Here is a 44554-nt window from a genome sequence, read left to right on the forward strand (position 1 = left end):
ATGATCTTCACGGTCTTAGGGCAGTGCGTGGTGGGCGGGTTTATTGTCCTCGCGCTGGCGCTTATGAAAGGTAATCTCAGTGCCGAACGGCAGCAGCGTCTGGTGCTCAGCATGTTTGGTCTGTGGGTGCTGATGGGCATTGGCTTTATCGCTTCCACGCTGCACCTGGGTTCGCCAATGCGCGCGTTCAACTCCCTGAATCGCGTGGGCGCCTCTTCGCTGAGTAATGAGATTGCCAGCGGCGCAATCTTCTTTGCCGTAGGCGGGCTGGGGTGGCTACTGGCAGCGGTGAACAAGCTGCCGTCAGTGTTACGCGCGTTGTGGCTTATCGTCACCATGGTACTGGGCGTGGTATTCGTCTGGATGATGGTTCGGGTGTACAACACGATTGACACCGTTCCGACCTGGTACAGCGTCTGGACACCGATGAGCTTCTTCCTGACGATGTTCATTGGCGGCCCGCTGCTGGGCTATCTGCTGCTGCGCGTGGCCGGCGTTACGGGTTGGGCGATGCGCCTGCTGCCTGCGGTCTCGCTGCTGGCACTGGTCATCAGTACCGTTGTGGCGCTGATGCAGGGAGCGGAGCTGGCGACGATTCACAGCTCTATCCAACAGGCTTCGGCCCTGGTGCCGGATTACGGTTCGCTGATGGCCTGGCGCGTGGTGCTGCTGACGGCGGCGCTGGTCTGCTGGGTTGCCCCTCAGCTTAAAGGCTACCAGCCTGCGCTGCCGTTGCTGTCGCTGGCGTTTGTACTGGTGCTGGCCGGGGAACTGATTGGCCGCGGCGTGTTTTACGGCCTGCATATGACGGTCGGTATGGCTATCGCCAGCTAGTTTTTATTTTTTGTTATATAAAGCCGGGACATAGCGCCCGGCTTTTCTTTTTTCATTCATGAAATTTTTCAACTGATGTTTCGCTTAAGAATTTCCCGGATATAAATAAAAACAAATAGATAATTAATATCTGTAGCAGGCTTTGCATTAGCAGGATGAGTTTTTTAAATCGACGTGGCGCATATCGTGCGTGACGCCTGAATCGGTGGATTGACTTTGTTTTTGCCAGTGGCATGATGCGCACGAAATCTGAATTTCCTCACGGTTTTTAATCCATGACCACCTATACCCGCCCGGTGCTTTTGTTGCTCTGTGGCCTGCTTTTGCTGACCCTGGCGATCGCGGTGTTAAACACACTCGTCCCGCTCTGGCTGGCCCATGAAAACTTACCGACCTGGCAGGTGGGTATGGTTAGCTCGTCCTTTTTTACGGGAAATCTGCTGGGCACCTTATTAACGGGTAGCCTTATTAAGCGTTTTGGTTTTAACCGTAGTTATTATCTGGCGTCGCTGATCTTTGCCGTCGGATGCGCCGGTTTAGGCCTGATGGTCGGCTTCTGGAGCTGGATGGTCTGGCGCTTTATTGCGGGCGTCGGCTGCGCAATGATTTGGGTGGTGGTGGAAAGTGCGCTGATGTGCAGCGGCACCTCGCGTAACCGCGGGCGTCTGCTGGCGGCTTACATGATGGTGTATTACGTCGGTACCGTTCTGGGACAACTGATGGTCAGCAAATTCCCAACCGACCTGATGAGCGTACTGCCGTGGGTAACGGGCATGGTGCTGGCTGCGGTCCTGCCGCTGCTCTTTACCCGAATCGTGAACCAGGGCAGTGAGCATCAGGAAGCTACGCACGTCTGGCCGATGCTCAGGCTTCGTCAGGCGCGTTTAGGCGTTAACGGCTGTATCATCTCCGGGATTGTGCTGGGTTCACTCTATGGCCTGATGCCGCTCTATCTCAACCATCAGGGCGTCAGCGATTCCGGGATCGGTTTCTGGATGGCGGTCATGGTCAGCGCTGGGATTGTAGGTCAATGGCCGATCGGTCGTCTGGCCGATCGTTTTGGTCGCCTGCTGGTGCTGCGCGTGCAGGTTTTTGTGGTGATCATGGGCTGCCTCGCCATGCTCAGTAACGCCGCGATGGCGCCTGCGCTGTTCATTCTGGGGGCTGCGGGCTTTACGCTCTATCCCGTCGCGATGGCCTGGGCCTGTGAGAAAGTAGAGCATCATCAGCTGGTGGCGATGAACCAGGCTTTATTGCTGAGCTACACCATCGGCAGCTTGCTGGGGCCGACTTTTACCTCCATGCTCATGCAAAACTATTCTGATAACCTGCTGTTTATCATGATTGCCAGCGTGTCGTTTATCTATCTGCTAATGCTGCTGCGCAAAGTCGGCGAGCATCCCACGCCGGTGGCACACGCCTGATGAATTAAAAGCCTGTCGATGACAGGCTTTTTTGTCCCTGTCACATATAAGACTTTTGCTTATTGTGCGTTTTTACTGCCTGGCGATAATTCAAATGCGTACTACCACTAAAAGGCAGCCATCATGTCTACTCGTCGTTTTACCACTACCGCACTTGCCGTAGTGTTGTCCTTAACGTTTGCAACGGCTCCGGTCATGGCTAATCCCGGGAACGGGAATGGCGGTGGCCACGGAAACGGTGGCGGACAAGGTAATAGCGGCAATCATGGTAACGGCAACGCCGGCAACCATGGTAATAAGCAAAATAAGGGTCAGGATAATCCAGGAAAATCGGATAAAAGCGTCAAAAACAGCAAAGATGTCGGTAACGACGTCGACGTTCGCGTGAGCTTCGATCGCGCCCGCCATCTGGCGCTGAATTATGGCTTAACGGGCTATGACTCTCTGCCTCCGGGCATTGCGAAAAATCTTGCGCGCGGTAAACCGCTGCCTCCGGGCATTGCAAAGAAAACCGTGCCGGCCTCAATGCTCGGCCAGCTTCCTTCCTATCCGGGGTATGAATGGCGCGTGGTGGGGGACGACCTCGTCTTAATTGCCCTGAGTACCGCGATTGTGACTGCCGTTATTAACGGCGTCTTTGAATAGAATATAAAAAGGCCCGGTTCTCACCGGGCCTTTTTCTTAATACATGACCTTGTGGCCGTATTGCTCAAGAATGCCTTTGACGCGTTCCATCGTCTCTTTTTTCGGCGGCTTCACGCCGTCAAGCTTGTACTCTTCGCCCATCGCCACCCATTTGTGTTTACCCAACTCGTGATAGGGCAGGAGTTCAATTTTCTCCACGTTGCCCATATCCCGGGTAAACTCGCCCAGACGATGCGCGGAATCATCATCATCTGACCAGCCCGGCACCACCACGTAGCGGATCCACGTTTTGACGCCTTTGTTGGCAATGTATTTCGCAAATTCCAGCGTACGGTGGTTCGAGACGCCGACCAGGTTCTGGTGAATTTCATCGTTCATCTGTTTGAGATCGAGCATCACCAGATCGGTTACCTCAAGCAGTTCATCAATAACCGGATCGTAGCGGCGTACAAAGCCGTTGGTGTCGAGGCAGGTATGAATACCTTCTTTGTGGCAGGCGCGGAACCAGTCGCGCACAAATTCAGCCTGAAGAATGGCTTCACCGCCGGATGCCGTCACGCCACCGCCGGACGCGTTCATAAAGTGGCGATAGGTCACCACCTCTTTCATCAGATCCTCAACGGTGACTTCTTTGCCGCCGTGGGTATCCCAGGTGTCACGGTTGTGGCAGTACAGGCAGCGCATCAGGCAGCCCTGGAAAAAGGTGATGAAACGGATCCCCGGGCCATCGACGGTGCCACAGGATTCAAAGGAGTGAATGCGACCAATAATTGACATTGCGGTGATATCTCCAGCATCGGCCCGTCCGGGGCCTGAGTATGCACAGCTCAAAGCCGGCTGTGTTGAAGTCTGTTTTGGCTGTTATCCATAAAGTATAGATAGCGGACAAAAGAGACTGAGGAGAAGAGGGTGCTAAAAAGGCCCCACTGACGTGGAGCCTTTATTGTACGCTTTTTAACGCGTGATTTCAGTCAATTCCACTTACATGGACTGAGTGAAAGTACGGGTGATAACGTCCTGCTGCTGTTCTTTAGTCAGGGAGTTAAAACGTACTGCGTAACCTGATACACGAATGGTCAGCTGAGGATATTTCTCAGGGTGTTCCATCGCGTCGAGCAGCATTTCACGGTTCATCACGTTCACGTTCAGGTGCTGACCACCTTCGATGGACGCTTCGTGGTGGAAGTAACCATCCATCAGACCCGCGAGGTTAGTTTTACGTACTTCGTCATCTTTACCCAGCGCGTTTGGCACGATAGAGAAGGTGTAAGAGATACCATCTTTCGCGTAAGCAAACGGCAGTTTAGCAACGGAGGTCAGAGAGGCAACTGCACCTTTCTGGTCACGACCGTGCATTGGGTTAGCACCTGGGCCGAATGGCGCGCCAGCACGACGACCGTCTGGGGTGTTACCGGTTTTCTTACCATACACAACGTTAGAGGTGATGGTCAGAACAGACTGAGTCGGGATAGCGTTACGGTAGGTAGTGAGTTTCTGAATTTTCTTCATGAAACGTTCTACCAGGTCAACTGCCATGTCATCAACGCGAGCGTCGTTGTTACCAAACTGCGGGTATTCGCCTTCGATTTCGAAGTCGATAGCCAGACCGTCTTCGTCACGAATTGGTTTAACTTTCGCATATTTGATTGCAGACAGGGAGTCAGCCGCAACGGACAGGCCTGCGATACCACACGCCATGGTACGAACCACGTCACGGTCGTGCAGCGCCATCAGAGAGGCTTCGTAGCTGTACTTGTCGTGCATGTAGTGGATAACGTTCAGCGCGGTCACGTACTGCTTAGCCAGCCAGTCCATGAAGTGGTCCATGCGCTCCATGACTTCGTCATAGTTCAGCACGTCGCCTTTGATAGGTTCAGACTTAGGACCAACCTGCATTTTCAGTTTTTCATCAACGCCGCCGTTGATTGCGTACAGCATGGTTTTCGCCAGGTTTGCACGCGCACCGAAGAACTGCATTTGCTTACCAACAACCATTGGGCTTACGCAGCACGCGATAGCGTAGTCGTCGTTGTTGAAGTCCGGACGCATCAGGTCATCGTTCTCGTATTGCAGAGAAGAGGTGTCGATGGACACTTTAGCGGCGAATTTCTTGAAGTTCAGAGGCAGTTTTTCAGACCACAGAACGGTGATGTTTGGCTCCGGAGAAGGACCCATGGTGTACAGGGTGTTCAGGAAGCGGAAGCTGTTTTTGGTTACCAGAGTTCGGCCATCTACGCCCATACCGCCGATAGATTCGGTTGCCCAGATTGGGTCACCAGAGAACAGCTCATCATATTCTGGAGTACGCAGGAAGCGAACCATACGCAGTTTCATGACCAGGTGGTCAATCATTTCCTGAGCGTCTTGCTCGGTGATTTTACCTGCTTTCAGGTCACGTTCGATGTACGCATCCAGGAAGGTGGATACGCGGCCGAAGGACATTGCTGCACCGTTCTGAGACTTAACAGCGGCCAGGTAGCCGAAGTAGGTCCACTGGATAGCTTCCTGAGCGTTGGTTGCAGGACCAGAGATATCGCAGCCGTATTTAGCCGCCATCTCTTTGATCTGACCCAGCGCACGGTGCTGTTCAGCAATCTCTTCACGCAGACGGATAGTCGCTTCCAGGTTTACGCCGTTTTCCAGGTCAGACTGGAGAGAAACGAACTGCGCGTATTTGTCTTTCATCAGGAAGTCGATACCGTACAGCGCAACGCGACGGTAGTCACCGATGATACGGCCACGGCCATAGGCATCTGGCAGACCGGTCAGAACGCCAGATTTACGGCAGTTCAGAATGTCTTTGGTGTAAACATCGAATACGCCCTGGTTATGGGTTTTACGGTATTCGGTGAAGATTTTTTTCAGCATTGGGTCCAGCTCGCGGTTATACGCTTTGCAGGAACCTTCAACCATTTTAATGCCACCGAACGGGATGATTGCGCGTTTCAGTGGTGCTTCAGTCTGGAGACCAACGATTTTCTCAAGGGCTTTGTTGATGTAGCCAGCATCGTGAGAAGTGATGGTGGAAGCAACGGAGGTGTCAAAATCAACTGGCGCGTGAGTGCGGTTTTCCAGTTTAACGCCTTCCATTACGCTGTCCCACAGCTTGGTGGTTGCGTCAGTTGCACCAGCCAGGAAGGATTCGTCACCTTCATACGGGGTATAGTTTTTCTGAATAAAGTCACGGACGTTGACTTCATTCTGCCAGTCACCTTTCGTAAAACCTTCCCAGGCTGTGGCTAACTTTTCATTAAGCTCGGACATGTAACACCTACCTTCTTAAGTGGATTTTTTATTTACTGCCTGAGACAACCATTAATGATGATCGCCGCCACGCAGGTAAATGACCCAGTATGTCAACCCAACTAACAGACCCCCACCGATAATGTTCCCGATAGTGACGGGGATCAGGTTATCAGTAATGAAATTCATAATAGTCAGGTGTGAAAAACTTTCCGGGGTTGAACCAACAGCAGTCCAGAACTCCGGGCTTGCAAAGTTGCGGATAACAATCCCCATCGGGATCATGAACATATTCGCAATACTGTGCTCAAAGCCGCTGGCAACAAACATCGCAACCGGCAGAACCATAATCATGGCTTTATCCATCAGGCTACGACCAGAGTAGCTCATCCAGACCGCCAGGCAGACCATCAGGTTTGCAAGGATGCCGAGAGCAACAGCTTCGATAAATGTATGGTGCATTTTGTGGTCAGCGGTTTGCAGGACGTTAAGCCCCCAGCCGCCGTTGGCGGTCATGTACTCGCCAGAGAGCCACATCAACAGAACAAAGAGCAGACAGCCAATCAGGTTACCAACGTAGACGTTGAGCCAGTTGCGCCCCAGTTGACCCCAGGTAATTCTTCCGCTGGCTTTTGCCACAACAATCAACACCGTTGAGGTGAAGAGGTCGGCACCGCAGATGACGCAAAGAATCAGACCCAGTGAGAAGCAAATACCACCAATCAGTTTCGCTATGCCGAAAGGCATCCCGGCCGTGCCGGTGGTGGCTGTGATATAGAAGACGAAAGCGATGGAGATGAACACACCAGCCGTAATGGCCAGAAAGAACGTCGTCATCGGATGTTTCGTTGCTTTGTAGACACCCGCTTCTTCGGCAACTTTCGCCATCGCAGCGGGGAGTAATAGATCAAAAGGGTTGTCAGCTTTCACACTAACTCTCTCTTTATTAAGTCGGCGACGAGATACTAACAAAGCATTATAGAAGAGAAATTGATATAGATCATATCTCGCCTGGCTTATAGGCCCGCAGTGTGTATGGTTTTACAGCAAAAGCGGAGTAAGTATTTGATTATCCGTATAAAAATAAATTTTAAAAGTTATGAAAAGAGTTGAATTTTTTCCTTCAGCCTCCCTTAAAACAGTTAATTAAAATGGAGTATTTATTATAATTAGTAACAGTAAAGCACAGGTAAGTATTTTTATATTTACCCATGGTTAACTTAACTATTACATTTAAATGTCATTGCCTAAAAATAAAAAAAAAAGGGGCAATGAAATTGCCCCGTAATATAGCTCAGGCGGTTGAATACGCCTACTGCCATTAATGTTATATGCGCTTATTTTGACCAGTAAGCGGCTTTTGCCTTCTGCAATTTTTCATACGCATTCAGCAGCGACTGATGCGCCGGGAAGGCTTTCAGATCGCTGTCAACCGCTTGCAGGCCATAGAACGGCTCTTCACCGCTCAGCGCCGCGCTGGCAGCTTCAACAGCATCTGCACCGTACATGCGGACAAAGGCGTTCAGATACTGCAATGGCTCGCGCTCGTCTTCCTGAGAAAGCAGGAGCAGCGTTTGCAGGCAACGGTAATAGTTAGTGCGCTCGGCGGAGAAGACGGACTGGTTAAACTCCATCGTCCACTCGGTCCAGGCCAGAGCCTGATCCAGATCGCCGCCCGCCAGTGCCAGCATCGCTTTCAGTTCGCCGATGCGCAGCGTGTACCAGCCGTTATCTTTTCCGGTTGCCAGACCCAGCAGCTCACGTACGCGGGTGAAATCATCGTGACCTTCGTCGTCCAGCTGGGCGATCAGGTTCAGATAATCTTCCTTTTCCCACTCGCTGCCCGGCAGGGCCAGCAGGGTTTCACGCAGATGTGCGCCCATGCTGTTGTTCGCCAGCCACAGATCTTCTGCCGGATAAATGTCGGACATGCCCGGTACAATGATACGGCACGCGTAAACGCCAAGGTGTTCATAGTCGGCAATATAGACTTCCTGATCCTCCGCGTTGAAGATCGCCATCAGCGTGGCGAACTCTTCTTCCGTCGTACCGGCAAAGCTCCAGTCCACGAACGGATAGTCCGCGTCCTGCTTGAACATATCCCAGGAAATCAAACCGCTGGAGTCGATGAAGTGCGTTTCGAGGTTGGTGTGCTCGGCGACCTCTTCATCATCAAAGGTCGGCGGCGTAAACACGTCGAGGTCTTTCAGGCTACGACCTTGCAGCAGTTCGGTCACCGTACGCTCCAGTGCCACGCCGAAGTCAGGGTGCGCGCCGAAGGAGGCGAAGCAGGTGCCGTTGGCCGGGTTGAACAGCACCACGCAGATAACCGGATATTTGCCGCCCAGAGAACCGTCGTAGGCAAAGATTGGGAAACCTTCCGCTTCCAGTTTGGCGATGGATTCCACCACGCCCGGGTAGCGGGCCAGCACGTCAGCCGGGATCTCCGGCAGGCTGATGGATTCGGCAATAATGCGGTTTTTGATGTGACGCTCGAAAACTTCAGACAGCCCCTGCACGCGTGCTTCGTTGCGGGTGTTACCGGCGGACATGCCGTTAGACACGTACAGGTTGCCAACGATATTCATCGGAATATACACGGTCTGCTCATCAGACTGGCGGGTGAACGGCAGGGCGCAGATCCCACGTTCCTCATTGCCGGATTGCAGGTCGATCAGCATGCTGGCGGTCAGTTCGTTTTCCGGATCGTAGAACGCACGCAGACGCGCATCCAGAATACCTTCCGGCAGTTCATCGTCCTCGGTCAGCGGGAACCATTTTTCATTCGGGTAGTGAACGAACGGACCGTTGGCGATGGAGTCGCCCAGCCAGAAGTCGGCGAAGAAATAGTTGGTCGACAGACGTTCAAAATACTCACCCAGCGCAGAGGCCAGCGCCGCTTTTTTGGTTGCGCCTTTACCGTTGGTAAAGCACAGCGCACAGTCTTTGTCGCGAATATGCACGGACCAGACGTGAGGCACCGGATTCAGCCAGGAGGCTTCTTCGATATTAAAGCCCAGGTCGGTCAGTTTCTGCTGGAAGCGAGCGATGGAATCTTCCAGAGCGGCGTCTTTGCCGGGGATAAACGTTTGAGTCATGGCGTTCACTTTTATCGTACGTAAAGCGCGCAATGATACGGGTTTTGCGTGACGGGTGCTATCTCCGGCGAAAATAAATGGCTGGGCTATGCTTATAAGCAGTAACCTACTGTTAAGGCATAGAAAAATGAAAGCATTTGATCTCCAGCGGATGGCGTTTGATAAAGTTCCCCCCGAGTTTTTAGGTGAAGTGGCGCTGCGCAGCTTCTACACCTTTGTTCTCGTCTTCCTGTTTCTGAAAATCACCGGACGCCGCGGCGTCCGGCAGATGTCGCTGTTTGAGGTGCTGATCATCCTGACGCTGGGGTCAGCGGCGGGGGATGTTGCCTTTTATGACGATGTGCCTATGGTGCCGGTCTTTGTCGTCTTCGTGACGCTCGCGCTGCTCTACCGGCTGGTCATGTGGCTGATGTCGAAAAGCGAAAAGCTGGAAGATCTGTTCGAAGGGAAGCCGGTGGTGATTGTCGAAGATGGTCAACTGGCCTGGGAGAACGTGCAACGCGCCAATATGACGGAGTTTGAGTTCTTTATGGAGCTTCGCATCAGCAGCGTTGAACAGCTGGGGCAGGTGCGTCTGGCGATTATGGAAACGAACGGTCAAATCAGCATTTATTACTATCCCGACGATGAGGTCAGGCCCGGGCTGTGCATCCTGCCGGATATGCTTATCGAGCGATACAAAACCGTACCTGAGGCGGGCGAGTATGCCTGCATAAAATGTAGCCACGTGGTGGGCATGCAGGCGGGCGATCATCAATTATGTCCTCGCTGTACGAATCCAGAATGGACGAAGGTTAGCCGGGCTAAGCGCATTACCTGACAGCGATTTTGTCGGTTTTGTGACAACGGTACGGCAGATTGTTTTGTGTGACGAGGGACACATTTCTCCGGCCATAAGTTTTAGACATTGCGGCGCGTGTCACTGAATGATAAAACCGATATCCACAGTTATAACTTATGGCTTTTAGCGTGGTGAGGGGAAATGGCTCAAGTCTTTAATTTCAGTTCAGGTCCGGCAATGTTACCGGCAGACGTGCTTAAACAGGCTCAACAGGAACTTTGTGACTGGAACGGTCTGGGTACGTCGGTGATGGAAATCAGCCACCGGGGTAAAGCGTTTATTCAGGTGGCGGAAGAGGCAGAAAAGGATTTTCGCGATCTGCTGAACATTCCCTCGAACTACAAAGTATTGTTCTGTCACGGCGGTGGACGCGGCCAGTTTGCGGGTATCCCGCTTAATCTGCTGGGCGACAAAACCACCGCTGATTACGTCGATGCCGGCTACTGGGCAGCCAGTGCGGTAAAAGAAGCGCACAAATACTGCACGCCGAATGTCATCGATGCCAAAATCACCGTCGACGGCCTGCGCGCCGTGAAGCCGATGAGCGAGTGGCAGCTGTCTGACAACGCCGCGTATCTCCACTACTGCCCGAACGAAACCATCGACGGCATCGCCATTCACGAAGAGCCAGACTTTGGCGACAATGTCATTGTGACGGCGGACCTCTCTTCAACCATTCTGTCCACCCCGCTGGACGTCAGCCGCTACGGCGTCATTTACGCAGGTGCTCAGAAAAACATCGGTCCTGCGGGGCTGACAATTGTCATCGTCCGTGAAGACCTGCTGGGGAAAGCCCATAAGTCCTGCCCGTCAATCCTGGATTACACCGTCCTGAATGACAACGACTCCATGTTCAACACCCCACCTACGTTTGCCTGGTATCTCTCCGGCCTGGTCTTCAAATGGCTGAAGCAAAACGGCGGCGTGGCGCAGATGGACAAGATCAATCAGCAGAAAGCCGAACTGCTGTACGGCACGATCGACAAGAGCGATTTCTACCGTAACGATGTGGCGAAAGCTAACCGTTCGCGCATGAACGTACCGTTCCAGCTGACAGACAGCAGCCTGGACAGCGTATTCCTGGAAGAGTCGTTCGCGGCGGGTCTGCACGCGCTGAAAGGCCATCGCGTGGTTGGCGGGATGCGTGCCTCTATCTATAACGCCATGCCGCTGGAAGGCGTTAAAGCCCTGACCGATTTCATGATCGACTTCGAACGTCGTCACGGTTAACGGGCTGTTTTTCACCCCCGCAGCGTTGCTGCGGGGTTTTTATTATGTTGAGTTGAGAGTTGAGTTTCATGGAATCCCTGACGTTACAACCTATCGCGCGGGTAGATGGCACCATTAATCTGCCTGGTTCAAAAAGTGTCTCGAACCGCGCTCTGCTGCTGGCAGCTCTGGCACACGGCACCACCGTCCTCACCAACCTGCTGGACAGCGATGACGTGCGCCATATGCTCAATGCGCTGAAAGCGTTGGGAGTTCATTATACGCTGTCCGACGATCGTACCCGTTGTGAAGTCACCGGTAACGGCGGCGCGTTACGTTCTGCTGAAGCGCTGGAGCTTTTCCTGGGTAACGCCGGTACGGCAATGCGTCCTCTGGCCGCAGCGCTGTGTCTGGGGAACAATAATATTGTGCTGACCGGTGAGCCGCGAATGAAAGAGCGCCCGATCGGCCATCTGGTGGATGCCCTGCGTCAGGGCGGCGCGCAGATTGATTATCTTGAGCAGGAAAATTACCCGCCACTGCGTCTGCGCGGTGGATTTACCGGGGGGAACGTTGAGGTGGACGGTAGCGTCTCCAGTCAGTTCCTGACCGCGCTGCTGATGACCGCACCGCTGGCCCCACAGGATACCGTTATCAGCATTAAAGGCGACCTGGTCTCTAAGCCGTACATTGATATCACCCTGCACCTGATGAATACCTTCGGTGTTGAGGTGGAAAACCAGTCTTACCAGCGCTTCGTGGTTCGCGGTGGGCAGCAGTATCAGTCTCCGGGTCAGTACCTTGTCGAAGGCGACGCGTCATCGGCCTCTTACTTCCTGGCCGCGGGCGCGATCAAGGGCGGTACTGTCAAGGTGACCGGGATTGGTCGCAACAGCGTGCAGGGCGATATCCGTTTTGCCGACGTACTGGAAAAAATGGGCGCGGTGGTGACCTGGGGCGATGACTTCATCGCCTGTACCCACGGTGAGCTGAACGCTATCGATATGGACATGAACCACATTCCTGATGCGGCGATGACTATTGCCACCGCTGCGCTGTTTGCGAAAGGCACCACCACGCTGCGGAACATTTACAACTGGCGCGTAAAAGAGACGGACCGCCTGTTCGCAATGGCAACCGAGCTGCGTAAAGTGGGGGCGGAGGTCGAAGAGGGCGAAGACTACATTCGCGTCACGCCGCCGGCAAAACTGCAATTTGCAGAAATTGGCACCTACAACGATCACCGCATGGCGATGTGTTTCTCGCTGGTGGCGCTGTCAGATACGGCGGTCACTATCCTCGATCCGAAATGTACGGCAAAGACCTTCCCGGACTACTTCGAGCAGCTGGCGCGCATTAGCACCCTGGCCTGATGATCTTATGCCGCATCACCCGATGCGGCATTTCCTTACGCTTTCTGACAGTCATCTTCTTTCATTTCTTCTACACTCTGCTTCAATCATTTCGGAATTTGCACGCAAAGTTAACAGTTGCGCACGTTGGCGCGTATAATGCGCGGCGTTCATGTTAACGGTATGCCTTAATTAAGGAGAAAAAGATGACGGCAATTGCCCCGGTAATCACCATTGATGGGCCGAGTGGCGCAGGGAAAGGTACTCTGTGCAAAGCGATGGCGGAAGCATTGCAATGGCATCTTTTAGATTCGGGAGCAATCTATCGCGTGCTGGCGCTGGCTGCGCTGCATCATCATGTGGATGTTGCGTCTGAGGAAGCGCTGGTACCGCTGGCTGCGCATCTGGATGTGCGCTTTGTCTCTACTGATGGCAACCTTGAAGTGATCCTGGAAGGGGAAGATGTCAGCGCTGAAATCCGCACGCAGGAAGTGGCCAATGCGGCTTCTCAGGTGGCGGCTTTCCCTCGCGTTCGCGAGGCGCTGTTACGTCGCCAGCGTGGTTTCCGTGAAGCGCCGGGGCTGATCGCCGACGGCCGTGACATGGGTACCGTGGTATTCCCTGATGCGCCAGTGAAAATTTTCCTTGACGCCTCTTCGGAAGAACGTGCTCAACGCCGTATGCTTCAGTTGCAGGAAAAGGGGTTTAGTGTTAACTTTGATCGCCTTTTATCCGAGATAAAAGAGCGCGATGACCGCGATCGTAACCGCGCCGTCGCACCGCTTGTTCCCGCAGAAGATGCATTAGTGCTGGATTCTACCAGTTTAACTATTGAGCAAGTGATTGAAAAAGCGCTACAATATGCGCGCCAAAAACTGGCACTCGCGTAATCGCGACCGATTTAGCAGTACCCCCGCTGCAATGGATTGACGGCGGGTATGTGAAACAACCCCATCCGGCACGGAGCCAGGTGGACGTTAATATTAACCTGAAGATTAAACATGACTGAATCTTTTGCTCAACTGTTTGAAGAATCCTTAAAAGAAATCGAAACCCGTCCGGGTTCCATCGTTCGTGGTGTTGTTGTTGCTATCGACAAAGACGTAGTACTGGTTGACGCCGGTCTGAAATCTGAGTCTGCCATCCCGGCTGAGCAGTTCAAAAACGCCCAGGGCGAGCTGGAAATCCAGGTAGGTGACGAAGTTGACGTTGCTCTGGACGCAGTAGAAGACGGCTTCGGCGAAACCCTGCTGTCTCGTGAGAAAGCTAAACGTCACGAAGCATGGATCACGCTGGAGAAAGCTTACGAAGAAGCTGAAACTGTGGTCGGTGTTATCAACGGCAAAGTTAAAGGTGGCTTCACTGTTGAGCTGAATGGTATTCGTGCGTTCCTGCCAGGTTCACTGGTAGACGTTCGTCCAGTCCGTGACACCCTGCACCTCGAAGGCAAAGAGCTTGAGTTCAAAGTAATCAAGCTGGACCAGAAGCGTAACAACGTTGTTGTTTCCCGTCGTGCCGTTATCGAATCCGAAAACAGCGCAGAACGCGATCAGCTGCTGGAAAACCTGCAGGAAGGCATGGAAGTCAAAGGTATCGTTAAGAACCTCACTGACTACGGCGCATTCGTTGACCTGGGCGGCGTTGATGGCCTGCTGCACATCACCGACATGGCGTGGAAACGCGTTAAGCACCCAAGCGAAATCGTGAACGTGGGCGACGAAATCACTGTTAAAGTGCTGAAGTTCGACCGCGAGCGTACTCGTGTATCCCTCGGCCTGAAACAGCTGGGCGAAGATCCATGGGTAGCTATCGCTAAGCGTTACCCAGAAGGGACTAAACTGACTGGTCGCGTGACCAACCTGACTGACTACGGCTGCTTCGTTGAAATCGAAGAAGGCGTTGAAGGTCTGGTGCACGTTTCCGAAATGGACTGGACCAACAAAAACATCCACCCATCCAAAGTTGTTAACGTTGGTGATGTAGTGGAAGTGATGGTTCTGGATATCGACGAAGAACGTCGTCGTATCTCTCTGGGCCTGAAGCAGTGCAAAAACAACCCATGGCAGCAGTTCGCGGAAACCCACAACAAGGGCGACCGTGTTGAAGGTAAAATCAAGTCTATCACTGACTTCGGTATCTTCATCGGCCTGGACGGCGGCATCGATGGCCTGGTTCACCTGTCTGACATCTCCTGGAACGTTGCAGGCGAAGAAGCAGTTCGTGAATACAAAAAAGGCGACGAAATCGCAGCAGTTGTTCTGCAAGTTGACGCAGAGCGTGAGCGTATCTCCCTGGGCGTTAAACAGCTCGCAGAAGATCCGTTCAACAACTGGGTTGCACTGAACAAGAAAGGCGCAATCGTAAACGGTAAAGTGACTGCTGTTGACGCGAAAGGCGCAACCGTAGAACTGGCTGACGGCGTTGAAGGTTACCTGCGCGCTTCCGAAGCTTCACGTGACCGCGTTGAAGATGCAACTCTGGTTCTGAGCGTTGGCGACGACGTTGAAGCTAAGTTCACCGGTGTTGACCGTAAGAACCGTGCAATCAGCCTGTCTGTTCGTGCTAAAGACGAAGCTGATGAGAAAGATGCAATCGCAACTGTTAACAAACAGGAAGATGCAAACTTCTCTAACAACGCAATGGCTGAAGCTTTCAAAGCAGCTAAAGGCGAGTAAGTTCAGGTTCGCACCATCATTTGAGCTGTAACGCATTTACAGCGCGAAGGATGGAGAGCAGACTTGACAGATTGCAGGATTCGTCCTGTAATCAATAACAAAGGGCGGCTACGGCCGCCCTTGTTTAATGAGCTGTTCAGCTAATTGGTTTGAAAGGAACCGGAGGAATCATGACCAAGTCAGAATTGATTGAAAGACTTGCCAGTCAGCAACCGCATATCCCTGCTAAGGCTGTGGAAGATGCCGTTAAAGAGATGCTGGAGCATATGGCTACCACTCTTGCCCAGGGCGAGCGCATTGAAATCCGCGGTTTCGGTAGTTTTTCTCTGCACTATCGTGCACCACGTACCGGGCGTAACCCGAAGACTGGCGATAAAGTGGAGCTGGAAGGAAAGTATGTTCCGCACTTTAAGCCGGGTAAAGAGCTGCGCGATCGCGCCAATATTTACGGCAACTGAGTTTAATCATCAGGGTTAAACTGAGTTTAAAGAAAGCACCTTAGGGTGCTTTTTTTGTCTCTCGCCTCTGCGTTTCTGAATACGCGCCGCATTCTCAGCTTCTCTTTTCTGCAAGTACTTAAAAACGTTGCAGCGCTCGCTGTAAATCACGCCTTTTCTGTCTGACGACGCGCCAGCCCCGCCGCATAATCACCTGAAACATGGAGGTGAAGATGGGGATCCACGTCATCAGTATCTGCGCCATTCTGGCCATAATCCCGCTCTATTGGTTACCCGTTTTGCCCGATTTGCAGACTGTCTGGATGCTGATTGCAGCAGGAATTGCGTTATCGTTGCGGCAAAAAAAGTGGCTTACGTTTTCAGGCCTCGCAGTACTCTTTTTGTGCTGGGGATTTCTGGCCGCTCAGGAGAGCGTGTGGCCGATGAACCATTTAACGAAAGGCCCGCAGCAGGCCGAGGTAGTCATTACCGCAACGGACGGCGCAACGATGCATCAGGGAAAGATTGTCAGCCTCAATGGCGAACGCGTATGGGCCAACATGGGCGTGGCGCTGTATGGCAACTACCTGCCGCAAAACGTCTGCGTCGGCCAACGCTGGGCGATGACCCTGCGGCTCAGGGCAGTACACGGAGAGCTCAACGATGGCGGCTATGATTCGCAGAAAAATGCCTTCGCCCGACACCAGACGCTGAGCGGACGGTTTACCCATGCGGCGATCGTTGACGAACGCTGTAGCCTGCGTTCGCAATACCTGACGTCGCTACAGAATACGCTTTCCGCATATCAGTGGGGGCCCGTGATCCTGGGGCTGGGGATGGGAGAGCGCCTGTCTGTCTCGCGGGAGATAAAAGACCTGATGCGTGAGACTGGAACGATGCATCTCATGGCCATTTCGGGACTGCATATTGCGCTGGCAGCTTCTGCTGTCTGGCTACTGGCTCGGGGCATCCAGTTTTTCCTGCCGGGCCGCTGGATTATCTGGCAAATGCCCCTGCTGGCAGGTCTGCTCTTTGCTGCGTTTTACGCGTGGCTTACGGGATTGCAGCCGCCTGCGCTGCGCACGGTTATCGCGCTTGTGGTGCTGGCCGCATTAAAAATGAGCGGTCGCCAGTGGTCGCCCTGCCAGGTCTGGCTTACCTGCGTGGCGGCGATCCTGATTTTCGATCCTCTGGCGGTGCTGTCACAAAGCCTGGCGTTATCCGCGTTTGCGGTCGCCGCGCTTATTTTTTGGTATAAGTGGTTGCCTCTTCCATCCTGGCAACGGAGTCGGGGCCTGCGGCCGCTGGCGACGCTAGTGTATTTGCAGGTTGGAATGCTGCTGCTTCTGTTGCCGCTTCAGGTCCTGATTTTCCATGGTTTCAGTGTATCCTCGCTGGTGGCGAACCTGTTTGCCGTTCCTCTGGTCACCTTTATTTCAGTTCCTCTTATCCTGCTCGGCATGTTTCTGCATCTGTTTCCGGTCGCTGCGCTGGAAAGTATCGTCTGGCTGACTGCGGATAAATCTCTGGCAGGGCTTTTCTGGCTGTTGATGCGTTTACCGAATGGCTGGCAGGACGTTGATGAACGTTGGCAATACCTGACGTTACTGCCGTGGCTGGTGATTATTGGCTGGCGATTCAGGGCTTTCAGCGCAGTTCCCGCCGCCTGTCTGGCAGGCAGCGTGGTGCTGGCATTTCCACTCTGGCACAGGGATAAAACCGATAGCTGGTCACTGCATATGCTTGATGTAGGGCAGGGGCTGGCGATGGTCATTGAGCGTCACGGTAAGGCCATTCTGTATGACACAGGGCTGGCGTGGCCTGGTGGGGACAGCGCGCAACAGCTGATTATCCCCTGGCTACGCTGGCACCATCTGAGCCCGGAAGGGGTGATCCTGAGCCATGAACACCTCGATCACGCGGGGGGACTGGCATCGCTAAAAACCGCCTGGCCCGCAATGTGGATCAGGAGCCCTTTGGCCTGGGCCGGGCATCTTCCCTGCTTTCGTGGGCAGCAATGGCAGTGGCAGGGGCTAACGTTCACCGCGCACTGGCCGCCAGAAAACACCGCTGTGAAGGGTAACAACCGCTCCTGCGTGGTAAAAATTGATGACGGCGAACAGAGTGTTTTACTGACCGGAGATATTGAAGCGCAGGCAGAGCTGGGAATGCTGAGCCACCGCTGGCGTCAACTTGCGTCTACACTGATTCAGGTGCCGCATCATGGAAGTAACACGTCATCCTCAACGCCGCTGCTACAGCGCGTTGAGGGGCAGGTTTCGCTGGCCTCAATGGCCCGCTATAACGCATGGCGTTTCCCTTCCAAAAAAGTGGTTCGGCGCTATCGAACTGAGGGATATCAGTGGCTTGATACCCCTCAGTCAGGGCAGATATCTGTGACGTTTTCACACCATAGTCGGCACATTCGCCGCTTACGCGAACACTATTTACCGCGTTGGTATCATCAGTGGTTTGGCGCGCCCGTAGATAACGGGTAGAATATGCGGCTATTTCAACAAATGCTGGTTTTTTGAATGCATAACGACAAAGATCTCTCCACGTGGCAAACGTTCCGCCGGCTCTGGCCGATGATTGCTCCTTTCAAAGCAGGCTTGATCGTGGCGGGCGTAGCGTTAATCCTCAACGCAGCCAGCGATACGTTTATGTTATCGCTCCTCAAACCGTTACTGGATGACGGTTTTGGTAAAACGGATCGTTCAGTGCTGCTATGGATGCCGCTGGTGGTTATTGGGCTGATGATCTTACGCGGAATCTCCAGCTATGTATCCAGCTACTGCATCTCCTGGGTATCCGGTAAAGTGGTGATGACCATGCGCCGCCGGCTGTTCAGCCATATGATGGGGATGCCCGTCTCTTTCTTTGACAAACAGTCAACCGGTACGCTGCTGTCACGTATTACCTACGATTCAGAGCAGGTGGCATCATCGTCGTCCAGCGCACTGATTACCGTTGTGCGTGAGGGGGCATCCATCATCGGTCTGTTTGCGATGATGTTCTATTACAGCTGGCAGCTGTCGCTCATCCTTATTGTGCTGGCGCCGATTGTCTCCATCGCTATCCGCGTGGTGTCTAAGCGTTTTCGCAACATCAGTAAAAATATGCAAAATACGATGGGGCAGGTTACTACCAGCGCCGAGCAGATGCTGAAAGGCCATAAAGAAGTGTTGATTTTCGGCGGTCAGGGAGTCGAAACCAAACGCTTTGACAAGGTCAGCAACAGAATGCGTCTGCAAGGGATGAAAATGGTATCGGCCTCGTCGATTTCCGATCCGATCATTCAGCTGATTGCCTCTCTGGCACTGGCCTTTGTCCTGTATGCCGCAAGCTTCCCGAGCGTCATGGAGACCCTGACTGCGGGTACCATTACCGTGGTGTTCTCATCCATGATTGCGTTGATGCGTCCGCTGAAATCGCTTACCAACGTCAACGCCCAGTTCCAGCGCGGGATGGCAGCCTGCCAGACGCTGTTCAGCATCCTCGATTCCGAACAGGAAAAAGATGAAGGTACACGCGTGATCGAACGTGCTAAAGGCGACCTGGAGTTCCGTAACGTCACCTTTACCTATCCAGGCCGCGAAGTGCCGGCACTGCGTGATATCAGCCTGTCCATTCCGGCGGGTAAAACCGTTGCGCTGGTGGGGCGTTCCGGTTCGGGCAAGTCGACCATTGCCAGCCTGATTACCCGTTTCTACGACATCGACCAGGGCGAGATCCTGCTGGATGGTCACGACCTGCGGGAATATACCCTACAGTCGCTGCGTAACCAGGTCGCGCTGGTATCGCAGAACGTGCATCTGTTCAACGACACGGTGGCAAACAACATTGCGTATGCGCGTACCGAAGAGTACAGCCGTGAAGAGATTGAAAACGCGGCGCGCATGGCCTATGCAATGGACTTCATTAACAAAATGGATAATGGCCTGGATACGATCATTGGCGAAAACGGCGTGCTGCTCTCCGGTGGTCAGCGTCAACGTATCGCGATTGCCCGTGCGCTGCTGCGCAACAGCCCGATTCTGATCCTGGATGAAGCGACATCCGCACTGGATACGGAATCTGAACGCGCTATCCAGTCGGCTCTGGATGAATTGCAGAAAAACCGTACTTCGCTGGTTATCGCGCACCGTCTGTCGACAATCGAACAGGCTGACGAAATCGTGGTGGTGGAAGACGGCGTTATCGTTGAACGCGGCAGCCATGCGGACCTGCTGGAACAGCGTGGTGTTTACGCGCAGCTCCATAAAATGCAGTTCGGTCAATGATTGCACGCATCTGGTCGGGTGAATCCCCCCTGTGGGTGCTGCTTCTCCCGCTCTCCTGGCTGTATGGCCTGGTGAGCGGTGCTATTCGTCTGCTTTACCGCCTCGGGATCAAGCGCGCCTGGCGCGCACCGGTACCGGTGGTGGTGGTCGGTAACCTGACAGCAGGTGGAAACGGCAAAACCCCGGTGGTGATCTGGCTGGTAGAACAGCTCCAGAAGCGCGGTATCCGCGCGGGAGTCGTTTCACGCGGTTACGGTGGCAAAGCGGCTCAGTATCCTCTGGTGCTGAGGCCGGACACGACAACCGCTGAAGCCGGTGATGAGCCGGTACTGATTTACCAGCGCACGGGTGCGCCGGTTGCGGTATCGCCGGTGCGCAGTGGTGCCGTAAAGGCACTGCTTGCGCAGCATAGCGTACAAATCATTATTACCGATGATGGCTTGCAGCATTATGCGCTGGCGCGTGACAAAGAGATCGTGGTTATTGACGGCGTGCGGCGTTTTGGCAACGGCTGGTGGCTGCCAGCCGGTCCAATGCGTGAGCGTGCGTCGCGCCTGAAGACCGTTGATGCTGTGATTGTAAACGGCGGTGAAGCCAAAGCGGGCGAGATCCCGATGCATCTTCGTCCCGGACAGGCAGTGAATATGCTGACCGGCGAGCGTAAAGACGTCGCGCAGCTGGATCGTCTGGTTGCGATGGCCGGGATTGGTCATCCTCCGCGTTTTTTCGCGACGCTGGAGCAGTGTGGCGCAAGGCTTGAAAAACGGGTGCCGCTGGCCGATCACCAGGCGCTGGTGGCCGACGAGGTCGACAGGCTGGCAGCACCGGGGCAGACGCTAATCATGACGGAAAAAGACGCGGTAAAATGCCGGGCCTTTGCGAAAGAAAACTGGTGGTATCTGCCGGTTGACGCTGAACTCAGCGGTGAACAGCCGGAACATTTGCTCAGGGAACTGCTCGCGTTAGTGCAGTAATTTCAACGCGGTTCCGGTGGCGCTTTGACTGACAGGAAAACGCATGTCTCTACCGCAACTCTCACTTGCAGCCGCACGTAACCTGCATCTTGCCGCTCAGGGGCTGTTGAAAAAGCCCCGCCGTCGCGCGCAGCCAGCCGATATCCTCTCTACCGTGCAACGCATGTCGTTGCTGCAAATCGACACCATTAACATCGTGGCGCGTAGCCCGTATCTCGTCCTGTTTAGCCGCCTGGGAAACTATCCACCACAATGGCTGGATAATGCGCTGCGTCAGGGCGAACTGATGGAATACTGGGCGCATGAAGCCTGTTTTCTCCCGCGCAGCGATTTTGCGCTGGTGCGTCACCGAATGCTCGCCCCGGACAAAATGGGCTGGAAATACCGTCAGGCGTGGATGGTGGAACACGCGGCTGAAATAGAGCAGCTGATTGCCCATATTCACGAAAACGGCCCGGTACGCTCCGCGGATTTTGAGCACCCGCGAAAAGGCGCAAGCGGATGGTGGGAGTGGAAACCGCACAAGCGCCATCTGGAAGGGCTGTTTACGTCGGGCAAGGTGATGGTGGTTGAGCGCCGCAACTTTCAGCGCGTCTATGACCTTACGCACCGCGTTATGCCGCACTGGGACGATACGCGCGATCTGCTGTCTCAGGACGCAGCCGAAGCCGTTATGCTCGAGAACAGCGCCCGCAGCCTGGGCATATTTCGCCCACAGTGGCTGGCGGACTATTATCGCCTGCGTCAGCCGCAGCTAAAACCGCTGCTGGAAACGTGGCAGCGCGAACAGCGCGTCTTGCCGGTCTCGGTAGCGTCGCTAGGTGACATGTGGCTGCATGCGGATTTGTTCCCGTTGCTCCCTCAGGCGCTTGAGGGAAAGCTACAGGCAACGCACAGCGCCGTGCTGTCGCCGTTCGATCCGGTTGTCTGGGACAGAAAGCGGGCCGGGCAGCTGTTTAATTTTACTTACCGTCTGGAATGCTACACCCCGGCGCCAAAACGTCAGTACGGTTATTTTGTTTTGCCGCTGCTGCATAAAGGCCAGCTGGTCGGGCGCATGGACGCTAAAATGCACCGTAAAACCGGCATGCTTGAAATTATCGCCCTCTGGCTTGAAGAGGGCATAAAGGTGACGGCTGGCCTGGAAAAGGGATTAACGACCGCGCTCAGTGACTTTGCGCGCTGGCAGGGGGCGCACAACATTGTACTGGGCCGCGTGCCTGCGGGGCTGTTTACGGCCTGTCGAGGTGGCTGGGAAACAGACACTCCCTGAAAAGGGAATATGATAAGCTTTAGGGATTACCCATACGGAGGAACTATGGATCACCGTTTACTTGAAATTATTGCCTGCCCGGTGTGCAACGGCAAACTGTACTACAGCCAGGATAAACAAGAGCTGATTTGCAAACTGGACAGCCTGGCGTTCCCGCTGCGTGACGGTATTCCGGTCCTGCTGGAAAACGAAGCCCGTTCGCTGGTGGCAGAAGAGAGCAAACCATGAGTTTTGTTGTCATTATCCCTGCGCGTTATGCTTCAACGCGCCTGCCGGGTAAACCGCTGGTGGATATCAACGGTAAGCCGATGATTGTGCACGTCCTTGAACGGGCGCGCGAATCGGGTGCTGGCCGCGTTATTGTCGCTACCGATCACCCGGACGTTGCGCGTGCGGTTGAGGCCGCGGGTGGGGAAGTATGCATGACCCGTGCCGACCATCAGTCAGGCACCGAGCGCCTGGCGGAAGTCGTCGAAAAATGCGGTTTCAGCGACGAGACGGTGATTGTAAACGTGCAGGGCGATGAGCCGATGATCCCGGCGGCAATTATTCGTCAGGTGGCCGACAACCTGGCCCAGCGTCAGGTCGGCATGGCGACGCTTGCGGTGCCGATTCACCACGCAGAAGAGGCGTTCAATCCGAATGCGGTGAAGGTTGTCATGGATGCCGAGGGCTACGCGCTCTATTTCTCCCGCGCCACCATTCCGTGGGATCGCGATCGTTTCGCGCAGTCGAAAGAGACGATCGGCGAAACCTTCCTGCGCCATATCGGTATTTACGGCTACCGCGCCGGCTTTATTCGCCGCTATGTCGCCTGGGCGCCAAGCCCGCTGGAGCATATCGAAATGCTCGAACAGCTTCGCGTGCTGTGGTACGGCGAGAAAATTCACGTTGCGGTAGCGCAGGAAGTCCCTGGCACCGGCGTGGATACGCCTGAAGATCTTGAGCGCGTACGCGTCGAAATGCGTTAATTCGCAGCCATCCCCTCGTTCTGAGGGGATGTTCTTCTCCCTTTTCTTTTTCATTATTGATCTCGACCGGGTGACATCCGGGTTTCGCACGCTCATTATAAAAGCAGTAGTCTTAATGAGGGTAATCTCATATGGAACAACTGCGTGCTGAACTGAGTCATCTCCTTGGCGAAAAGCTAAGCCGTGTGGAGTGCGTAAATGAAAAGGCTGATACCGCGCTCTGGGCGTTGTATGACAGTCAGGGAAACCCTATGCCGCTGATGGCCAGAAGTTTTAGCTCGCCGGGCGTCGCCAGACAGCTGGCCTGGAAAACGTCGATGCTGGCGCGGGAAGGAACGGTCCGTATGCCAACGGTTTACGGCGTCATGACCCATGAGGAGCATCCCGGCCCGGATGTTCTGCTGATTGAGCGTTTACACGGAGTTTCTGTTGCAGCCCCGACGCGGACGCCGGCGCGATGGGAGCAGCTGAAGGATCAGATCGTCGAAGCCCTGCTTGGCTGGCACCGGCACGACAGCCGCGGTCTGGTTGGCGCGGTAGACAGCACCCAGGAAAACCTGTGGCCGCTGTGGTATCGCCAGCGCGTTGAAGTGCTGTGGGGCACGCTCAACCAGTTCAACAACACCGGTTTGACGATGCAGGACAAACGCATCCTGTTCCGCACCCGGGAATGTCTGCCCGCGCTGTTTGAGGGTTTTAACGACAACTGTGTGCTGATTCATGGCAACTTCACGCTGCGCAGCATGCTAAAAGACTCGCGCAGCGATCAGCTTCTGGCGATGGTCGGACCGGGGATAATGCTCTGGGCGCCGCGCGAGTACGAGCTGTTCAGGCTGAGCGAGGGCGGGGCGGCGGAAGAGTTGCTCTGGCATTATCTTCAGCGCGCCCCCGTTGCGGAAGCTTTTCTCTGGCGGCGCTGGCTCTATCTGCTCTGGGATGAGGTGGCGCAGCTGGTCAACACCGGGCGCTTCAATCGCGCCAGTTTCGATCTTGCCGCAACGTCACTCTTGCCCTGGCTTGCCTGACGAACCCTTGAGCCACTGCCACAGGCGGCCAAGCGTCTCGTAGCCGACGCGGTCGCTGTGCATCAGCCATACCGGGGACGGGATTATCCGTTCCCACGGGTTGAGCGGGGCGTCAATGGCCAGCTGGTTTGCCGGAGCAGGAAGCGGATGCAGACCCTGCTTCTCAAAGAAAATCATTGCGCGTGGCAGGTGTGAAGCAGAGGTCACCAGCAGGAACGGCACGTCACCGATAGCCTGTTTCACCGCCGCCGCCTCTTCTTCGGTATCTTTTGGGCTATCCAGCGTGATGATGGCGGAACGCGGTACGCCAAGCGATTCAGCCACTCTTGCCCCTGCTTCAGCGGTGCTGACCGGGTTGGTTTTTGCCGCAGCACCCGTGAAGATCATCTTCGATCCCGGGTTGGCAAGCCAAAGGCGGATCCCCTCGTTCAGGCGCGGCAGGCTGTTGTTGATCAGGTTTGAGCTGGGGGCCCAGTCAGGGTCCCAGGTATACCCGCCGCCCAGCACCACGATGTAGTCCACCTTCTGGTTTCCCTGCCACGTCGGGTAGGTGTTCTCTATCGGGCGTAATAAACCGTCGGCGACCGGTTGCAGGCTGAGCAACAGCAGCGCCAGCCAGCCCGCGGTGACGAGAGATTTACCGCTTTTCTGAAAGCGGCTAAACCATATCAATCCCAGCCCCAGGGCGATGACGAGCAGCAGCAGAGGAAGGGGAAGCATCATGCCTCCGATATATTTTTTTAGGGTAAAAAGCATCCTTTTTGGTTCCTTTTTTAACCATACAGCAGGTGATTGCCCGTGATATTACACCAGAGTGGTTCATTCTCCGCGCGGGTGTGACAAAATAGCGGTTTTGCAGTGAGTGGAACCCTCCCAATGCGGGATCGCAATTTTGATGACATCGCGGAAAAGTTTTCGCGCAACATTTATGGCACCACCAAAGGTCAGCTTCGTCAGACGATCCTCTGGCAGGATCTGGACAAGCTGCTGGCGGAATTCGGTGACCGACGGTTGCGCGTGCTGGATGCCGGCGGTGGGGAAGGTCAGACTGCAATTTTGATGGCGCAGCGGGGGCATCACGTCACGCTGTGCGATCTTTCTGCCGAGATGGTTGCGCGCGCCGAGCGAGCGGCAGAAGAGAAAGGTGTGAGCGACAACATGCATTTTATACATTGCGCCGCTCAGGACATTCCGCAGCATTTGGAAACGCAGGTTGATCTGATATTGTTTCATGCTGTGCTCGAATGGGTCGCCGAACCGCAGGCGATGTTAAAAACGCTGTGGTCGATGTTGCGCCCGGGCGGTGCGTTATCGCTGATGTTCTACAACGCCAACGGCCTGCTGATGCGAAACGTGCTGGTGGGCAATTTTGGCTACGTACAGCAGGGCATGTATAAAAAGAAACGACGCACGCTGTCACCGGATTTCCCCCGTGAACCGCAGCAGGTCTATGGCTGGCTGGAGGAGATCGGCTGGGAAATTACCGGCAAAACCGGCGTGAGGGTGTTTCATGATTATCTGCGTGATAAACAAAAACAGGACGACTGTTTAGACGCCTTAACAGAAATAGAGACGCGGTACTGCCGCCAGGAGCCTTACCTGAGCCTTGGTCGCTATATCCACGTCACCGCGCGCAAGCCGCAGATGCAAGGATAATCTATGAGTGAATTTTCCCAGACAGTCCCCGAACTGGTTGCCTGGGCCAGGAAAAACGATTTCTCCATCTCGCTGCCGGTAGACAGACTCTCTTTCCTGCTGGCGGTTGCGACGCTGAACGGCGAACGCCTGGATGGCGAAATGAGTGAAGGCGAACTGGTGGACGCGTTCCGCCACGTCAGTGATGCGTTTGAGCAAACCAGCGAAACCATTAGCGTGCGTGCCAATAACGCAATCAATGATATGGTGCGTCAACGTCTGCTGAACCGCTTTACCAGCGAGCAGGCGGAAGGAAACGCCATCTATCGTCTGACGCCACTGGGCATTGGCATTACCGATTACTACATCCGCCAGCGCGAATTTTCCACGCTGCGTCTCTCCATGCAGCTCTCCATTGTTGCAGGCGAGCTGAAGCGTGCCGCCGACGCGGCCGATGAAAACGGTGACGAATTCCACTGGCACCGCAACGTTTACGCGCCGCTGAAATACTCGGTCGCTGAGATTTTCGACAGTATCGATCTGACTCAGCGTCTGATGGACGAACAGCAGCAGCAGGTGAAAGACGATATTGCCCAGCTGCTGAATAAAGACTGGCGCGCGGCCATTTCCAGCTGTGAACTCTTACTGTCAGAAACGTCCGGTACGCTGCGTGAGTTGCAGGATACGCTGGAGGCGGCGGGTGACAAGCTACAGGCCAACCTGCTGCGCATCCAGGACGCGACGCTGGCGCACGACGATCTGCATTTTATCGACCGTCTGGTGTTCGATCTGCAAAGCAAGCTTGACCGCATTATCAGCTGGGGCCAGCAGTCGATCGATCTGTGGATCGGGTACGATCGCCACGTGCATAAATTTATCCGTACCGCTATCGATATGGATAAGAACCGCGTCTTTGCTCAGCGTCTGCGCCAGTCGGTACAGACCTACTTTGACGCGCCGTGGGCGCTGACCTACGCCAACGCCGATCGTCTGCTGGATATGCGCGACGAAGAGATGGCGCTGCGCGATGAAGAGGTCACCGGTGAACTGCCGCCGGATCTGGAATACGAAGAATTTAACGAAATTCGCGAGCAGCTTGCGGCGATGATCGAAGAACAGCTCGCTGTCTACAAAACCAGACAAGCGCCGCTGGATCTTGGCCTCGTGGTGCGCGACTATCTGGCGCAGTATCCGCGAGCGCGCCACTTCGATGTAGCCCGCATTGTTGTAGACCAGGCGGTGCGCCTGGGCATCGCACAAGCCGATTTCACCGGACTGCCGCCGAAGTGGCAGCCGATTAACGATTACGGAGCCAAGGTACAGGCGCATGTCATTGACAAATATTGAAAACGTGATGCCAGTTAAGCTGGCACAGGCGCTGGCAAATCCGTTGTTTCCGGCGCTGGACAGCCAGCTGCGTGCCGGTCGTCACATTGGCCTTGACGAGCTGGATAATCACGCCTTTTTGATGGACTTCCAGGAGTATCTGGAAGAGTTCTACGCTCGCTATAACGTTGAGCTGATCCGCGCGCCGGAAGGGTTTTTCTACCTGCGCCCGCGCTCTACCACGCTTATTCCGCGCTCGGTGCTTTCCGAACTGGACATGATGGTCGGCAAAATTCTCTGCTACCTCTACCTCAGCCCGGAACGTCTGGCCAATGAAGGGATCTTCACCCAGCAGGAGCTTTACGATGAGCTGCTGTCGCTGGCGGATGAAAGCAAGCTCCTGAAGCTGGTAAACAACCGTTCGACGGGGTCCGATCTGGACCGTCAGAAATTACAGGAAAAAGTACGTTCCTCCCTCAACCGCCTGCGCCGTCTGGGGATGGTGTGGTTCATGGGCCACGACAGCAGCAAATTCCGCATCACCGAATCGGTCTTCCGCTTTGGCGCCGACGTGCGCGCGGGTGACGATGCGCGTGAAGCGCAGCTGCGCATGATCCGTGACGGTGAAGCGATGCCGGTGGAAAACCATTTGCAGCTCAATGACGAGCATGAAGAGAATCAGCCGGATAGCGGGGAGGAAGAGTAATGATTGAACGCGGTAAATTTCGCTCACTAACGCTGATCAACTGGAACGGCTTCTTTGCCCGAACCTTCGATCTGGATGAGCTGGTGACGACGCTCTCCGGCGGTAACGGGGCGGGTAAATCCACCACCATGGCGGCCTTCGTCACGGCGCTGATCCCTGACCTGACCCTGCTGCACTTCCGTAATACCACCGAAGCCGGCGCAACGAGCGGCTCTCGTGATAAAGGTCTGCACGGTAAGCTAAAAGCGGGCGTCTGTTATTCCGTGCTGGACGTGATCAACTCCCGTCATCAGCGCGTGGTTGTGGGCGTACGTCTGCAACAGGTTGCCGGCCGCGACCGTAAGGTGGATATCAAGCCGTTTGCGATCCAGGGGCTGCCAACCTCCGTGCAGCCGACCGCGCTGCTGACGGAAACCCTGAATGAACGTCAGGCGCGCGTCCTGACGCTTCAGGAGCTGAAGGACAAGCTGGAAGCCATCGAAGGCGTGCAGTTTAAGCAGTTTAACTCCATCACCGACTACCACTCCCTGATGTTCGATCTCGGCGTGGTTGCCCGTCGACTGCGCAGCGCGTCAGATCGTAGTAAATACTACCGTCTGATTGAAGCCTCCCTGTACGGCGGTATCTCCAGCGCCATTACCCGCTCCCTGCGCGACTACCTGCTGCCGGAAAACAGCGGCGTGCGTAAGGCCTTCCAGGATATGGAAGCTGCGCTGCGTGAAAACCGCATGACGCTGGAAGCAATTCGCGTTACGCAGTCTGACCGCGACCTGTTTAAGCACCTGATCAGCGAAGCCACCAACTACGTGGCGGCGGATTACATGCGTCACGCCAACGAGCGCCGCATTCATCTCGATCAGGCGCTGGAGTACCGCCGCGAGCTGTTTACCTCCCGTAAACAGCTGGTGGCCGAGCAGTATAAGCATGTCGAAATGGCGCGCGAGCTGGGCGAGCACAACGGTGCAGAAGGGGATCTGGAAGCCGATTACCAGGCCGCCAGCGATCATCTGAACCTGGTGCAGACCGCGCTGCGTCAGCAGGAAAAAATCGAGCGCTATGAAGCCGATCTTGACGAGCTGCAAATTCGTCTTGAAGAACAAAATGAAGTGGTGGCCGAAGCCGCCGATTTGCAGGAAGAGAACGAAGCCCGCGCTGAAGCCGCCGAGCTGGAAGTGGATGAGCTGAAAAGCCAGCTCGCGGATTACCAGCAGGCGCTGGACGTGCAGCAGACGCGTGCGATCCAGTACAACCAGGCGCTACAGGCGTTGCAGCGCGCCAAAGAGCTGTGCCACCTGCCGGACCTGACCCCGGAAAGCGCTGATGAATGGCTGGATACCTTCCAGGCCAAAGAGCAGGAAGCCACCGAAAAACTGCTTTCTCTCGATCAGAAAATGAGCGTGGCGCAAACCGCGCACAGCCAGTTTGAGCAGGCGTACCAGCTGGTGGTGGCGATTAACGGTCCGCTCGCGCGTAACGAAGCGTGGGACGTTGCCCGCGAACTGCTGCGCGATGGCGTCAATCAGCGCCATCTGGCCGAGCAGGTGCAGCCGCTGCGCATGCGCCTCAACGAGCTGGAACAGCGTCTGCGCGAACAGCAGGAAGCCGAGCGTCTGCTGGCGGAGTTCTGCAAACGTCAGGGTAAACGTTACGATTTTGACGAGCTTGAGGCCCTGCATCAGGAGCTGGAAGCGCGTATTGCGGCTCTGTCCGATACCGTATCAAATGCCAGCGAACAGCGTATGACGCTGCGTCAGGAGCTGGAACAGCTTCAGTCCCGTTCGAAGACGCTCTTGCAGCGTGCGCCGGTCTGGCTGGCCGCACAAAGCAGCCTGAACCAGCTAAGCGAGCAGTGTGGCCAGGAGTTTGCGTCCAGCCAGGATGTCACCGAATACATGCAACAGCTGCTGGAGCGCGAGCGCGAAGCGATTGTTGAGCGTGACGAAGTGGGCGCGCGCAAGCGTGACGTCGATGAAGAAATCGAGCGTTTAAGCCAGCCAGGTGGCTCTGAAGATCCGCGCCTGAATGCCTTAGCCGAGCGCTTCGGCGGCGTGCTGCTGTCTGAGATTTATGACGATGTTGGCCTGGACGATGCGCCGTACTTCTCCGCGCTGTACGGTCCGTCCCGTAACGCGATTGTGGTGCCGGACCTGTCGCTGATTTCTGACCAGCTTGCAGGCCTGGAAGACTGTCCGGAAGATCTCTACCTCATCGAAGGGGATCCGCAGTCGTTTGATGACAGCGTATTCAGCGTCGACGAGCTGGAAAAAGCGGTGGTGGTGAAAATCGCCGATCGCCAGTGGCGCTACTCGCGCTTCCCGGAACTGCCGCTGTTTGGCCGCGCCGCGCGTGAAAGCCGCATTGAAAGCCTGCACGCCGAGCGCGAAACGCTTTCCGAACGATTCGCAACCCTCTCGTTTGACGTGCAGAAAACCCAGCGTCTGCATCAGGCCTTCAGCCGCTTTATCGGCAGCCATCTGGGCGTGGCCTTTGAGCCCGATCCGGAAGCCGAAATTCGCAAGCTCAACACCCGCCGCGGTGAGCTGGAGCGCGCGCTGGCCAGCCATGAAAATGACAACCAGCAGAGCCGCGTCCAGTTCGAGCAGGCGAAAGAGGGCGTTGCGGCGCTTAACCGCATCCTGCCGCGCCTGAACCTGCTGGCGGACGATACGCTCGCCGACCGCGTGGATGAAATTCAGGAACGACTGGACGAGGCGCAGGAAGCCGCGCGCTTTGTGCAGCAGCACGGCAATCAGCTGGCGAAGCTGGAGCCGATGGTTTCCGTTCTCCAGAGCGACCCGGAACAGTTTGAGCAGTTAAAAGAGGATTACGCCTGGTCACAGCAGGTGCAGCGCGAAGCGCGTCAGCAGGCCTTTGCCCTGACGGAAGTGGTGCAACGTCGCGCGCACTTCGGCTACTCCGATTCAGCAGAAATGCTGAGCGGGAACAGCGATCTTAATGAAAAGCTGCGCCAGCGCCTTGAGCAGGCGGAAGCGGAACGTACCCGCGCGCGCGAAGCGATGCGTACTCACGCCGCACAGCTGAGCCAGTACAGCCAGGTGATGGCGTCGTTGAAAAGCTCCTTCGACACTAAGAAAGAGCTGTTAAACGACCTGCATAAAGAGTTGCAGGACATTGGCGTGCGCGCCGACAGCGGTGCAGAAGAGCGGGCACGTATTCGCCGCGATGAGCTGCATGCGCAGCTCAGCAACAACCGTGCGCGTCGTAATCAGCTGGAAAAAGCGCTGACCTTCTGTGAAGCGGAGATGGACAACCTGACGCGTCGCCTGCGCAAGCTGGAACGTGACTATCACGAGATGCGCGAGCAGGTTGTGACCGCGAAGGCGGGCTGGTGCGCGGTCATGCGCATGGTGAAAGACAATAACGTGGAGCGACGTCTGCATCGCCGCGAGCTGGCGTATCTGTCGGCCGATGAACTGCGTTCTATGTCGGATAAGGCGCTGGGCGCGCTGCGTCTGGCGGTGGCGGATAACGAACACCTGCGCGACGTGCTGCGCATGTCCGAAGATCCGAAGCGTCCTGAGCGCAAAATCCAGTTCTTCGTGGCGGTGTATCAGCACTTACGCGAGCGTATTCGTCAGGACATCATCCGTACCGACGATCCGGTTGAAGCGATCGAACAGATGGAGATCGAGCTGGGCCGTCTGACGGAAGAGCTGACCTCCCGCGAGCAGAAGCTGGCAATCAGTTCCCGCAGCGTGGCGAACATTATTCGTAAAACCATTCAGCGCGAGCAGAACCGTATCCGTCAGTTGAACCAGGGCCTGCAAAGCGTGTCGTTTGGCCAGGTCAACAGCGTGCGTCTGAACGTGAACGTGCGCGAGGCGCACTCCACGCTGCTGGACGTACTGTCTGAACAACACGAACAGCATCAGGATCTGTTCAACAGCAACCGCCTGACCTTCTCCGAAGCGCTGGCGAAGCTGTATCAGCGTCTGAATCCGCAGATTGACATGGGCCAGCGTACGCCGCAAACCATCGGCGAGGAGCTGCTGGACTACCGCAACTACCTGGAAATGGAGGTTGAAGTTAACCGTGGCTCTGACGGCTGGCTGCGCGCGGAATCCGGCGCGCTCTCCACCGGTGAAGCCATCGGTACCGGTATGTCGATTCTGGTGATGGTGGTGCAGAGCTGGGAAGATGAAGCGCGTCGTCTGCGCGGCAAAGACATCTCCCCATGCCGCCTGCTGTTCCTTGATGAAGCGGCGCGTCTCGATGCCCGCTCCATCGCCACGCTGTTTGAGCTTTGCGATCGTCTTGATATGCAGCTCATTATCGCGGCGCCGGAAAACATCAGTCCGGAAAAAGGGACGACCTATAAGCTGGTGCGTAAGGTGTTTCAGAACACCGAGCACGTGCACGTCGTTGGCCTGCGCGGCTTCGCACCGCAGCCGCCGGAGTCCTTACCCGGCACGGCTGACGCCTCATAAGGCGGCTCAGACAAAAGGCGGCGCGTATGCGCCGCTTTTTTTATTCACTTAACTTGTGTTCAGGGCTGCGTTATCTTTAAACTTCTTTACATAAGGTAAGGCAACAGCGTGTATGCCTTTCTATACTGAAGGAAAGCTCCAGAATAATGGGCATGTCGTGAAAAACAGGGGGCAAGGGATGTTGCTTAAGAAGAATCGTGGTCATCAGCTGTCTGCGCTGAGTTTATGCCTGACGGTGATGTTTGCTCCACTGTTTAGCGCTCAGGCCGATGAGCCTGAAATTGTACCGACTGACAGCTCCGCGACGATGGGCGCGCAGCCGACGTCGTTGTCACAACCGCTGGATCAGTCTCCGGCGACGGCCATTATGGCCGGCATTAAACCGCTGCCGGAAGGCATCGACACGGAATCATTACGCCAGCAGCTGATGACCGGGCTGCCCTCGGGCTATACCCCCGCTTATATTAATCAGCTTACGCTGCTTTACGCCGCGCGCGACATGAAGCCGATGTGGGAAAATCGCGATGCGGTCCGTGCCTTCCAGCAGCAGCTGGCTGAAGTGGCGATTGCAGGTTTTCAGCCGCAGTTCACCACCTGGGTTGAGCTTTTGACCGACCCTGCCGTGACCGGACAGGCACGTGACGTGGTACTGTCTGACGCCATGATGGGCTACTTACAGTTTGTGGCGGGCATTTCGGTGAACGGCAACCGCTGGCTATACAGCAGTAAACCGTACAAGCTGGCGACGCCTGCGCTTTCCGTCATCAATCAGTGGCAACTGTCGCTCGATAACGGTGAACTACCGCGCTTTATCGCAAGCCTTGCGCCTGCCCATCCGCAATATGCCACGATGCATCAGTCGCTCCTTGAGCTGGTTGCGGATTCCCGCCCGTGGCCTCAGCTGCGTGGAACAGCAACGCTTCGTCCGGGGCAGTGGAGCAGCGATGTGCCTGCCATCCGCGAAATTATGAAACGATCCGGCATGCTTGACGGCGGCCCTAAAATTGCCCTGCCAGGCGACGAGACGCAAAACGCGGTCGTCAGCCCGTCGGCGCCGGTAAAAGAAAAAACCGCCGTTGCGCAGAACAATAGGCCCGCCGCTTACGATCGCGAGCTGGTTGCGGCGGTTAAGCAGTTCCAGGCCGCGCAGGGGCTGGGCGCCGACGGTGTGATTGGTCCATCCACCCGCGACTGGCTGAACGTCTCTCCGGCCCAGCGGGCAGGGGTGCTGGCGCTGAATATCCAGCGCTTGCGCTTGCTGCCGGGCACGTTATCCACCGGCATTATGGTTAACATTCCGGCCTACTCGCTGGTCTACTATCAGGACGGAAGCGAAGTGCTGGCGTCCCGTGTGATTGTAGGTCGACCTGACCGTAAAACGCCGATGATGAGCAGCGCGCTGAATAACGTGGTGGTTAACCCACCGTGGAACGTGCCGCCGACGCTGGCGCGCAAGGATATCCTGCCTAAGGTCTGGAATGACCCCGGTTATCTGGAGCGACACAACTATACGGTGATGCGCGGCTGGAACAGCAAAGAGACGATTGATCCCTGGATGGTCGACTGGTCAACGATTACCCCGTCGAACCTGCCGTTCCGTTTCCAGCAGGCACCGGGTGCGCATAACTCGCTGGGACGTTACAAATTCAATATGCCAAGTTCGGACGCTATCTATCTGCATGATACCCCGAACCATAATCTGTTCCAGAAAGACGCACGCGCGCTCAGTTCTGGCTGCGTTCGCGTGAATAAGGCTTCGGAGCTGGCGAATATGCTGTTGCAGGATGCAGGCTGGAACGATACGCGGATATCAGATGCCCTGAAGCAGGGGGATACGCGTTACGTCAATATCCGCCACAATATCCCGGTCAATCTTTACTATCTGACGGCGTTTGTGGGGGCAGACGGACGTACCCAGTATCGTACAGATATTTACAATTATGATCTGACAGCGCGATCCGGCGCACAAATCTTGCCAAAAGCGGAACAATTAATCAGGTAAATGAAGTAGTTCGGTGAAAATGATTGTCGTAAGTTATGGTGAATATAAGGCGATCTGTCTGCAAGCCGCGTATTCACTGGGGTTGGGCGCCTTGACGTAGCAGGTTTTGCCAGTTATGGTGCCCTTCGTGCGCTAAGCATATTGACAATTTCTTTTACCTGTAGACCTGATTATCATGGACAAATTTGACGCTAATCGCCGCAAATTGCTGGCGTTAGGTGGCGTTGCGCTGGGCGCAGCTGCCATCCTTCCGACGCCAGCATTTGCCACCCTCTCGACACCTCGTCCGCGTATTTTAACGCTCAACAATCTGCATACTGGTGAGACGCTTAAAGCGGAGTTTTTCGATGGCAGAGGCTATATTCAGGATGAATTAGCAAGACTCAACCATTTTTTCCGTGATTTCCGCGCGAACAAAATCAAAGCTATCGATCCTGGATTATTCGATCAGCTTTACCGCTTGCAGGGACTGCTGGGGACCAAAAGGCCGGTGCAGCTCATTTCTGGCTATCGCTCTCTGGATACCAACAATGAACTGCGCGCCCACAGCCGTGGGGTAGCGAAAAAAAGCTATCACACGAAAGGGCAGGCGATGGATTTCCATATTGAAGGCGTTTCGTTAGCCAATATTCGCAAAGCGGCGTTATCTATGCGCGCAGGTGGTGTAGGATACTACCCACGTAGCAACTTTGTGCATATTGATACCGGGCCGGTTCGGCACTGGTAATAACGAAACACAGGAGCAGTATGAACTATCGTATTATTCCGGTTACCGCGTTCTCACAGAACTGTTCATTGATCTGGTGTGAACAAACTAAACTGGCCGCGCTTGTCGATCCCGGCGGAGACGCTGAGACAATCAAGCAGGAAGTCGCTGCCAGCGGTGTAACGCTGATGCAGATTTTACTGACCCATGGTCATCTCGACCATGTGGGTGCAGCGGCTGAACTGGCTGAACACTACGGTGTGCCGATTATCGGCCCGGAAAAAGAAGATGAGTTCTGGCTACAGGGATTACCTGCTCAAAGCCGTATGTTTGGCCTGGAAGACTGTCAGCCATTGACACCTGACCGCTGGCTGAACGAAGGCGATCGCGTTAACGTAGGGAATGTGACTTTACAGGTGTTGCATTGCCCGGGGCATACGCCCGGTCATATCGTCTTCTTTGATGACTCGTCGCGTCTGCTGATTTCGGGTGACGTGATTTTCAAAGGGGGCGTAGGACGCAGCGATTTCCCGCGCGGCGATCACGGTCAGCTGATTCAGTCGATTAAGCAGAAGTTATTGCCGTTAGGTGATGACGTGACGTTTATTCCTGGCCACGGTCCGAAGTCGACGCTGGGCGATGAGCGGTTGCATAACCCGTTCCTTCAGGATGAAATGCCCGTCTGGTAAACCCGGTTAAATAAAAAAAGCCTGCATGATGCAGGCTTTTTTTGTGGGTGCTGATTACAGCACTGCGACAATGGCTTCGCACAGTGGCGCCATGTTGTCAGGCGTCATGCCTGCAACGTTCACGCGACCAGAGGCAACGGCATACACGCCAAACTCTTCACGCAGGCGCAGCACCTGCTCTTTGGTCAGGCCGCTGAAGGAGAACATGCCGTTCTGCTTGATGATGAAGCTGAAATCACGGTTAGCGCCTTTCTCTGCCAGCGTGTTCACAAACAGCAGACGCATGCGCTGAATGCGTTGACGCATATCGTTCAGCTCTTGTTCCCAGATTGCGCGCAGCGCATCGTTGCTCAGGATCGTCGCAACGACAGACGCACCGTGTGCCGGTGGGTTGGAGTAGTTAGCGCGGATCACGGACTTCATCTGGCTGAATGCGCGATCGACGGTTGCTTCGTCAGCAGCCACCAGCGTACAGGCTCCGACGCGCTCGTTATACAGGCCAAAGTTCTTGGAGTAGGAGCTTGCGACAATCAGTTCCTGATGCACTGCGGCGAAAGCGCGCAGGCCTTCAGCATCTTCTTCCAGACCACGGGCAAAGCCCTGGTAAGCGAAGTCGAACAGCGGCAGCCAGCCTTTTTCTACAGACAGCTTAGCCAGCTGTTCCCACTGCTCAAGCGTAGGATCGATACCGGTTGGGTTATGGCAACAGCCGTGGAACAGCACCACATCGCCCGCCTGGGCTTCGCTCAGGCTAGCCAGCAGGCCGTCGAAGTCCAGCGCGTGGTTTGCCGCGTCGTAATAGGCATATTCACGCACTTCCAGACCCGCGGAGTTGAACACGCTCTTGTGGTTCGGCCAGCTTGGGTTGCTTACCCACACGCGCTTGACGGAGGTGTTTTTCGCCAGGAAATCTGCCGCCACGCGCAGTGCGCCGGTACCACCAGGGGTCTGCGCCGTGCGGGCGCGTTTTTCGCTCACAATGGTGCTGCCTTTGCCGAACAGCAGCTCCTGGGTGCAGCGACCAAATTCAGGAATACCATCAATACCGAGGTAGTTTTTGGTGGTTTCGTTTTCCAGCAGATACTGCTCAGCTTTTTTAACGCTGGTCAGTACCGGAGTCTTGCCGGTTTCATCTTTATATACACCAATACCCAGGTTGATTTTGCCAGGGCGGTCGTCGGCACGAAACAGATCGGCCAGGCCCAGAATTGGGTCGGCAGGAGCGGCAGTAATGTTCTCAAACATGACGAAGTTCCATTGTGATTACAGAAGTGAAATCCGCTATCAGGTTAACGGTAGATTTACAAAATGCCAACCGTTTGCGACGAAAAGCGTGCGGCTTTTCAAAAGTCGCTATTTTTTTCTCTCAGGAATAAAAAAACAGGGCCGAAGCCCTGTTCATTAAGCATATAACGATGAGGTGTGTTGATTAGAACTGGTAAACCAGACCCAGAGCCACGATGTCATCATTGTTGATGCCCAGCTTGTTGTCGTCTTTCAGCTGGTTGATCTGGTAGTCAACATAGGTGGACATGTTTTTGTTGAAGTAGTAGGTCGCACCGATATCGATGTAGTTGATGTAGTCTTCGTCACCGATATTTTCTACGTCTTTCGCCTTAGATTTGTAGTAAGCGATGGACGGACGCAGGCCGAAGTCGAACTGGTACTGAGCCACAACGGAGAAGTCCTGAGATTTGTTAGCGAAACCTCTGTTGCTCAGGCGCGCTGCGTTACGCATTTCGCCGTATACCGCTGCCAGGTAGATGTTGTTCGCGTCGTATTTCAGACCGGTAGCCCACTGCTCAGCTTTGTCGCCTTTACCCCAGTCCAGGGTCTGCTGGTTGTTGGTACGGTCAGCTGCGCCGTAAGCACCCACGATGCCGAAGCCTTCGTAGTCATAGCTCAGAGAGGTCGCCCAGCCGTCGCCGTTAGAACGTACTGCGATATCACGCTCGTTCTTGCCCAGGTACTGAACGCCAAAGTTCAGACCATCAACCAGGCCGAAGAAGTTGCTGTTACGGTAAGTCGCCAGACCACCGGTACGGCCAGAGAAGAAGTTATCGGTTGCGCCGGTGTCACCACCGAACTCAGGCAGCATATCGGTGATGCCGATTGCGTCATAGACCAGGCCGTAGTTACGACCGTAGTCGAAGGAGCCTGCATCGCCGAATTTCAGACCTGCGAATGCCAGACGGGTTTTGTTGCCGTTCTGTGCATCTGCGCCTTCAGAGTTGTTACCCTGGAAGTTGTATTCCCACTGACCATAACCGGTCAGCTGATCGTTGATCTGCGTTTCGCCTTTGAAACCCAGACGCGCGTAAGTGTTATCGCCATTGCTGCCGTCATTATCAGAGAAGTAATGCAGGCCAACTGCTTTCCCGTAAAGATCTAATTTGTTGCCGTCTTTGTTATAGATTTCAGCAGCGTTTGCTGCACCGGCTACCAGCAGGGCAGGGACTACCACTGCCAGGATATTGCGCTTCATCATTATTTATTACCCTCATTGGTTTTTTTATGACACTCGCCACTGCCGTCAATAAATTCTGTCAATAAATATTTCCGGAACTATTGATGAGAGTTAGGTGTCTTTATGTGTCTGACAGGCATCTTTCCATTCATAGAAGCGTTTCGCTACACTGAAAGTGCTACAATCTTCAAGATTCAGTTACAAAAAGAAAATATGTGTAACTAAATATGTATTTTGGGGAACTTTGTGAAGCACCTCAAATTTCAGCGCAGTCTGGTGAATAAAACATCCGCTTTATTCTTATATATATGATTTCCTTATATTTAATTTAGCTAAAGGCCTTTCCTATAAACAGAAGTTAAACGGGTCATTTTTTCTTATGATCGGCAAAAGCCATCCAGATGGCTAAGAAATTGATTGTTTTTTGTGCTATTACGTAAGAGTTGCTTTAAGCGCAATAAGAATGGGGTTATTTTTTTTGTGGCCAGATGTTTCGTGGAAACAAAACGTAACAGGTAGAGGTTATTGCGGGGTTGTGGTTTAAAGATGCTTACTTTCGACTGACGAAAACTGACGTTGCAGGATAAAATAATGGCCAGCAAGTGCTGGCCATTATTGATGTGGACGGTTAGAAGCTTGCGTTACGCGGCGTGCGTGGGAATGGAATCACATCACGTACGTTCTGAACGCCTGTCACGTAGGCAATCAGACGCTCGAAGCCCAGGCCAAAGCCGGAGTGCGGCACGGTGCCGTAGCGGCGCAGGTCGCGATACCAGCTGTAGTCCGCCGGGTTCAGACCCATCTCCTGCATACGCGCGTCCAGCACGTCCAGACGCTCTTCACGCTGGGAACCACCGATGATTTCGCCGATGCCCGGTGCCAGTACGTCCATCGCAGCAACGGTTTTACCGTCTTCGTTAAGGCGCATATAGAACGCCTTAATGTCTTTCGGATAGTTTTTCACCACAACCGGTGCTTTGAAGTGCTTCTCTGCCAGATAACGTTCGTGCTCGGAGGAGAGATCCACGCCCCAGTAAACCGGGTTCTCGAATTTCTCACCGCATTTTTCCAGGATAGCGACCGCATCGGTGTAGTCCACCTGCGCGAAGTCTGCGGAAACAAAGCGCTCAAGACGGGCGATGGCGTCGTTATCGACACGCTCAGCGAAGAATTTCATGTCGTCTGCGCGCTCTTCGAGAACCGCTTTGAACACGTATTTCAGCATCGCTTCTGCCAGGCCTGCCACGTCATTCAGATCGGCAAAGGCCACTTCCGGCTCCAGCATCCAGAATTCCGCCAGGTGACGGCTGGTGTTGGAGTTTTCCGCACGGAAGGTTGGGCCGAAGGTGTAGATCTTAGACAGCGCACAGGCGTAGGTTTCGCCGTTCAGCTGGCCGGAAACCGTCAGGAAGGCTTCTTTACCAAAGAAGTCTTTGTCGTAATCGACTTTACCTTCCGGCGTACGCGGCAGGTTTTCCATATCCAGCGTTGAAACGCGGAACATTTCGCCTGCACCTTCGGTATCAGAGGCCGTGATCAGCGGGGTAGAAACCCAGAAGTAACCCTGCTCGTCAAAGAAGCGATGCAGCGCCTGCGCCAGCGTATGACGCACGCGCGCAACCGCACCAATCAGGTTGGTGCGCGGACGCAGGTGCGCGACTTCACGCAGATATTCAATGCTGTGACGCTTTGCAGCCATCGGATAGGTGTCCGGATCTTCAACCCAGCCGGTCACTTCCACCGAGGTCGCCTGAATTTCGTAGCTCTGACCCTGGCCCGGAGAGGCCACCACAACACCGGTGACGATCACGGAACAGCCTGTTGTCAGGTGCAGAACGTCATCATTGTAATTGGGCAGAGAATTATTAATGACGGCCTGTACAGGATCAAAGCAGGAACCGTCATAGACGGCGAGGAAGGAGATGCCAGCTTTAGAATCTCGGCGAGTACGCACCCATCCGCGCACGGTGACCTCCTGGTCAACGGCGACACGGCCCTGGAGTACGTCGGCTACAGGCACAACGCTCATAATATTCTCTCTGTTAATAGTCGGAAAAAATAAACACTTGTCCGCCCTTATTGGGGGGATATCTATGTTACCTGCCATCCGCTATCAGACAAGTAAATTTCACCGTCTTGAGAGAAGAAATAAGAAATAAATAAGAGAAGGGGAGCCATGAAGGCTCCCCGAAGCGGTTAACTGGCTTTTTTGACCTGAGGCAGATCGAAGGCTTTGCGTAATGCGCGAACAAACGCTTTGTCATGGCAGATGGTTTTGCCCGGGCTGTCGGAGAGCTTCGCGACCGGCTTACCGTTACATTCCACCAGTTTTATAACGATGTTCAGCGGTTTCACCTGAGGAATATCGCAGGTTAACCGCGTACCAATCCCAAAACTCAGGTTCACCCGGGAAGAGAAGTGACGGTAAAGGTCGATCGCTTTCGCCAGGTCAAGGTTGTCGGAGAAGACCAGCACCTTACTCATTGGGTCGATACCCAGCTTTTCGTAATGGGCAATGGCTTTCTCACCCCATTCAACCGGATCCCCGGAATCATGGCGTAACCCCTGGTAGCGTTCGGCAAACTCAGGGCCAAAGTCGCGCAGGAACGCGTCCATGGTAATGCAGTCGGTAAGGGCAATACCCAGCCGATCCGGGTATTCATCAAGCCACGCGGCGAGGGCGGCGCGCTGGCTGTTGGCGAGGTCTGGGCTGATCTGCTGGTGCGCCTGGAACCATTCGTGCGCCTGGGTGCCCATCGGCGTTAAATCAAGACGGCGCGCCAGATCGTAGTTACTGGTGCCAACGAACCACGGCTCCTGTTGCAGGCGTCTGACGATGGCTTCCTGAACCTCGCGAGAGAAGCGGCGGCGCGTGCCAAAGTCCATCAGACGGAATCGGGACATATCCAGCCCTTCGGTCAGCTGGTTAAACTCAACGAGTTTATTTTCCAGAGCGGCAACGGCCTGCGTCACACCGGTTTCAGGGGAGCGATAGCGGTGGGCCAGCTCGCTGATGACTGCCAGAAGCGGCACTTCCCACATAATCACTTCGCGCCACGGACCGGTCAGGCGAATGTCCAGCTTGCCGTTATCATTGGTGACGGTGACCTGTTCCGGCTTATAGCGGAAGTCGCGCAGCCAGTTCAGATAGTCCGCTTTAAAGAAAGGCAGGCCAGAAAGCCATTGATATTCGTCATCGGTGAGCGCCAGATGCTGCATGGCATCGACCTGTTCACGAATGGAATCTGCGTAGATACCCAGCAAGTCGTCATCCCGGCAGCGAAATTCCGCCGCAACATGAACATCATGATAGTGGTGAAACACGGCTTGCTGCATATGCAGCTTGTACGCATCGGTATCCAGCAACGTATGCAGAACCGGAGAAGCGAATTGAGTCATAGGTGCGCTGTAGCATCCTCTCACGGGAGCGTTTAGTACAATAAACAACTCCGGAGTATACCCTGTTTAGTGATTTATTGAACCCCGATCACAACATAAGCACACTTTATGGTCGAGAGCATTTCGTGCCCTGTGTTACAAAAATGTAGCTAAAAAGGGCGTTGTGCCTGAAAAGATGAACATTCTGCATAGCGCGTTTTACACAACAGGAATATATTGAATCGTTACTCGACAAACGATGCATAAGGTTTTCTATGACACAACAGCCACAAGCTAAATACCGCCACGACTACCGTGCGCCGGAATACCTGATAAGCGATATCGATCTGACCTTCGACCTGGATGCCACAAAAACCGTCGTGACGGCGGTAAGCCAGGTGACGCGCCAGAGCGCGACAGCCGTGCCGCTGCGTCTGGATGGTGAAGACCTGACGCTGGTTTCCCTGCATATTAATGATGAAGCCTGGTCGGACTATAAAGAAGAAGGCAACCAGCTGGTCATCGACAACCTGCCGGAACGCTTTACGCTGCGCATCGTGAATGAAATCAGCCCCGCCGCCAATACCGCGCTGGAAGGGCTTTACCAGTCAGGCGTGGCCCTGTGCACCCAGTGCGAAGCCGAGGGTTTCCGCCACATTACCTGGTATCTGGATCGTCCGGACGTGCTGGCGCGCTTTACCACTACAATTATTGCCGACAAAACGCTGTACCCGTACCTGCTCTCCAACGGCAACCGTATTGGGGAAGGGGAACTTGAGAACGGTCGTCACTGGGTGCAGTGGCAGGATCCGTTCCCGAAACCATGCTATCTGTTTGCGCTGGTGGCGGGAGATTTCGATGTTCTGCGCGACACCTTCAAAACGCGTTCTGGCCGTGAAGTCGCGCTGGAGCTGTTCGTCGATCGTGGCAACCTCGACCGCGCGCCATGGGCAATGACCTCCCTCATTAACTCCATGAAGTGGGATGAAACGCGCTTTGGCCTCGAATATGACCTCGACATTTATATGATTGTGGCCGTCGATTTCTTCAACATGGGCGCGATGGAGAATAAAGGTCTTAACATCTTTAACTCCAAATACGTGCTGGCGCGCACCGATACCGCAACGGATAAAGATTACCTCGATATTGAACGTGTTATCGGCCACGAGTATTTCCACAACTGGACCGGGAACCGCGTCACCTGCCGCGACTGGTTCCAGCTGAGTCTGAAAGAGGGCTTAACTGTTTTCCGCGATCAGGAGTTCAGCTCCGATCTGGGATCGCGGGCGGTGAACCGCATCAATAACGTGCGTACCATGCGTGGCCTCCAGTTCGCAGAAGACGCCAGCCCAATGGCGCACCCGATCCGCCCGGATAAAGTCATCGAGATGAATAACTTCTACACCCTGACGGTGTATGAAAAAGGCGCTGAAATTATCCGCATGATCCACACCCTGCTGGGTGAAGAGAACTTCCAGAAAGGGATGCAGCTCTACTTTGAACGCCACGACGGCAGCGCGGCCACCTGCGATGATTTCGTCCAGGCGATGGAAGACGCGTCTAACGTGGATCTCTCGCACTTCCGCCGCTGGTACAGCCAGGCCGGCACGCCGATTGTGACCGTCAAAGACGACTACAACCCGGAAACCGAGCAGTACACGCTGACCATCAGCCAGCGCACGCCGCCTACGGCCGAGCAGGAAGAGAAATACCCGCTGCATATTCCGTTCAGCGTGGAGCTGTACGACAACGAAGGCAACGTGATCCCGTTACAGAAGGGCGGTCATCCGGTACACAACGTACTGAACGTGACCCAGGCAGAGCAGACCTTTATCTTCGATAACGTCTATTTCCAGCCCGTTCCTGCACTGCTGTGCGAGTTTTCCGCGCCGGTTAAACTCGAGTACAAGTGGAGCGATCAGCAGCTGACGTTCCTGATGCGTCACGCGCGCAACGATTTCTCGCGCTGGGATGCGGCACAAAGCCTGCTGGCAACCTACATCAAGCTGAACGTGAACCGTTACCAGCAGGGCCAGCCGTTGACGCTGCCGGTTCATGTGGCAGACGCCTTCCGTGCCATCCTGCTGGATGAGAAAATTGACCCGGCGCTGGCGGCTGAGATTTTGACGCTGCCGTCCGCGACTGAAATCGCCGAGCTGTTTGACATCATCGATCCGATTGCGATCGTGGCGGTGCGCGAAGCGCTGACCCGCACGCTGGCGACCGAGCTGGCGGACGAGTTCCTGGCGATTTACAACGCCAACAAGCTGGACGCGTACCGCGTGGAGCATGCGGATATCGGCAAGCGTACCCTGCGCAATACCTGCCTGCGCTATCTGGCGTTTGGTGAGGCAGAGCTGGCGAACACGCTGGTGAGCAAGCAGTACCACGAGGCCGATAACATGACGGATGCGCTGGCCGCACTGGCTGCAAGCGTTGCCGCCGAGCTGCCGTGCCGCGATGCGCTGATGCAGGAGTACGACGACAGGTGGCATCAGGATGGTCTGGTAATGGACAAGTGGTTCATCCTTCAGGCCACCAGCCCGGCAGCCGATGTGCTCAGCAAGGTACGCAGCCTGCTGAAGCACCGTTCGTTCACCATGAGCAACCCGAACCGCGTCCGCTCGCTGATTGGCGCGTTTGCCAGCAGCAACCCGGCCGCGTTCCACGCCGAAGACGGCAGCGGATATCAGTTCATGGTTGAAATGCTGACCGAGCTGAACAGCCGTAATCCGCAGGTGGCGTCTCGTCTGATTGAGCCGCTGATCCGCCTGAAACGCTACGATGCACAGCGCCAGGCGAAAATGCGCGCCGCGCTTGAGCAGCTGAAAGGGCTGGAAAACCTGTCTGGCGATCTGTACGAGAAGATTGCGAAGGCGCTGGCCTGATGTAAAAAAAGCCCGGTGGCGCTAC

General features: G+C 54.9%; 33 protein-coding genes. 24 read left to right on the top strand and 9 right to left on the bottom strand.

Features of this window, described 5'->3' with window-relative positions:
- The 3 genes from E0L16_RS20610 to E0L16_RS20625 form a co-directional block, all read left to right on the top strand.
- Positions 1 to 834, top strand: an 834-nt coding sequence (locus E0L16_RS20610; RefSeq protein ID WP_131638103.1) for a dimethyl sulfoxide reductase anchor subunit family protein, incomplete at its 5' end; no start/stop codon positions are given.
- Positions 835 to 1109: 275 nt separating this feature from the next.
- Positions 1110 to 2258 carry an MFS transporter gene (locus tag E0L16_RS20620; RefSeq protein ID WP_107535048.1) on the top strand — a complete coding sequence of 383 codons (1149 nt, stop codon included), beginning with the start codon at positions 1110 to 1112 and terminating at the stop codon, positions 2256 to 2258.
- 123 nt (positions 2259 to 2381) lie between these two features.
- The gene (locus tag E0L16_RS20625; RefSeq protein WP_107535049.1) at positions 2382 to 2903 is read left to right on the top strand and encodes an anti-virulence regulator CigR family protein; all 522 of its coding nucleotides are present in this window, start codon (positions 2382 to 2384) and stop codon (positions 2901 to 2903) included.
- A 36-nt stretch (positions 2904 to 2939) separates the two neighbouring features.
- On the opposite strand, the gene pflA is transcribed toward E0L16_RS20625, so the two are convergent.
- The 4 genes from pflA to ycaO all read right to left on the bottom strand — a co-directional run bounded on the left by pflA (position 2940) and on the right by ycaO (position 9244).
- Positions 2940 to 3680, bottom strand: coding sequence for a pyruvate formate lyase 1-activating protein (pflA, locus tag E0L16_RS20630; protein ID WP_003858250.1), 741 nt, complete (start codon positions 3678 to 3680; stop codon positions 2940 to 2942).
- Positions 3681 to 3884: 204 nt separating this feature from the next.
- Positions 3885 to 6167 carry a formate C-acetyltransferase gene (pflB, locus tag E0L16_RS20635; RefSeq protein ID WP_015570975.1) on the bottom strand — a complete coding sequence of 761 codons (2283 nt, stop codon included), beginning with the start codon at positions 6165 to 6167 and terminating at the stop codon, positions 3885 to 3887.
- Between the two features lie 51 nt (positions 6168 to 6218).
- Positions 6219 to 7076, bottom strand: coding sequence for a formate transporter FocA (focA, locus tag E0L16_RS20640; RefSeq protein WP_017384832.1), 858 nt, complete (start codon positions 7074 to 7076; stop codon positions 6219 to 6221).
- Between the two features lie 407 nt (positions 7077 to 7483).
- The gene (gene ycaO, locus E0L16_RS20645) at positions 7484 to 9244 is read right to left on the bottom strand and encodes a 30S ribosomal protein S12 methylthiotransferase accessory factor YcaO (protein WP_131638105.1); all 1761 of its coding nucleotides are present in this window, start codon (positions 9242 to 9244) and stop codon (positions 7484 to 7486) included.
- Positions 9245 to 9371: 127 nt separating this feature from the next.
- On the opposite strand from ycaO, the gene E0L16_RS20650 reads away from it, so the two are divergent.
- The 13 genes from E0L16_RS20650 to E0L16_RS20710 all read left to right on the top strand — a co-directional run bounded on the left by E0L16_RS20650 (position 9372) and on the right by E0L16_RS20710 (position 24284).
- Positions 9372 to 10064 (top strand): DUF421 domain-containing protein, encoded by a 693-nt coding sequence (locus tag E0L16_RS20650; RefSeq protein ID WP_107535051.1) that lies wholly within the window; start codon positions 9372 to 9374, stop codon positions 10062 to 10064.
- A gap of 162 nt (positions 10065 to 10226) precedes the next feature.
- Positions 10227 to 11315 carry a 3-phosphoserine/phosphohydroxythreonine transaminase gene (serC, locus tag E0L16_RS20655; protein WP_131638107.1) on the top strand — a complete coding sequence of 363 codons (1089 nt, stop codon included), beginning with the start codon at positions 10227 to 10229 and terminating at the stop codon, positions 11313 to 11315.
- 68 nt (positions 11316 to 11383) lie between these two features.
- Positions 11384 to 12667 carry a 3-phosphoshikimate 1-carboxyvinyltransferase gene (gene aroA / locus E0L16_RS20660; RefSeq protein WP_131638109.1) on the top strand — a complete coding sequence of 428 codons (1284 nt, stop codon included), beginning with the start codon at positions 11384 to 11386 and terminating at the stop codon, positions 12665 to 12667.
- Positions 12668 to 12852: 185 nt separating this feature from the next.
- A complete protein-coding gene (gene cmk, locus E0L16_RS20665; protein WP_131638111.1) occupies positions 12853 to 13536 on the top strand; it encodes a (d)CMP kinase in 684 nt (227 codons plus the stop codon).
- 111 nt (positions 13537 to 13647) lie between these two features.
- Positions 13648 to 15321 carry a 30S ribosomal protein S1 gene (gene rpsA, locus E0L16_RS20670; RefSeq protein WP_003858235.1) on the top strand — a complete coding sequence of 558 codons (1674 nt, stop codon included), beginning with the start codon at positions 13648 to 13650 and terminating at the stop codon, positions 15319 to 15321.
- Positions 15322 to 15491: 170 nt separating this feature from the next.
- A complete protein-coding gene (ihfB, locus tag E0L16_RS20675) occupies positions 15492 to 15779 on the top strand; it encodes an integration host factor subunit beta (protein ID WP_003858233.1) in 288 nt (95 codons plus the stop codon).
- A 212-nt stretch (positions 15780 to 15991) separates the two neighbouring features.
- Positions 15992 to 18256 (top strand): ComEC family protein, encoded by a 2265-nt coding sequence (locus E0L16_RS20680; protein ID WP_131638113.1) that lies wholly within the window; start codon positions 15992 to 15994, stop codon positions 18254 to 18256.
- Positions 18257 to 18292: 36 nt separating this feature from the next.
- The gene (gene msbA, locus E0L16_RS20685; protein ID WP_063449163.1) at positions 18293 to 20041 is read left to right on the top strand and encodes a lipid A ABC transporter ATP-binding protein/permease MsbA; all 1749 of its coding nucleotides are present in this window, start codon (positions 18293 to 18295) and stop codon (positions 20039 to 20041) included.
- Positions 20038 to 21015, top strand: coding sequence for a tetraacyldisaccharide 4'-kinase (gene lpxK, locus E0L16_RS20690; protein ID WP_063449162.1), 978 nt, complete (start codon positions 20038 to 20040; stop codon positions 21013 to 21015). Before msbA ends, lpxK begins: the two co-directional genes overlap by 4 nt.
- Positions 21016 to 21058: 43 nt before the next feature.
- Positions 21059 to 22288: a winged helix-turn-helix domain-containing protein gene (locus E0L16_RS20695; RefSeq protein WP_131638115.1), complete on the top strand. Its 1230-nt coding sequence runs from the start codon at positions 21059 to 21061 to the stop codon at positions 22286 to 22288.
- Between the two features lie 45 nt (positions 22289 to 22333).
- On the top strand, positions 22334 to 22516 hold the full coding sequence (gene ycaR, locus E0L16_RS20700) for a protein YcaR (protein ID WP_006174474.1): 183 nt from the start codon (positions 22334 to 22336) through the stop codon (positions 22514 to 22516).
- Complete coding sequence (gene kdsB / locus E0L16_RS20705; RefSeq protein ID WP_063449160.1) at positions 22513 to 23259, top strand: 3-deoxy-manno-octulosonate cytidylyltransferase; 747 nt, start codon at positions 22513 to 22515, stop codon at positions 23257 to 23259. Before ycaR ends, kdsB begins: the two co-directional genes overlap by 4 nt.
- 131 nt (positions 23260 to 23390) lie before the next feature.
- A complete protein-coding gene (locus E0L16_RS20710; protein WP_131638117.1) occupies positions 23391 to 24284 on the top strand; it encodes a YcbJ family phosphotransferase in 894 nt (297 codons plus the stop codon).
- On the opposite strand, the gene elyC is transcribed toward E0L16_RS20710, so the two are convergent.
- Positions 24261 to 25040, bottom strand: coding sequence for an envelope biogenesis factor ElyC (elyC, locus tag E0L16_RS20715; protein ID WP_131638119.1), 780 nt, complete (start codon positions 25038 to 25040; stop codon positions 24261 to 24263). The two genes, E0L16_RS20710 and elyC, sit on opposite strands and share 24 nt — an antisense overlap.
- A gap of 120 nt (positions 25041 to 25160) precedes the next feature.
- Between elyC and cmoM the strand changes: the two genes are divergently transcribed.
- From cmoM to E0L16_RS20750, 7 genes are all read left to right on the top strand, one after another.
- Positions 25161 to 25940: a tRNA uridine 5-oxyacetic acid(34) methyltransferase CmoM gene (gene cmoM / locus E0L16_RS20720; protein WP_063866283.1), complete on the top strand. Its 780-nt coding sequence runs from the start codon at positions 25161 to 25163 to the stop codon at positions 25938 to 25940.
- 3 nt (positions 25941 to 25943) lie between these two features.
- Entirely contained in the window at positions 25944 to 27266 is a 1323-nt protein-coding gene (gene mukF / locus E0L16_RS20725) for a chromosome partition protein MukF (RefSeq protein ID WP_041910621.1), read from the top strand.
- Complete coding sequence (gene mukE / locus E0L16_RS20730) at positions 27247 to 27951, top strand: chromosome partition protein MukE (RefSeq protein WP_049132609.1); 705 nt, start codon at positions 27247 to 27249, stop codon at positions 27949 to 27951. The genes mukF and mukE overlap by 20 nt, the downstream gene beginning before the upstream one ends.
- Positions 27951 to 32399 (top strand): chromosome partition protein MukB, encoded by a 4449-nt coding sequence (gene mukB / locus E0L16_RS20735; protein ID WP_131638121.1) that lies wholly within the window; start codon positions 27951 to 27953, stop codon positions 32397 to 32399. The genes mukE and mukB overlap by 1 nt, the downstream gene beginning before the upstream one ends.
- A gap of 178 nt (positions 32400 to 32577) precedes the next feature.
- Positions 32578 to 34401, top strand: a complete 1824-nt coding sequence (ldtD, locus tag E0L16_RS20740) for a L,D-transpeptidase (RefSeq protein ID WP_131638123.1) — start codon at positions 32578 to 32580, stop codon at positions 34399 to 34401.
- 175 nt (positions 34402 to 34576) lie between these two features.
- Entirely contained in the window at positions 34577 to 35128 is a 552-nt protein-coding gene (mepK, locus tag E0L16_RS20745; protein WP_003858202.1) for a peptidoglycan L,D-endopeptidase MepK, read from the top strand.
- 20 nt (positions 35129 to 35148) lie between these two features.
- Positions 35149 to 35796 (top strand): MBL fold metallo-hydrolase, encoded by a 648-nt coding sequence (locus E0L16_RS20750; RefSeq protein WP_063866286.1) that lies wholly within the window; start codon positions 35149 to 35151, stop codon positions 35794 to 35796.
- A 54-nt stretch (positions 35797 to 35850) separates the two neighbouring features.
- Here E0L16_RS20750 and E0L16_RS20755 read toward each other — a convergent pair whose 3' ends face one another.
- The 4 genes from E0L16_RS20755 to pncB all read right to left on the bottom strand — a co-directional run bounded on the left by E0L16_RS20755 (position 35851) and on the right by pncB (position 41662).
- Positions 35851 to 37041, bottom strand: a complete 1191-nt coding sequence (locus tag E0L16_RS20755; RefSeq protein WP_102749628.1) for an amino acid aminotransferase — start codon at positions 37039 to 37041, stop codon at positions 35851 to 35853.
- A 184-nt stretch (positions 37042 to 37225) separates the two neighbouring features.
- Complete coding sequence (ompF, locus tag E0L16_RS20760; protein WP_063866289.1) at positions 37226 to 38284, bottom strand: porin OmpF; 1059 nt, start codon at positions 38282 to 38284, stop codon at positions 37226 to 37228.
- 607 nt (positions 38285 to 38891) lie between these two features.
- A complete protein-coding gene (gene asnS / locus E0L16_RS20770; RefSeq protein ID WP_003858191.1) occupies positions 38892 to 40292 on the bottom strand; it encodes an asparagine--tRNA ligase in 1401 nt (466 codons plus the stop codon).
- A 167-nt stretch (positions 40293 to 40459) separates the two neighbouring features.
- Positions 40460 to 41662 carry a nicotinate phosphoribosyltransferase gene (gene pncB, locus E0L16_RS20775; protein ID WP_131638127.1) on the bottom strand — a complete coding sequence of 401 codons (1203 nt, stop codon included), beginning with the start codon at positions 41660 to 41662 and terminating at the stop codon, positions 40460 to 40462.
- Between the two features lie 254 nt (positions 41663 to 41916).
- Between pncB and pepN the strand changes: the two genes are divergently transcribed.
- Positions 41917 to 44529, top strand: a complete 2613-nt coding sequence (pepN, locus tag E0L16_RS20780) for an aminopeptidase N (RefSeq protein ID WP_131638129.1) — start codon at positions 41917 to 41919, stop codon at positions 44527 to 44529.
- Positions 44530 to 44554: the final 25 nt, after the last annotated feature.

The organism is Enterobacter quasihormaechei (assembly GCF_004331385.1).
Lineage (GTDB): Bacteria > Pseudomonadota > Gammaproteobacteria > Enterobacterales > Enterobacteriaceae > Enterobacter > Enterobacter quasihormaechei.

What these genes read in the sequence shown, in the direction of transcription:
- E0L16_RS20750 (WP_063866286.1), top strand. Translation starts at nt 35,149, where the DNA reads ATGAACTATCGTATTATTCCGGTTACCGCGTTCTCACAGAACTGTTCA.
- E0L16_RS20620 (WP_107535048.1), top strand. Translation starts at nt 1,110, where the DNA reads ATGACCACCTATACCCGCCCGGTGCTTTTGTTGCTCTGTGGCCTGCTT.
- pflA (WP_003858250.1), bottom strand. Translation starts at nt 3,680, where the DNA reads ATGTCAATTATTGGTCGCATTCACTCCTTTGAATCCTGTGGCACCGTC.
- mukE (WP_049132609.1), top strand. Translation starts at nt 27,247, where the DNA reads ATGTCATTGACAAATATTGAAAACGTGATGCCAGTTAAGCTGGCACAG.
- mepK (WP_003858202.1), top strand. Translation starts at nt 34,577, where the DNA reads ATGGACAAATTTGACGCTAATCGCCGCAAATTGCTGGCGTTAGGTGGC.
- pncB (WP_131638127.1), bottom strand. Translation starts at nt 41,662, where the DNA reads ATGACTCAATTCGCTTCTCCGGTTCTGCATACGTTGCTGGATACCGAT.
- E0L16_RS20755 (WP_102749628.1), bottom strand. Translation starts at nt 37,041, where the DNA reads ATGTTTGAGAACATTACTGCCGCTCCTGCCGACCCAATTCTGGGCCTG.
- rpsA (WP_003858235.1), top strand. Translation starts at nt 13,648, where the DNA reads ATGACTGAATCTTTTGCTCAACTGTTTGAAGAATCCTTAAAAGAAATC.
- cmoM (WP_063866283.1), top strand. Translation starts at nt 25,161, where the DNA reads ATGCGGGATCGCAATTTTGATGACATCGCGGAAAAGTTTTCGCGCAAC.
- ycaR (WP_006174474.1), top strand. Translation starts at nt 22,334, where the DNA reads ATGGATCACCGTTTACTTGAAATTATTGCCTGCCCGGTGTGCAACGGC.
- aroA (WP_131638109.1), top strand. Translation starts at nt 11,384, where the DNA reads ATGGAATCCCTGACGTTACAACCTATCGCGCGGGTAGATGGCACCATT.
- pepN (WP_131638129.1), top strand. Translation starts at nt 41,917, where the DNA reads ATGACACAACAGCCACAAGCTAAATACCGCCACGACTACCGTGCGCCG.
- lpxK (WP_063449162.1), top strand. Translation starts at nt 20,038, where the DNA reads ATGATTGCACGCATCTGGTCGGGTGAATCCCCCCTGTGGGTGCTGCTT.
- E0L16_RS20710 (WP_131638117.1), top strand. Translation starts at nt 23,391, where the DNA reads ATGGAACAACTGCGTGCTGAACTGAGTCATCTCCTTGGCGAAAAGCTA.
- ihfB (WP_003858233.1), top strand. Translation starts at nt 15,492, where the DNA reads ATGACCAAGTCAGAATTGATTGAAAGACTTGCCAGTCAGCAACCGCAT.
- ompF (WP_063866289.1), bottom strand. Translation starts at nt 38,284, where the DNA reads ATGATGAAGCGCAATATCCTGGCAGTGGTAGTCCCTGCCCTGCTGGTA.
- cmk (WP_131638111.1), top strand. Translation starts at nt 12,853, where the DNA reads ATGACGGCAATTGCCCCGGTAATCACCATTGATGGGCCGAGTGGCGCA.
- asnS (WP_003858191.1), bottom strand. Translation starts at nt 40,292, where the DNA reads ATGAGCGTTGTGCCTGTAGCCGACGTACTCCAGGGCCGTGTCGCCGTT.
- ldtD (WP_131638123.1), top strand. Translation starts at nt 32,578, where the DNA reads ATGTTGCTTAAGAAGAATCGTGGTCATCAGCTGTCTGCGCTGAGTTTA.
- pflB (WP_015570975.1), bottom strand. Translation starts at nt 6,167, where the DNA reads ATGTCCGAGCTTAATGAAAAGTTAGCCACAGCCTGGGAAGGTTTTACG.
- mukB (WP_131638121.1), top strand. Translation starts at nt 27,951, where the DNA reads ATGATTGAACGCGGTAAATTTCGCTCACTAACGCTGATCAACTGGAAC.
- serC (WP_131638107.1), top strand. Translation starts at nt 10,227, where the DNA reads ATGGCTCAAGTCTTTAATTTCAGTTCAGGTCCGGCAATGTTACCGGCA.
- mukF (WP_041910621.1), top strand. Translation starts at nt 25,944, where the DNA reads ATGAGTGAATTTTCCCAGACAGTCCCCGAACTGGTTGCCTGGGCCAGG.
- E0L16_RS20695 (WP_131638115.1), top strand. Translation starts at nt 21,059, where the DNA reads ATGTCTCTACCGCAACTCTCACTTGCAGCCGCACGTAACCTGCATCTT.
- msbA (WP_063449163.1), top strand. Translation starts at nt 18,293, where the DNA reads ATGCATAACGACAAAGATCTCTCCACGTGGCAAACGTTCCGCCGGCTC.
- elyC (WP_131638119.1), bottom strand. Translation starts at nt 25,040, where the DNA reads ATGCTTTTTACCCTAAAAAAATATATCGGAGGCATGATGCTTCCCCTT.
- E0L16_RS20625 (WP_107535049.1), top strand. Translation starts at nt 2,382, where the DNA reads ATGTCTACTCGTCGTTTTACCACTACCGCACTTGCCGTAGTGTTGTCC.
- E0L16_RS20650 (WP_107535051.1), top strand. Translation starts at nt 9,372, where the DNA reads ATGAAAGCATTTGATCTCCAGCGGATGGCGTTTGATAAAGTTCCCCCC.
- E0L16_RS20680 (WP_131638113.1), top strand. Translation starts at nt 15,992, where the DNA reads ATGGGGATCCACGTCATCAGTATCTGCGCCATTCTGGCCATAATCCCG.
- ycaO (WP_131638105.1), bottom strand. Translation starts at nt 9,244, where the DNA reads ATGACTCAAACGTTTATCCCCGGCAAAGACGCCGCTCTGGAAGATTCC.
- kdsB (WP_063449160.1), top strand. Translation starts at nt 22,513, where the DNA reads ATGAGTTTTGTTGTCATTATCCCTGCGCGTTATGCTTCAACGCGCCTG.